Annotated in this window: 55 protein-coding genes (2 of these 55 running past the window's edge); 36 read left to right on the top strand and 19 right to left on the bottom strand. The window is 44.3% G+C overall.

What is annotated here, in order from left to right:
• Both C4S39_RS05550 and C4S39_RS05545 read right to left on the bottom strand, forming a co-directional pair.
• Positions 1–218, bottom strand: partial view of a GGDEF domain-containing protein gene (locus tag C4S39_RS05550; protein WP_103966047.1) — the start only. The gene continues 715 nt to the left of window position 1, outside the view; the window shows 218 of its 933 coding nt (coding positions 1–218); it begins with the start codon at positions 216–218; the stop codon falls past the left edge of the window.
• Between the two features lie 220 nt (positions 219–438).
• Positions 439–855 (bottom strand): RDD family protein, encoded by a 417-nt coding sequence (locus C4S39_RS05545; protein WP_103966046.1) that lies wholly within the window; start codon positions 853–855, stop codon positions 439–441.
• Between the two features lie 312 nt (positions 856–1,167).
• On the opposite strand from C4S39_RS05545, the gene C4S39_RS05540 reads away from it, so the two are divergent.
• The 3 genes from C4S39_RS05540 to C4S39_RS05530 are packed head-to-tail and all read left to right on the top strand — an operon-like array spanning position 1,168 to position 3,065.
• Positions 1,168–1,881 carry an energy transducer TonB gene (locus C4S39_RS05540; protein ID WP_103966045.1) on the top strand — a complete coding sequence of 238 codons (714 nt, stop codon included), beginning with the start codon at positions 1,168–1,170 and terminating at the stop codon, positions 1,879–1,881.
• 3 nt (positions 1,882–1,884) lie between these two features.
• Positions 1,885–2,646, top strand: a complete 762-nt coding sequence (locus C4S39_RS05535; RefSeq protein ID WP_103966044.1) for a MotA/TolQ/ExbB proton channel family protein — start codon at positions 1,885–1,887, stop codon at positions 2,644–2,646.
• Complete coding sequence (locus tag C4S39_RS05530; RefSeq protein ID WP_103966043.1) at positions 2,646–3,065, top strand: ExbD/TolR family protein; 420 nt, start codon at positions 2,646–2,648, stop codon at positions 3,063–3,065. The genes C4S39_RS05535 and C4S39_RS05530 overlap by 1 nt, the downstream gene beginning before the upstream one ends.
• Here C4S39_RS05530 and C4S39_RS05525 read toward each other — a convergent pair.
• A complete protein-coding gene (locus C4S39_RS05525) occupies positions 3,043–4,404 on the bottom strand; it encodes a PAS domain S-box protein (RefSeq protein ID WP_258039300.1) in 1,362 nt (453 codons plus the stop codon). The two genes, C4S39_RS05530 and C4S39_RS05525, sit on opposite strands and share 23 nt — an antisense overlap.
• Before the next feature lie 75 nt (positions 4,405–4,479).
• Complete coding sequence (locus C4S39_RS05520; protein ID WP_103966041.1) at positions 4,480–6,921, bottom strand: EAL domain-containing protein; 2,442 nt, start codon at positions 6,919–6,921, stop codon at positions 4,480–4,482.
• A 489-nt stretch (positions 6,922–7,410) separates the two neighbouring features.
• Here C4S39_RS05520 and C4S39_RS05515 point away from each other — a divergent pair, with 489 nt between their 5' ends.
• Positions 7,411–8,691 carry a DUF2130 domain-containing protein gene (locus C4S39_RS05515; RefSeq protein WP_103966040.1) on the top strand — a complete coding sequence of 427 codons (1,281 nt, stop codon included), beginning with the start codon at positions 7,411–7,413 and terminating at the stop codon, positions 8,689–8,691.
• Positions 8,692–8,883: 192 nt separating this feature from the next.
• Here the strand turns inward: C4S39_RS05515 and C4S39_RS05510 are convergent, their stop codons facing one another.
• The 3 genes from C4S39_RS05510 to flgA all read right to left on the bottom strand — a co-directional run bounded on the left by C4S39_RS05510 (position 8,884) and on the right by flgA (position 10,464).
• Positions 8,884–9,252 (bottom strand): Mth938-like domain-containing protein, encoded by a 369-nt coding sequence (locus C4S39_RS05510; protein WP_103966039.1) that lies wholly within the window; start codon positions 9,250–9,252, stop codon positions 8,884–8,886.
• 95 nt (positions 9,253–9,347) lie between these two features.
• The gene (locus tag C4S39_RS05505) at positions 9,348–9,626 is read right to left on the bottom strand and encodes a phosphopantetheine-binding protein (RefSeq protein WP_103966038.1); all 279 of its coding nucleotides are present in this window, start codon (positions 9,624–9,626) and stop codon (positions 9,348–9,350) included.
• A gap of 115 nt (positions 9,627–9,741) precedes the next feature.
• Complete coding sequence (gene flgA / locus C4S39_RS05500) at positions 9,742–10,464, bottom strand: flagellar basal body P-ring formation chaperone FlgA (RefSeq protein WP_258039299.1); 723 nt, start codon at positions 10,462–10,464, stop codon at positions 9,742–9,744.
• A gap of 225 nt (positions 10,465–10,689) precedes the next feature.
• Between flgA and flgB the strand changes: the two genes are divergently transcribed.
• The 11 genes from flgB to flgL all read left to right on the top strand — a co-directional run bounded on the left by flgB (position 10,690) and on the right by flgL (position 21,202).
• Complete coding sequence (flgB, locus tag C4S39_RS05495; protein ID WP_103966037.1) at positions 10,690–11,100, top strand: flagellar basal body rod protein FlgB; 411 nt, start codon at positions 10,690–10,692, stop codon at positions 11,098–11,100.
• A gap of 3 nt (positions 11,101–11,103) precedes the next feature.
• A complete protein-coding gene (gene flgC / locus C4S39_RS05490; protein WP_096291954.1) occupies positions 11,104–11,508 on the top strand; it encodes a flagellar basal body rod protein FlgC in 405 nt (134 codons plus the stop codon).
• 11 nt (positions 11,509–11,519) lie between these two features.
• Complete coding sequence (locus C4S39_RS05485; RefSeq protein ID WP_103966036.1) at positions 11,520–12,188, top strand: flagellar hook assembly protein FlgD; 669 nt, start codon at positions 11,520–11,522, stop codon at positions 12,186–12,188.
• Positions 12,189–12,201: 13 nt separating this feature from the next.
• A complete protein-coding gene (gene flgE / locus C4S39_RS05480) occupies positions 12,202–13,473 on the top strand; it encodes a flagellar hook protein FlgE (RefSeq protein ID WP_103966035.1) in 1,272 nt (423 codons plus the stop codon).
• Between the two features lie 28 nt (positions 13,474–13,501).
• Positions 13,502–14,245 (top strand): flagellar basal body rod protein FlgF, encoded by a 744-nt coding sequence (locus tag C4S39_RS05475; RefSeq protein WP_103966034.1) that lies wholly within the window; start codon positions 13,502–13,504, stop codon positions 14,243–14,245.
• A 28-nt stretch (positions 14,246–14,273) separates the two neighbouring features.
• Positions 14,274–15,056: a flagellar basal-body rod protein FlgG gene (gene flgG, locus C4S39_RS05470; protein WP_013647644.1), complete on the top strand. Its 783-nt coding sequence runs from the start codon at positions 14,274–14,276 to the stop codon at positions 15,054–15,056.
• 25 nt (positions 15,057–15,081) lie between these two features.
• Complete coding sequence (locus tag C4S39_RS05465; RefSeq protein ID WP_103966033.1) at positions 15,082–15,798, top strand: flagellar basal body L-ring protein FlgH; 717 nt, start codon at positions 15,082–15,084, stop codon at positions 15,796–15,798.
• A 45-nt stretch (positions 15,799–15,843) separates the two neighbouring features.
• Positions 15,844–16,953 (top strand): flagellar basal body P-ring protein FlgI, encoded by a 1,110-nt coding sequence (locus C4S39_RS05460; protein WP_103966032.1) that lies wholly within the window; start codon positions 15,844–15,846, stop codon positions 16,951–16,953.
• 15 nt (positions 16,954–16,968) lie between these two features.
• On the top strand, positions 16,969–17,970 hold the full coding sequence (flgJ, locus tag C4S39_RS05455) for a flagellar assembly peptidoglycan hydrolase FlgJ (RefSeq protein WP_103966031.1): 1,002 nt from the start codon (positions 16,969–16,971) through the stop codon (positions 17,968–17,970).
• 80 nt (positions 17,971–18,050) lie between these two features.
• Positions 18,051–19,967 carry a flagellar hook-associated protein FlgK gene (flgK, locus tag C4S39_RS05450; protein ID WP_103966030.1) on the top strand — a complete coding sequence of 639 codons (1,917 nt, stop codon included), beginning with the start codon at positions 18,051–18,053 and terminating at the stop codon, positions 19,965–19,967.
• 26 nt (positions 19,968–19,993) lie between these two features.
• Complete coding sequence (gene flgL / locus C4S39_RS05445) at positions 19,994–21,202, top strand: flagellar hook-associated protein FlgL (protein WP_103966029.1); 1,209 nt, start codon at positions 19,994–19,996, stop codon at positions 21,200–21,202.
• Between the two features lie 6 nt (positions 21,203–21,208).
• Here flgL and purD read toward each other — a convergent pair whose 3' ends face one another.
• The 5 genes from purD to C4S39_RS05420 all read right to left on the bottom strand — a co-directional run bounded on the left by purD (position 21,209) and on the right by C4S39_RS05420 (position 26,695).
• On the bottom strand, positions 21,209–22,534 hold the full coding sequence (gene purD, locus C4S39_RS05440) for a phosphoribosylamine--glycine ligase (protein ID WP_103966028.1): 1,326 nt from the start codon (positions 22,532–22,534) through the stop codon (positions 21,209–21,211).
• A 14-nt stretch (positions 22,535–22,548) separates the two neighbouring features.
• A complete protein-coding gene (gene purH / locus C4S39_RS05435; RefSeq protein WP_103966027.1) occupies positions 22,549–24,108 on the bottom strand; it encodes a bifunctional phosphoribosylaminoimidazolecarboxamide formyltransferase/IMP cyclohydrolase in 1,560 nt (519 codons plus the stop codon).
• The gene (locus C4S39_RS05430) at positions 24,105–24,347 is read right to left on the bottom strand and encodes a helix-turn-helix domain-containing protein (protein ID WP_103966026.1); all 243 of its coding nucleotides are present in this window, start codon (positions 24,345–24,347) and stop codon (positions 24,105–24,107) included. Before C4S39_RS05430 ends, purH begins: the two co-directional genes overlap by 4 nt.
• 3 nt (positions 24,348–24,350) lie before the next feature.
• Entirely contained in the window at positions 24,351–25,358 is a 1,008-nt protein-coding gene (gene dusB / locus C4S39_RS05425; protein WP_103966025.1) for a tRNA dihydrouridine synthase DusB, read from the bottom strand.
• 164 nt (positions 25,359–25,522) lie between these two features.
• Positions 25,523–26,695 (bottom strand): UbiH/UbiF/VisC/COQ6 family ubiquinone biosynthesis hydroxylase, encoded by a 1,173-nt coding sequence (locus C4S39_RS05420; RefSeq protein WP_103966024.1) that lies wholly within the window; start codon positions 26,693–26,695, stop codon positions 25,523–25,525.
• A 351-nt stretch (positions 26,696–27,046) separates the two neighbouring features.
• Between C4S39_RS05420 and C4S39_RS05415 the strand changes: the two genes are divergently transcribed.
• Together C4S39_RS05415 and C4S39_RS05410 are read left to right on the top strand one after the other, a co-directional pair.
• Positions 27,047–27,796 (top strand): ankyrin repeat domain-containing protein, encoded by a 750-nt coding sequence (locus C4S39_RS05415; protein WP_103966023.1) that lies wholly within the window; start codon positions 27,047–27,049, stop codon positions 27,794–27,796.
• Between the two features lie 83 nt (positions 27,797–27,879).
• Positions 27,880–28,557 carry a tetratricopeptide repeat protein gene (locus C4S39_RS05410; protein ID WP_103966022.1) on the top strand — a complete coding sequence of 226 codons (678 nt, stop codon included), beginning with the start codon at positions 27,880–27,882 and terminating at the stop codon, positions 28,555–28,557.
• An 80-nt stretch (positions 28,558–28,637) separates the two neighbouring features.
• Here the strand turns inward: C4S39_RS05410 and C4S39_RS05405 are convergent, their stop codons facing one another.
• A complete protein-coding gene (locus C4S39_RS05405; protein WP_103966021.1) occupies positions 28,638–29,687 on the bottom strand; it encodes a class I fructose-bisphosphate aldolase in 1,050 nt (349 codons plus the stop codon).
• 799 nt (positions 29,688–30,486) lie between these two features.
• Here C4S39_RS05405 and C4S39_RS05400 point away from each other — a divergent pair.
• The 9 genes from C4S39_RS05400 to yut all read left to right on the top strand — a co-directional run bounded on the left by C4S39_RS05400 (position 30,487) and on the right by yut (position 38,358).
• The gene (locus tag C4S39_RS05400) at positions 30,487–31,791 is read left to right on the top strand and encodes a hypothetical protein (protein WP_103966020.1); all 1,305 of its coding nucleotides are present in this window, start codon (positions 30,487–30,489) and stop codon (positions 31,789–31,791) included.
• A gap of 44 nt (positions 31,792–31,835) precedes the next feature.
• Positions 31,836–32,786, top strand: coding sequence for an urease accessory protein UreD (locus C4S39_RS05395; protein WP_103966019.1), 951 nt, complete (start codon positions 31,836–31,838; stop codon positions 32,784–32,786).
• 89 nt (positions 32,787–32,875) lie between these two features.
• Entirely contained in the window at positions 32,876–33,178 is a 303-nt protein-coding gene (gene ureA, locus C4S39_RS05390; protein WP_013647629.1) for an urease subunit gamma, read from the top strand.
• A gap of 37 nt (positions 33,179–33,215) precedes the next feature.
• Entirely contained in the window at positions 33,216–33,524 is a 309-nt protein-coding gene (locus tag C4S39_RS05385; protein WP_103966061.1) for an urease subunit beta, read from the top strand.
• A 33-nt stretch (positions 33,525–33,557) separates the two neighbouring features.
• Positions 33,558–35,264: an urease subunit alpha gene (gene ureC, locus C4S39_RS05380; RefSeq protein ID WP_103966018.1), complete on the top strand. Its 1,707-nt coding sequence runs from the start codon at positions 33,558–33,560 to the stop codon at positions 35,262–35,264.
• A gap of 127 nt (positions 35,265–35,391) precedes the next feature.
• Entirely contained in the window at positions 35,392–35,919 is a 528-nt protein-coding gene (gene ureE / locus C4S39_RS05375) for an urease accessory protein UreE (protein WP_062559427.1), read from the top strand.
• Positions 35,920–35,931: 12 nt separating this feature from the next.
• Positions 35,932–36,609, top strand: a complete 678-nt coding sequence (locus tag C4S39_RS05370) for an urease accessory protein UreF (protein ID WP_103966017.1) — start codon at positions 35,932–35,934, stop codon at positions 36,607–36,609.
• Positions 36,610–36,626: 17 nt separating this feature from the next.
• Complete coding sequence (gene ureG, locus C4S39_RS05365; RefSeq protein WP_103966016.1) at positions 36,627–37,262, top strand: urease accessory protein UreG; 636 nt, start codon at positions 36,627–36,629, stop codon at positions 37,260–37,262.
• A 112-nt stretch (positions 37,263–37,374) separates the two neighbouring features.
• On the top strand, positions 37,375–38,358 hold the full coding sequence (gene yut, locus C4S39_RS05360) for an urea transporter (RefSeq protein WP_103966015.1): 984 nt from the start codon (positions 37,375–37,377) through the stop codon (positions 38,356–38,358).
• A 75-nt stretch (positions 38,359–38,433) separates the two neighbouring features.
• On the opposite strand, the gene nikR is transcribed toward yut, so the two are convergent.
• Both nikR and C4S39_RS05350 read right to left on the bottom strand, forming a co-directional pair.
• Complete coding sequence (nikR, locus tag C4S39_RS05355; RefSeq protein ID WP_103966014.1) at positions 38,434–38,895, bottom strand: nickel-responsive transcriptional regulator NikR; 462 nt, start codon at positions 38,893–38,895, stop codon at positions 38,434–38,436.
• Positions 38,896–38,996: 101 nt separating this feature from the next.
• Positions 38,997–41,075 (bottom strand): TonB-dependent receptor, encoded by a 2,079-nt coding sequence (locus tag C4S39_RS05350; RefSeq protein WP_103966013.1) that lies wholly within the window; start codon positions 41,073–41,075, stop codon positions 38,997–38,999.
• A 128-nt stretch (positions 41,076–41,203) separates the two neighbouring features.
• On the opposite strand from C4S39_RS05350, the gene C4S39_RS05345 reads away from it, so the two are divergent.
• The 3 genes from C4S39_RS05345 to C4S39_RS05335 are packed head-to-tail and all read left to right on the top strand — an operon-like array spanning position 41,204 to position 43,801.
• The gene (locus tag C4S39_RS05345) at positions 41,204–42,172 is read left to right on the top strand and encodes a metal ABC transporter substrate-binding protein (RefSeq protein ID WP_103966012.1); all 969 of its coding nucleotides are present in this window, start codon (positions 41,204–41,206) and stop codon (positions 42,170–42,172) included.
• Entirely contained in the window at positions 42,150–42,968 is an 819-nt protein-coding gene (locus C4S39_RS05340; RefSeq protein ID WP_103966011.1) for a metal ABC transporter ATP-binding protein, read from the top strand. Before C4S39_RS05345 ends, C4S39_RS05340 begins: the two co-directional genes overlap by 23 nt.
• A complete protein-coding gene (locus C4S39_RS05335; RefSeq protein WP_103966010.1) occupies positions 42,968–43,801 on the top strand; it encodes a metal ABC transporter permease in 834 nt (277 codons plus the stop codon). The genes C4S39_RS05340 and C4S39_RS05335 overlap by 1 nt, the downstream gene beginning before the upstream one ends.
• A 77-nt stretch (positions 43,802–43,878) precedes the next feature.
• On the opposite strand, the gene C4S39_RS05330 is transcribed toward C4S39_RS05335, so the two are convergent.
• Both C4S39_RS05330 and rlmKL read right to left on the bottom strand, forming a co-directional pair.
• Entirely contained in the window at positions 43,879–44,580 is a 702-nt protein-coding gene (locus C4S39_RS05330; protein WP_103966009.1) for an SDR family oxidoreductase, read from the bottom strand.
• A 193-nt stretch (positions 44,581–44,773) separates the two neighbouring features.
• Positions 44,774–46,969: a bifunctional 23S rRNA (guanine(2069)-N(7))-methyltransferase RlmK/23S rRNA (guanine(2445)-N(2))-methyltransferase RlmL gene (gene rlmKL / locus C4S39_RS05325; RefSeq protein ID WP_103966008.1), complete on the bottom strand. Its 2,196-nt coding sequence runs from the start codon at positions 46,967–46,969 to the stop codon at positions 44,774–44,776.
• 283 nt (positions 46,970–47,252) lie between these two features.
• Between rlmKL and C4S39_RS05320 the strand changes: the two genes are divergently transcribed.
• Positions 47,253–47,645, top strand: a complete 393-nt coding sequence (locus tag C4S39_RS05320) for a hypothetical protein (protein ID WP_103966007.1) — start codon at positions 47,253–47,255, stop codon at positions 47,643–47,645.
• A gap of 29 nt (positions 47,646–47,674) precedes the next feature.
• Positions 47,675–48,601 (top strand): alpha/beta fold hydrolase, encoded by a 927-nt coding sequence (locus tag C4S39_RS05315; protein WP_258039298.1) that lies wholly within the window; start codon positions 47,675–47,677, stop codon positions 48,599–48,601.
• Between the two features lie 564 nt (positions 48,602–49,165).
• Here C4S39_RS05315 and C4S39_RS05310 read toward each other — a convergent pair.
• On the bottom strand, positions 49,166–50,041 hold the full coding sequence (locus C4S39_RS05310; RefSeq protein ID WP_103966005.1) for a LysR family transcriptional regulator: 876 nt from the start codon (positions 50,039–50,041) through the stop codon (positions 49,166–49,168).
• Positions 50,042–50,162: 121 nt separating this feature from the next.
• On the opposite strand from C4S39_RS05310, the gene C4S39_RS05305 reads away from it, so the two are divergent.
• From C4S39_RS05305 to C4S39_RS05285, 5 genes are all read left to right on the top strand, one after another.
• Complete coding sequence (locus C4S39_RS05305; RefSeq protein ID WP_103966004.1) at positions 50,163–50,360, top strand: hypothetical protein; 198 nt, start codon at positions 50,163–50,165, stop codon at positions 50,358–50,360.
• Positions 50,361–50,580: 220 nt separating this feature from the next.
• Complete coding sequence (locus C4S39_RS05300) at positions 50,581–51,480, top strand: sulfotransferase domain-containing protein (RefSeq protein ID WP_103966003.1); 900 nt, start codon at positions 50,581–50,583, stop codon at positions 51,478–51,480.
• 453 nt (positions 51,481–51,933) lie between these two features.
• On the top strand, positions 51,934–53,238 hold the full coding sequence (locus tag C4S39_RS05295; protein WP_219817917.1) for a glycerophosphodiester phosphodiesterase family protein: 1,305 nt from the start codon (positions 51,934–51,936) through the stop codon (positions 53,236–53,238).
• Between the two features lie 382 nt (positions 53,239–53,620).
• The gene (locus tag C4S39_RS05290) at positions 53,621–54,490 is read left to right on the top strand and encodes a polysaccharide deacetylase family protein (protein ID WP_103966002.1); all 870 of its coding nucleotides are present in this window, start codon (positions 53,621–53,623) and stop codon (positions 54,488–54,490) included.
• A gap of 12 nt (positions 54,491–54,502) precedes the next feature.
• Positions 54,503–56,176, top strand: coding sequence for a glycosyltransferase family 4 protein (locus C4S39_RS05285; RefSeq protein ID WP_103966001.1), 1,674 nt, complete (start codon positions 54,503–54,505; stop codon positions 56,174–56,176).
• 129 nt (positions 56,177–56,305) lie between these two features.
• On the opposite strand, the gene C4S39_RS05280 is transcribed toward C4S39_RS05285, so the two are convergent.
• A protein-coding gene (locus C4S39_RS05280; RefSeq protein WP_103966000.1) for a beta strand repeat-containing protein crosses the window boundary here: on the bottom strand, positions 56,306–57,671 show its end. Its footprint extends 4,661 nt past the window's final position; 1,366 of the gene's 6,027 nt are visible here — the last part of the coding sequence; the start codon falls outside the window, past its right edge — the gene reads right to left on this strand; its stop codon occupies positions 56,306–56,308.

Raw genomic sequence — 57,671 nt, 5'->3', positions numbered from 1 at the left:
GTGGCAATCAGATAGGTAAATTGGACTCCGCTTACCCATAGACTGGCGAATATTACCAGTGCAAAAGGGACACCCGCCGCAACGCCCAAAGGAAGGCTTAAGTCAATGATAAAAATAGCGATCGTTGCGGCTAAGATAACAACGCAGTTAGCTTGAATGGAGCACTCTTTCAGATAGAGTTTCAAGCCGGTAATTGCTGAGAAAATTTGGCTACGCATTTGTTTAAATGATCGCTAATCTGGAGGTGAAGTAATAATATCAACGAATTACTGAAACCAATCTTTAAATGCTAGTTATTATAGTATAGGGAAAATTATAACAAGGCGATTAGTATACACTTTTTTATGCTGCGTCAAAAAATGTGCATGTAAATTCCTATGAAAAGACCAAGGTAATAGATGGATTATCGTAACAGGGTTAGTAGATTTCAAGCGAACCTTAACTTATCAATAAAATGATCCGGGTCCCTGCGATACGGTCATGGAGAAATTGATGATCGCGATCAAACAATGCCCAGATGATTCCACACCCAAAAAGAAAGATGCCGGTTATTGCAAGCAAGTAACGAATAATGGCTTGTTTTTTTGTTAGGCTACCGCCATTCGCTGTCACGATGCGCATCTTCCAGGTTTGCATGGCTAATGTCTGTCCGCCATGTGTCCAAAACCAGGTGAAGTAATATCCCATAATCAAGAGTAGATAAAATTGAAATAACGGCTGGAAATAAACAGCTTGCGTATCCCTGAAAATAAGATGAAAAATGAATCCCGCAAATAACAAAACGGCTAATAGAAGAAGAAACTCATAAATCAGGCAAATAATGCGACGCCAGAAGCCAGGTGTGGAGTAAGCCATGTTTGAATTAAATTGAATATGATTGCATTATCTGTTAGTTAGCGCGGTGAAAATTTTTCATTAATGATAAAGCCTTCCGTATTGTTTTGACAAATTATCCTGGTATTAAGCTTCAATCTAGCGATTGATAACTATTATCGTTTGCGTTATCATGCAGGACTGTTTGGCTTTGTTTCTGACCAATAGTACTCAGGGCGCGGAAACAGATCGTTGATGTAATGGTTGTATGCGGATTTGTCGAGTCAGTGCACTTGGTTGTGGTATTTTCGAGTCAATAATGAGTAAGAATTTTTCTGGATTTGTTATTCTGTAATGCAATCATTATCTTGGAAAAATAGTGAATATTCTGAGCGGCAACAACGCCTTATTTCATTGCCAGGATTGTTGTTTGTACTGGTTGTGCACGCTGCCTTATTTTATTTTTTATGGAATCAGCGCTTAATTCCAACTCCTGATCAGGCGGTTACTTTATTTGCTGAGCTAATTGCCCCGTCAATACCACGAGCCGCTCCTGAAGCACTGCCGGAGCCTGTGCCGGTAAAACTTCAGCCAGCCAAAAAACCTGTTGTCAAACCCAAACAAGAACGCCTCGTAGCGAAAGCTCCCGTGATTCCCAAGCAGGAGTATATCGAATCTGCTCCGGAGCCGGCGCCTGTAACAGCGCCGGCTCCGGAGCAGATGGAAAAATCCGGATCCTTGCCGGATTCCGCGCCAGCACAAATGCCAACCGGGCCCGTGACGTTGACTTCGGAATTATCCGTTTCTTGTCCAAAATTATCTCCACCAACGTATCCCGCCATCTCGCGACGCATGGGTGAGGAAGGTAAATTGGTGTTGCGTGTAGAGCTGGATGAAAGCGGGCGTATTGATGAGGCAAAAATTCTTAATAGCAGTGGTTATGAGCGTCTTGATACTGCAGCATTGACTGCGGTAAAAAACTGGCACTGTAATCCGTCGTTGCGTAATGGCCAGCCGGTTAGGGCGGTAGCCTTACAGCCTTTTAATTTTGTACTGCAAGGAAATTAATTCATGGAACAAGGACTTGGCTTTTCCCATTTTCTCAATCAGATTGATGGGGTGGGCATCGGCGTGTTGGTATTACTGTTGTCACTATCAATTGCGAGCTGGTATTTAATTATTACAAAAAGTATTGCAAATCTAATTGCTAAACGTCGTGTCGAGGCTTTTTTAAAGCATTTCTGGAGCTATGATTCACTCCAAACAGCTCAGATCGAATTAAAAAATGCCGTGCCGGATAATGCATTTTCAGAGCTTGCTAAAATGAGCATTGATACGATGAGCGACTCCAAAATACGCAGCATGCAAAAATCTCTAACTGCGGAGGGGACAAGTGAGTTTCTGACACGTACTTTACGCAATGGTATCGATCAGGAAGCTACTCGCATTGAGAATGGTCTGACGTTAATCGCCACAGCAGGTTCGGCAGCACCTTATATTGGTTTGTTTGGAACGGTATGGGGCATTTATCATGCGTTGATACAGATTGGACTTTCGGGGCAGGGCACTTTAGACAAGGTTGCCGGTCCTGTTGGTGAGGCATTGATCATGACAGCACTGGGACTGGCGGTAGCCATTCCGGCGGTACTGGCCTACAACGCTTTTGTACGCCGTAACCGTATCTGGCTTGCGCGCCTGGAAGCTTTTGCTCATGATCTGTTCATATTGATAACGGCTGGAGATAACGCTGATGTACCCATTTCTTCTCCCCCGCAATCGCGGCATGAAATAGGTGCGAATTCGATTGATGTTGTTATGGAAAGGGGGCAATAATGGCGTTTGGAAGTATACAGGATAGCAGTCGCCAGGCTCCTATGTCAGAAATTAATGTAGTTCCGCTGGTGGACGTGATGCTGGTTTTGTTGATTATTTTTATTATTACAGCGCCACTTCTGACGCATTCAGTCAAAATTGATCTGCCAAAAGCGGAGAATGCTCCCAATATTACACAAACCGAACATATTGAATTGGCTATACGTGCAGATGGTAGTCTATTTTGGAACGGAGAACCTGAGTCGTTAGAGCAATTAGCGCCGCGTTTTACTGCAGAAATAACCCAGGAACCTAAAACCGAGCTGCATCTTCGCGCAGACAAATTGGCGCATTATGAACATGTTGCACGGGTAATGAGTATCGCAGCCAAAGCGGGCATGACAAGAATCGGTTTTATTACAGATCCTTCGGAAAAATAAGCGTAAAACTTGTTGGATTTCTGCGGTGAATGGTTAACTCTGCGCTAATCTGTTCGCTGAGCAATTGAACGAGTTGTAGGCCCAGTGTAGGCGTATCTTCAATATCTAAATCCTCTGCTATGCCAATTCCATTATCACTAATGCGCATCAGTAACTTGCTTGAGCTATGATGCTTTAGACTAATCCGGATCGTTCCTGAACAATTCCCTGGAAAAGCATACTTTATTGCATTTGTGCATAATTCGTTTAGCAGCAGACCCAAGGGTATACTGACATTAATAGGAATAAGAATTTCATCAGTATCAATCTTAGTTTTTATTCTTGAAGTTTCCGGGGCATAGGAGACTAAAAGATTGTTCACTAATGAGTGGATAAATGCGGAAAAATCAACTTGGGAGAAATCTTGCGATTGATACAGGATTTGATGAATGAGAGCCATTGATTTAACTCTATTTTGACTTTCTGTTAAGACTTTGATTGCGGCAGTATCATCATGTAAGGTTTCAGATTGCATACCTAGGAGACTGTCGATAATTTGCAGGTTGTTTTTAACTCTGTGATGGATCTCCGATAATAATAAATCTTTTTCTTTCAGAGCAGCTATAAGCTGTTCTTCCTGTTGTTTGCGCGCGGTGATATCGATAACGGAAGCCAGAACTATAATTTCTTCCGTTGTTTGGATTGGATTTAAGCCAACTTCAACCGGAAATTCTTTGCCGTTCTTGTGTACACCATGGAGGTCCCGTCCATGCCCCATGGCGCGTTTGCTGGGGTTTTTTAGAAAATTCTTTCTTAATTCCGGATGGTGCGAACGGTGTGATGCAGGTATGAGCATTTCTATCGACTGTCCTATCATGTCCTGACGCAGATAACCGAACAATTCCTCAGTCGTGGAGTTGACCAACAGAATTTTTCCATTTTGATCGGTCATCACCATACCATTTGGCGCTGCTTCCACAGCCAGATTAATCATTTTCTCAGCCTGCCTGCGCTCACTTATGTCAGTGATAACAGCCAGTACAAATATACCGTCACGCATGGTTTCAACTGGATTAAGGCCAACTTCGACTGGAAATTCTTTTCCGTTTTTGTGCAAACCATAGAGGTCCCTGCCATGACCCATCGGACGAGACCTTGATTCCTTGACATAAGTGAGTCGGAGCTCTGGGTGGTGTGGACGAAATCGCCCTGGTAGCAGCATTTCAATTGACTGTCCGATAAGTTCTTGCCGAGAATAACCGAAAAGTTTCTCTGAAGCTGAGTTTACCAAGACTATTTTACCTTCACTATTGACCATCACCATCCCATTAGGGGAAGCTTCCACAGCAAGATACACCATTTCCTCGGGATTGCTGAAATATCTAAATCGGTTGGATGGCATATCTGGATTTTGTGATGATGAATAAAAAAACAGTCAGGATTTTAAACTTGCCAATTGATCGGAGAAGTTACGTATTAAATCAGGTATTTGTTTAGGAGGAACCGGTTTGCTGAACCAGTAACCTTGTAATTCATTGCAACCATGGCTGAGCAAAAAAGTAATCTGATCATATGTTTCGATGCCTTCAGCGGTTACTTGCAAATTAAGCTTCTGAGCTAATGCCAGAACGGCTGTTGCAATGGCGCAATCATTCTTGTCCAGCGGGATTCCTTTAACAAAGCTTTGGTCGATTTTTAAGCGATGTATCGGGAGGTTTTTTAACGAACTCAGGCAAGAATAACCTGTGCCAAAATCATCAATGGAGATGAGTATTCCTAATTTTCTTAATTGTTCCAGGCAGGAGATATAAATTAATTCATTTTGCAGGCAGGATTCTGTGATTTCCAGTTCGAGAGAATGCGCTGGGAGAGAGTACTGATGTAATAATTCTGCGATAAATTTTTGCAGATTATTATCCGCGAGCTGACGTATTGAAACATTCACTGACATGCGTAAATTATCCAAACCATCAGTTCGCCATTGATGCAGTTGCCTGCATGCTTCCTTCAAGACCCAATTACCGATATCAATAATTAATCGGCTGGTTTCAGCAACGGGAATAATTTCTGCGGGGAGTAGCAGTCCTTTCTTGGGATGCTTCCAACGGATCAGGGCTTCCATTCCGATTATTTCTTTATTTGCCAGAGAGAACTGTGGCTGAAAATGAAGTAAAAATTCATTATTGGTCAGAGCATGATGTAATTCCCTCTCCCGCGTCAGGTGATGAGCGGCTCTTTGTGTTAGGCCGGGATGGTAGAAGGCGTAATTGTTACGTCCGTTGTTTTTAGCTTCGTACATTGCTGTATCCGCCATCTGCACTAAATGATCCGGATTTTCGGAGTGATTGGGATACACGCTGATACCGATACTGCATGACGGGATTATTTCCATATTACTGAGAACGACAGGCTTCGAAATGCAATCCAATATTTTCTCGGCAATTCTAATCAGGGAATCATAAGATTCAACGTTACCCGTAACAGCAATATACTCATCACCGCTCAATCTCCCTAATGTGTCGCTTTGGCGTAATACCGATAATATTCTTTGCGAAATGAGACATAGCATTGAATCGCCATGTTTATGCCCCAAAGTATCATTAATTCGTTTAAAGTTATCCAGATCAATAAATAATATGCCTAGCAATGATGAATCTCGTGCCGCTTTTGCTATGGCCTGATTAAGACGATCCATGATCAAAATACGATTAGGTAAATTGGTAAGGCTATCGTAATACGCAAAATGCGTTAACTGCTCCTGTGTTTCGCGGATCTTTGTGATATCCGATATCATCACTACGAACCGCTTTTCCATAACCGCCTCGACCGGAATGAGTCCGATCGTAAGCCAGATGTACATTATTTCTTTATTTCTTTTAAATGCTTTGATTTCACCGCGCCAGCAGCTATGCGTCTCAACGCTATGCCACAAATCCTTATAGGTATTTTCATCCAGCGATCGATGGGTAAGAAAAGGCAATTCTTTATTTTTGAGGTTACGTTCTTGATATTTGGTCATGGAATAAAAGGCATTATTGGCGCAATCAACCAGCTTATCCTTATTAAGGATGATAATACCTTCGGTGGAACATTCAAAAACCGTGGCTGCCTGAGCCAGGCGGTCTTTTGCAAGTCGATTCTCGGTAGTTTCCTGCAAGATTCCAACAACTTGATATTGGGCAGAATCGCCATTCTCAAATGATTTACCGTACAGCTTGTACCAGTAAATTTCCCCTGCGCCAGAGGTGACACGGAATTCTATTTCAGCTGCGGAACCTTTTTTAATGCAGAGTGTATCAATGAGATCACAAATTTCTGCTTTATCGTTATCGTCGATCGTGAGAAAAAAACTTTCCCAGTCGGCTATGGTTTCAAGATCGCCGCTCGGGTTTTTTCCCATGAATATCTTATGTGAAGCTTTTTCCACTTCCCAGGTTCCCATACGTGCTGCTTCTAGCGCAAGGCGCAAGTGCTGCTCGCTCTTTTTTAACAGAATATCGCTTTCGTAGCGCTCTACACTGACTTGAATGATGATATTTAATTCTCTGTCGGAAAATGGTTTTAGCAGATATCCATAGGGCTTGGTTGCTTTTGCGCGGGTTACGGTTTGCGCTTCGGAATAGGCTGTGAGATAGATTATTGGAATGCTATGAGTTTTTTGCAATATGCCAGCTAACTCAATTCCATCCATACTTCCTTGAATATGGATATCCATCAAAACAATATTGGGCAGATCCTGATTTATCAGAATTAACGCTTTTTGACCGTTGGCAGCCATCCCTGTGACTTGATAGCCTAATTTGATCAGACGTCTTTTTAAATCAAGAGCCACTATTTTTTCATCTTCGATAATCAGTATCTTGATAAATTCACTCATAGTTGCGAACCGTTTGTAAAGATTGATCGAACTTGAGTCTATTCAATATTGCTTAAGAAAAGGCTCAAGAAGTGGCCTCGCTTGATTGAACGGACCTTTTTATGCATCAGGGTGGAAATCTTGCGGTTATGTTTATGCTGTTTTTATTGTGGACGATTTATCGAAGTAGAACGCATTTAGCGCTTTGCCGTCAAGTGCTGTGTGTGTTCATTTGGGTTGCAGAATATGAAATATTTCTCCACGCCTTGTTTCTTGCATCGCTCACGCATTCGTAAATCTGTTATCGTTGCTTTCTGGCGAGCTGCACGATGGTGCTGATCCGGATTCTTTTATTTAATTTAATCATTCAAGCAACTTAACCGGCTAATGCAGCTTGTTTCGGCTTGATTTTATAAAGCTGCACACTTCAGATTTGAGTTCACCTCGGAATCAAGGAACTAATCACGTGCAGCGAATAATATCATTGCTCTTAACTGGAGAAACAGCGTTATGACAGAACCAACGATTACCTGCTCGAACTGCAAAACAGAAATCAAGCTCACTGAATCATTGGCAGCTCCGCTGATCGAATCAACGCGCAGACAATTTGAGCAGCGGTTGGCACAAAAAGACAGCGAGATTATCCAGCGTGAGCAAGCGATACGTGATAAGGAAAAGCAACTGAGCGAAGACAAGCGCAAGCTGGAAGAGCAGATAGCCAGCCAAGTGGCGGAGCAGTTGAAAGCAGAGCGCGTGCGTGTGATTGCAGAAGAGTCCCGCAAAGCTAAATTGGCCAATGCCGCTGAACTGGAAAGCAAGGCGCGTGAATTGGTCGAATTACAAGAAATACTGAAAGTCCGTGAAGAGAAGCTCGCGCAAGCGCAACTAGCGCAAGCTGAATTGATCAAGAAACAGCGAGAACTCGATGATGCCAGGCGCGAATTGGAGCTCACCGTTGCCAAGCGGGTGCAGAATGGATTGATCGAAGTCCGTGCACTCGCCAAAAAAGAAGCCGAAGAAGAACAAAAATTCAAGGTAATGGAAAAGGAACAAACCATTGCCGCGATGCAAAAGCAGATTGAAGACCTTAAGCGTAGGGCGGAGCAGGGATCGCAACAGCTGCAAGGGGAAGTGCAGGAACTCGAGCTGGAAAACCTATTGCGCTTAAAATTCCCTTATGACGCGATTGATCCGGTTCCCAAGGGTGAATATGGCGGGGATGTGTTGCATCGTGTTGTTGGCACAGGCGGTCAACCGTGTGGCGTCATTTTGTGGGAATTCAAACGTACCAAGAATTGGAGCGATGCCTGGCTGGTAAAACTGCGTGATGATCAGCGTACCGCGAAGGCGGAAATCGCCATTATCGTGAGCCATAGCCTGCCAAAGGGCGTTGAAACGTTTGAATTGATTGAAGGCGTTTGGGTTATTCACCCGCGCGCTACATTGCCGGTAGCGATGATTCTGCGTCAATCCCTGTTGGAAGTTGCATTAGCGCGCCAATCATCCGAAGGCCAGCAAACCAAAACCGAAATGGTCTACCAATACCTCACCGGCCCGCGCTTCCGTCAGCGTGTGGAAGCAATTGTCGAAGCGTTTTCGACTATGCAACAAGATCTCGAAAAGGAACGGAAGGCGATTATGAAACAATGGGCTAAACGCGAAGAGCAGATTGAGCGCGTGATGACGGCGACAGTGGGCATGTACGGGGATTTGCAAGGGATAGCAGGCAGGTCATTGCAAGAAATTGAGGGACTGGAGCTAACTGCGCTTGAAGTTAAAGACGCTGATTGACGAGATCAAATATACGGTGATGGGTCGCTGTCAAGAACGGGGCTCGCAGAGTTAAGCTTCCAATGGATCTTCTTAGAATGTGCATGCTGAGCTGACTGCCATGCGGAGGAAATACTTATCGCGCTCCGGTGGGTTATTCAAGCTTATTCGCTGCGATAAAGCGGAACAATATTCTGTTCCATTACTGCAGTTTTATATCAATAGAGCTGCTGCGACGTGCCGTCCTTCTTCAACTAAAATATTATAGGTTCGGCAGCAAGCTTTTGTATCCATAATCTCAATTCCAATACCCATTTTAGCCATTTGACTCAGCAATGAATAATGCGGAAATTGATGCGATATACCTGTGCCTAGAATAACTATTTCTGGTGTATGAGGTAACAAATTCTCAAAATGCTGAATTTCTAGTTCAGCAATTGAAATAACCGGCCAGCTTTCAATCAGCTGACTCGGTAATACAATCAAACTTTTTTCATATCGTATTTTATTGACTTCCACATATTCGTCACCGTATCCAGTGAAAATATACTGATGAGAGAAATGAGCGGGGTGTAATTTCAATGCTATGCTCCATAATGATTTTGATCGTATCAAAGCGATTATGCATGAATTAAATCAGAATACAATCAGTATCGTGCGGGTATTTGAGGACAGATTCAGGCTAATTGCCTGTTCTTTTCAGCTAACTTTATTTCTACAAAGTTAACCAATGAACTGAGCTTTTCAAAAGTTTTGGCACTAACTTCGTCATCCTTTATTGAGATAGAAAATTTTTGCTCTAAAGCCAAGATGATTGTAACAACTGCAACTGAATCAAGTTCAGGAATATTGCCGAGTAATATTACATCCGATTCCATTGCATCAAGTCGTTTGCCTAATCCCAGGGTATCAGTCAGAATTTTTTTGATTTCAAGCGTATGGTTTATATTTATCACAGTAAAAAATTATTTGTTATTCGTTTTGTCATGCAATTAATGATTATAAATCATTTGTACGGTGATAATTTTTAGTACTTGGCGATCGCCCGGGAATTATTCTGCTGGTTATAAATTATGGTCTTATTTCAACAATAGAATTGGGGCGGGCCAATCCACTGATGATTCGCCCTGATTTATTGCGGACTTGAATGATCTGCCCATCAGCTGCATCAGCTAACGCTTGTCCTTCTGATTGAATATTAAATCCGCGGCCTTGGGCGACTAAATTGACGGTTTGTCCCCGCAAGATTACATAAGGGGCCCGTAGCATTTGCGGACGTAATGGTTGACCGGCGGGCAAATGGGTTGCGGCAACTTTACCCACTATTAGCGAAGCATCGGTGAGTATGCCCTCGGGTAATTGTGTCAGATTGATATTCTGAGGCGCAATATCCTCATTGGTAATTATTTGTCCGCTAGCGATAGGCCGTGCGGTATGCAACACATTCGCCATCACGTTTATCTCTGCCTGCACGTAGATGGTCCAGGTTGCAAGTCCGCTATTACAACGGACACCGATAGAAGTTTTTCCCCATAAACGGTTTCCTACTGGAATAAAGGGATCTAACTGCGGACATTCTGGTAACGCCAGATGTTTGTCAATTTGACCTATATTTACAGTTACTTGACCTGGAATTCTAGCTGTGTTGCTGTAGACAAAATTCTCAATTGCATTATTTATCAGAGATATTTCTTGTCTGGGGGGGGTAGTTTTGTGCCGGGATGCAAGTGCAGGAGTAAAAGACGCAAGCGACAGAACGAGTGGGCAAAGAATTAATATTGAGTAACGCATCATAATTTTTTATTTTCTGGAGCATTCATTTTTTGCCGATTCCGGTAATTATTGCCGCTGTCTCCGTATATTAAGCAATTGCAACTGGATTCATGCTCAAAGATAACGTCTATTTCTTGCCTTTATTGTTGCTTCGCCTATCAATCCGAACATTTACTATAGTTGGCATGCTAAATGCTAAATGCTAAGTAATGAATAGAGAATTATTTGATTAAGGCAATATAGAAGATGATTAATAAACTCGATAAAGAATTAAATTATCACCATACCGCTTTAAGCTTACGGGTCGCGAGGCAAGAATTGCTTTCAAGCAATGTGGCGAATGCCGATACTCCTAATTTTAAGGCGAAAGATATTGATTTTGCCAGTATGCTTCATGAAAAGCTTTCTTCTACCCCAAGCCTGAAAAAAGTAAGCCTTAATACGACATCGTTAATGCATATTAATTCAACTGTGCCTGGATTATTCGGAGATGGCATTTTATATCGTGTTCCCTTACAACCTAGTGCGGATGGAAATACGGTTGATATGGATATGGAACGTACCCGGTTTGCTGATAATGCAATCAAGTACGATGCGAGCATTACTTTCTTAAGTAATGAGCTTAAAAATATATCATTAGCGTTGCAGGAGAGATAAAAAATGTCATTGTTTAATGTGTTTGGTATAGCAAGCTCGGCCATGTCTGCGCAGTCGCAGCGTCTGAATGTGGTGGCAAGCAATCTTTCTAACGCGGATAGTGTGACCAGCTCGACTGGAGAGCCTTATCGTGGGCGTCAAGTGGTTTTCAGCACATTGCGTGCGGATGCTAATGGCGCAGCGGGTGTTAAGGTTGCGGGTGTTATCCATGATCCATCGCCGATGCGGCAAGTATTCGAACCCAATCATCCATTTGCTAATACAAGCGGTTATGTGACGATGCCGAATGTCAATGTCGTTGATGAAATGGTCAATATGATGTCGGCTTCACGTTCGTATCAGAATAGCGTCGATATGATGAACACTACTAAATCATTGTTACAGAAAACCCTGACCCTAGGTCAATAAAGGAGCGTTCCATGACTTCAGTTCAATCAGCCGATTTGCAATCAATTTCAACGGGAGCCACAGCAGGCATCACCACTAAAAAAGAAGCCGAAAACCCTCAAGATCGTTTTTTGAAGCTTCTGGTTACCCAAATGAAGAATCAAGATCCACTAAAACCGCTAGATAATGCGGAAGTGACCAGTCAGTTGGCGCAAATCAGCACGGTAACAGGTATCGATAAATTAAATTCGACACTGCAGCAGCTGGTTTCCAGCGCTGATGATGGCCGATCGATCGAAGCATTGGAAATGATTGGACATAGCGCTTATGTTCCCGGTAATTCAATACCTTTTGAAGGAGAAGGCGCCATAGCCGGAATTGAATTAGCTCAACAGGTTGATCACGCGACTGTAACGATACTCGATAGCTCGGGCATTGCAATTCGTAAAATGGAGCTTGGTGTGCAACCGTCAGGTGTCAGTACTATTGCGTGGGATGGCGTGACAGATAGTGGCGCAAAAGCAGCCGCTGGTAATTATACCTTTGAGGTTACTGCAAAACAGGGTGATAAGGATGTAAAAGTCAATACGCTTTCATTTGGCACGGTAAATAGCGTTTCCCATGGCGAGCTGGGAACGCTTCTGGATATGGGTAATGTGTTGGGATTAGTCAGTTTATCTGACGTTAAACAGGTATTTTGATTAGGAGAGCAAGATGGGTTTTCAACAAGGTTTAAGTGGTTTAAGTGCGGCATCGACAAATCTGGATGTCGTGGGTAATAACATTGCCAATGTAAATACAGTGGGGTACAAACAAGCTCAAGCCCAATTTACCGATATATTTGCAAACTCATTGGATGGCGCTGGTTCTTCGCGCACACAAGTGGGCATCGGAGCAAGAGTAGCTACTGTTGCGCAGTTATTTAACCAGGGAGATATTGCATCAACCAATAATCCTTTGGATATCGCGATCAATGGCCAAGGCTTTTTTCGTATGAGCGATAACGGGGTGATTAGCTATAGTCGTAATGGTCAATTCCGTCTTGACGGAAATGGATTCCTGACCGATGCCAGCGGGTTAAATCTAACCGGATATGCGCCCGATGCGAATGGAAACATAAACACTGGTCAAGCGACCAATCTAAAATTAAGTACAACTGATATTCCTCCCAAAGTTACATCGACTTTCAGTCTGGGCTTTAATTTGCCTTCAAATGCTACCGCACCTACAGTTACCACTTTTGATGCGAATAATACTCAGAGCTTTAATGAAAAAAGATCCGGAGTATTTTTCGATAGCTTAGGAAATGATCATGCATTTACTTATTATTTTCAGAAATCGGGCGCATTAGCCAATACATGGGATATGTATGCGAGTGTCGATGGTGCAGTTGATCCGGCAGGTGTTCCTATTGGCGTTACGCTGAATGGTGCCGCTTCAGTGACATTAACGTTTGATGATAATGGAATTCTGACCGCACCAACTGCACCTTTTAACGTGTCGGTTGATTTGGCAACCATCAATCCGACACTGGGAGCGGGCTCTCCTTTGATTTTTGCTTTGGATCTGACCACGGCGACACAATTTGGATCCAATTTTGGCGTTAATTTAGCACAGAGTGATGGATATGCATCGGGCCGGCTGGCCGGTTTTACAACAGCTGCTGATGGTGTGATTCAAGGAAATTACAGTAATGGGCAAAATAAAACATTGGGACAGGTTGTCTTGGCCAGTTTTGTTAATCCGCAAGGTCTAAATCCTATTGGCGAGGGTCGTTGGATAGAAACCCCCAGTTCAGGCCAACCATTGGTTGGGCAGCCTAACTCGGGAACGTTAGGAGCGCTCCAGGCTTCTGCTGTTGAATCCGCCAATGTGGATCTAACTTCTGAATTGGTAAAAATGATTACCGCTCAGCGTATGTATCAAGCGAATGCCAAAACAATTGAAACTCAGGATGCTATTTTGCAAACGTTGGTTAATCTTTAGTTTTTTCATTACAGTTGAGTAAGAATTCATGGATCGACTTATTTATACATCAATGACCGGTGCAAACCATACGCTTAATCAACAAGCAACGGTTGCACACAACCTCGCAAATGCTTCAACAACGGGCTATCGGTCTGAAACCAATGCATTCCGTGCTATCCCATTGTTTGGCGATGGATTGCCGACACGCGCTTTTGTGGTGGATTCAACGACAGGTTCCGATTTCACTACAGGCCCCCTGGAGACGACCGGACGCGATCTTGATGTCGCTATTCGTGGTCCCGGCTGGATTTCCGTGCAACTTGATAATGGTGAAGAGGCTTATACCCGTAATGGCAGTTTGCAAGTCGGTCCAAATGGTTTGCTGTTAACGCAGAATGGATTAAAAGTTAAAAGTGACACGGGGGTTATTTCTGTTCCGCCCGAAACGCGCATTACGATCGGTGTGGATGGAACTGTATCGACAGTTCCGCTTAATGCGCTTCCGAATACCGTGGCTATAGTTGGGCGGATTAAGCTGGTCAATCCTCCGGAGGGGAATCTTGTAAAAGGTGCTGATGGTTTGTTTCGTCAGAAAGATGGTAAGGAAGCGCTCGTTGATGCCAGAGTTCGACTGATTGATGGAACGCTGGAAGGCAGTAATGTGAATGTCGTGCATGAGATGGTCAGTATGATCGCTTTGGCCCGTCAGTTCGATATGCAAATGAAAATGCTGGAGAATGCAGAGCGCAATGCACAGCAGGCAAGTCAAATTATGCTTGTAAGAGCCTAGAAACAATAGATTAAAGGGATTAAATCAAATGATACGTTCATTATGGATTTCCAAAACGGGTTTAGAAGCGCAGCAAACCAAATTGGATGTAATTGCTAATAATTTGGCGAATGTCAATACCAATGGTTTTAAGCGATCTCGTGCAGTGTTTGAAGATTTAATGTATCAAACCTTGCGACAACCTGGTGCTCAATCCTCGCAACAAACTCAATTACCTTCTGGCCTGCAGCTTGGCACGGGTGTTAAACCAGTGGCAACTGAAAGTATATTTACCCAGGGAATAATACAACCGACTGATAATCCACGCGATGTTGCAATCCGGGGGCTGGGTTTTTTTCAGGTACTAATGCCTGATGGTACAACCGCCTATACTCGTGATGGGGCATTTCAACTGGACCTTAATGGTCAACTTGTAACCTCCAGCGGATATATGGTGCAGCCGGCAATCGTTGTTCCACCCAATACCCAGACTGTTACTGTAGGACGAGATGGTACGGTATCTGCAACGGTGCCCGGCTCTAATGTACCCATACAGCTTGGCAATATCCAGTTGGCAAGCTTCATTAATCCATCCGGATTGCAGAAAATGGGTGAGAACTTGTATATGGAAACCGCATCCAGCGGGACGCCTAATCAGAATGCGCCTGGGACAAATGGATTGGGGATTCTGGATCAAGGTTTCGTTGAAACTTCAAATGTAAGTGTAGTGGAGGAATTGGTTAATATGATTCAAACGCAGCGCGCTTATGAAATGAATTCCAAGTCTATTGAGACATCCGATCAAATGCTGCAAAAACTGGCGCAATTATAATTGATCAATTGCTTGGAGAAATCGAATGATTAACTGCCAACTGTGGATTGACAATCAATGCCGGTATCTATATGCATTCATGCTTTTTATGTTTGTATCAGGGTGTACGGCCATTCCACCGACAGTTACCCATCAACCTAATTCCTTGCGTCCATTTCATCATAGTCTGGCAGTCATTCAACCCAATGGCGCTATTTTGCAGGGCTTAAATAGTACGACGAATGGTGTCCGCTATACCCCCTTATTTGAAGATCGGCGCGCACGAAGTGTTGGCGATACGATCATTGTTACTTTGAATGAACGGACAAATGCAAGCAAGAGCTCAGGAAGTAATGTAGATCGTTCAGGAAGTATTGATTTCTCGGTTCCCAGCCTTCTGGGAATACCTTTGGGTTTATTAAAAAAACATGCCACTGTTGAAGCTAAATCCAATAATAGTTTTGATGGCGGTGGTGAAAGTTCCAGCAAAAATGATTTTAAAGGAACGATTACGGTAACAGTGATCGAAGCATTGCCAAATGGAAATCTGGTGGTTAGTGGTGAAAAACAGATTGGGATAAACCAAGGGCAAGAATTCATCAGGCTTTCTGGGGTGGTCAACCCAATCCATGTTATGGGAAACACCATATCATCGACGCAAATAGCTGATGCGCGCATTGAATATCGCGCTAGTGGCTATATTGATGAAGCTCAGACGATGGGGTGGTTATCGCGCTTTTTTCTGAATGCGACGCCTTTTTGATTATTTCGATACGTATATATGATTTTCTGAAAAGCACATAACATTATGAAAATTTTGTACATGATTATTCAAAGTTTGCTGATGATATGCTTATTTCTGCCGGGCATAAGTTTGGCGGATCGAATAAAGGACTTGGCATCGATTCAGGGGGTGCGCAGCAATCAATTGATAGGCTATGGATTAGTAGTCGGCTTGGATGGAAGTGGCGATATGACTACTCAGACGCCATTTACGGTACAAAGCATTATCAGTATGTTGGGTCAGTTAGGGGTTAATTTGCCGCCCGGAACCAATTTACAGCTACGAAATGTTGCCGCTGTAATGGTGACAGCAACACTGCCTGCATTCACCAAACCCGGACAGCACATCGATGTTACGGTATCGTCCATGGGAAATGCAAAAAGCTTGCGTGGCGGAACGTTACTAATGACTCCACTAAAAGGAGCTGATAATCAAGTTTATGCAATGGCGCAAGGAAGTGTTTTGGTAGGTGGTATCGGAGCCGCTGCCGGAGGAAGTAGTGTGCAGGTTAATCATCTCAGCGCGGGAAGAATCTCTGGGGGAGGCATAGTAGAGCGTGAGATTCCAACGGTCGTAGGGCAGGGAGAGTATATTAATCTTGAATTGAATTCAACCGACTTTACAACGGTGAATCGAATCGTGGATGCCATCAATTCATTTTACCCGTCTTCTGCGGTTGCGGTTGATGGACGTGTCGTGCAAGTGAAAGCGCCTGCAGATACTAGTCAGAGAATCATGTTTATTTCCCAGATTGAGAGCATGGATGTTGTTCCCGCTAAAGCAACAGCAAAAGTTATTGTTAATTCCCGCACCGGATCTATTGTAATGAATCAATCGGTGACGCTCGAAACAAGCGCAATTGCACATGGCAATTTATCAATCATTATCAATACAGAGCCTGTCATTAGCCAGCCAGGTCCATTCGCACAACGGGGGGAAACTGTTGTTACGCAGCGGTCTCAAGTTGAGATACGTACTGACGAAGGAAATTTAATGCTGTTGCCAAAAGGAGCTGATCTTGGCGAAGTTGTTAAAGCGCTAACAGCGATTGGTGCAACAACACAAGATTTATTGTCCATTTTGCAAGCACTGAAAGCTGCAGGTTCGTTACGTGCAGATTTGGAAATTATTTAACCAAGAAGAATATATATGATGATATCACCGGATATTTCAAGCAAGCTTGCGGTGGATGCCAAAAGCATTGATGATTTGCATCTGATGGCGAAGAGAAATCCACAGCAGGCTTTACATAAGGCGGCACAGCAATTTGAAGCACTGTTCATGAACATGTTACTTAAAAGCATGCGGGAAGCGACTCCTAAAGATGGAATATTTGATAGCCAGCAAACGCAGTTTTTTACGCAAATGTACGATCAACAGCTTGCCCAGCATCTGTCAACCAAAGGGATTGGTATCGCTAATATACTGGTAAAACAATTAGGTAGGGCCGATGGTTCAATTGAACCACAGACTTCGATAAGCCAGGCCGACGCTATTTTGTCGTCTATCAATGCTATCAATCAACCATCAACTATAAAAAATGGACACCCCAATGATATATCCGATCAATTGTGGCCTGGCATGCATAATTATAATTCGAAGAAAACAGAAAAAATGACTTCATCGAATGAAGTTTTTATAACACCCATTCAAGTCGAATCACAGCTGACAAAATCGTTTAATCGCTCAACGGATTTTATCAATATGCTTCTACCACACGCAAAGACCGCTTCTCAATCAACGGGTATTCCTTCTCATTTTATGCTGGCTCAAGCAGCTCTTGAAAGTGGTTGGGGCAGGCATGAGATTCGTCGTGATGACAATAGCCCGAGTTACAATCTGTTCGGTATTAAAGCCGGCTCAAGCTGGAAAGGCGACACTGTAGAGAAATTAACTACTGAGTATGTTAATGGTACACCGCAAAAAGTCGTGGAGAAATTTCGTGCTTATAGCTCCTATGCGGAAGGATTTAACGATTATGCCAGGTTATTGTTGGATAATCCGCGCTATGCAAAAGTGCTGGAATCATCGGATTTTACGACGTTTGCAACGGGCCTGCAACGAGCCGGTTATGCTACTGATCCAAAATATGCCGAGAAGCTGATTCGAATAATTAACAGTGAAGCAATGCAGAATCGTAAATTCATTTGAAGAAAATTCTTTAATTATTTTACTAACTTACCGATGTAACCATTAGAAATTTCAGAAAATTAAAGGTCAGCATATAAGCTATGGGAAATGGTATTCTTGACATTGGGATTTCTGGTTTACTAACTGCGCAGAATCAGTTACTGACAACCAGTCATAATATCAGTAACGTGGCTACTCCCGGATATAATCGCCAGCAGGTCATACTGAGCACCAATACGCCACAATCGTCGGGAGCAGGATTTGTTGGGCGCGGCGTTCACTCAACGACAGTTCAACGCATATACAACCAATTTCTTGTTAACCAATCCTTACAGATTCAAACACAAAGCCAATCGCTCGATAGTCATTTCGCACAAATTAAGCAATTAGACGATATGCTGGGAGATACTGCTTCCGGACTCTCTCCAGCACTCCAAAATTTCTTTAGCGCACTGCAAGATGTGGCCTCAAACCCATCTGTGACTCCATCGCGCCAAGCCATGATAAGTAATGGTGAAGCACTTGCAGCGCGATTTCAAAGTATGGATCAGCGCATGTCACAAATGAGAGAAGGTATTAATACTCAAGTTACCAGTATTGTCGTTGAGATAAATTCTCTTGCAGATCAGCTGGGCGAGATAAATCAAAAGATTATACTGGCAGAAGGCGCATCTGGCGGACAACCCGCGAATGATATGCTTGATCAACGCGATGAACTTATCAGTCGATTAAGTAAATTAATCAATACGGATACCATCCGGGAGAGTAATGGAAGTGTAAGCGTTTTTGTCGGTAACGGACAGGCATTGGTTGTTGGAAACCAGGTACTGTCGCTAAAAGCGATCCAATCACCTGATAATCCGGGCGATTTAACCTTAGGTCTCATCTCCCGGAATAATACTATTCAAATTCACGAGAATCAGATTACCGGTGGGGTTTTAGGGGGGCTTTTGTCCTTTCGAAGCGAAACGCTTGATAGTGCGCAAAATGCGCTAGGGAGAATTGCCATTTCGTTAGCCCATAGTTTCAATGAACAGCATCAGTCAGGTGTGGATCTTAATGGTGATATGGGGGTAAGTTTCTTTACTGTGCCATCGCCCAAGGTAATTTCAGCATTAACCAATAATCCGGCTTCTAATATCACTGCAAGCATAAGCGATTACGATGCTTTAACTACGAGTGACTATCAGTTCTCATACGATGGCACTAACTATACATTAACGAGATTGTCGGATAATACTTCGGTAAGTACCTTAGTTGCTCCATCGGGGGGCGCGCCATTAGTACTTGATGGTATTTCTGTTACCGGAGCGACTATTCTTACTAATGAGAGATTCCGTATACTGCCTACCGTAAATGGCGCAAAAGATATCGCGGTAAATATCACTGATACAACTAAAATTGCTGCAGCAGCACCTAATCGTACCAATGCAGCAGTAACGAATGCCGGTACCGGGAAGATCAGTGCCGGAACTGTAAATCCACCGCCTCTGGATCCCGATCTTCAGCAGCCTCTAACGATAACATTTCATGCACCATACGATGGTCAATATGATGTGACGGGTACCGGTGCCGGGTTACCAGTCACCAATCAAGCATATACTGAAGGGGCGGATATCAGTTTCAATGGTTATACTTTTCAAATTAGTGGCAGCCCTGCCGCGGGAGATATCTTTACAATTGCACCTAACCTTAATGGCTCTGCCGATAATCGGAATGCATTGTTGCTGGGCGCCTTACAAACCAAAAATATCATGGAGAATGGCACAGCATCTTACCAGTCCGCTTATGGACAGCTTGTGAGTCAAGTTGGTAATAAAACGCGGGAATTGGAAGTGACCAGTAAGTCACAAGCTAATTTTCTTGCGCAAATTGAAAATACTATACAGTCTACATCAGGTGTTAATCTGGATGAAGAAGCTGCCAATTTAATGCGCTTCCAGCAAGCTTACCAAGCTGCGAGCAAGATCATTGAAATTAGCAATACACTGTTTGATTCAATTCTTCGTATCCGTTGATGTATTTCTAAACTGAGGGTCATACCATGCGCGTCAGTACACAAACCATTCATGAAACCGGGACTAATTTGATGCTTCAGAACCACGGTAACTTAGTTAAGACTCAACAGCAGCTCTCTACCGGCAAGCGAATCCTAACACCTTCAGATGATCCAATTGCTGCGGCACAGGCATTAAATGTTACACAAGCAGCATCGCTGAATAAACAATTTTCTGTTAATCGTGCCAGTGCAAGTTCCTCATTGGGATTGGAAGAAAATGTACTCAAGCAAGTAACTTCGATTCTTCAGAGCGTGCATAGCTCAGCGGTTTACGCGGGAAATTCGACACTAAACGATGCGGATAAGAAGATTCTTGCTACTGAATTGCGTGGTAAGTTTGATTCATTAGTGGGTTTGGCCAATGCCACGGATGAGAATGGACAATTCTTGTTTTCGGGATACCAGGCTAATACAAAACCTTTTGTGCAAACAGGCCTTAATGTTCAGTATGCAGGAGATCAAGGACAGAGAATGAATCAAGTTGGATCGGCGCGTCAACTCGCTGTCAGCGATTCCGGTACCGATGTCTTTGAACGTATAAGGAATGGAAACGGCGTTTTCTCAACCACAGCCGATTCACTAAACAATGGGACCGGTATCATCGACAAGGGATCAGTGACTGTACCAGCCAATCTAACTGGCGCTGACTATGAGATTAATTTTACAGTTGCGGCCGGTGTGACAACCTATGACATTGTAAACGTAACCACAGGGGCGGCGGTTTCGTCAGGCAATCCTTACACCAGTGACAGTGCGATCAGTTTTGACGGAATGCAATTGAGTATTACTGGAGATCCGGCGAATGGAGATAAATTTACGGTTTCTCCAAGCAGCAATCAAAGTATTTTTGAAACCGTGAGCGACTTGATTACGGCGCTCGAAACACCATCCAGCAGTCAGCCTGGAAGCACGCGATTGTCAAATAGCTTGAATACAGCGCTCCAGAATATTAACAATAGCTTGGAGCATGTGCTTACAAAACAGTCCGCCATAGGGGCTCGAATAAATGAAATAGACAGCTTGGAAAGCGTCGGCGATGATCAGAATATTCAATTTGAAAAACTGCTTTCTGATTTGCAAGACGCCGACTTGTCGAAGGTGATTTCAGATTTTCAAAGGCAGCAGCTATATCTTCAAGCTGCGCAACAATCCTATATTAAAATTTCCGGGTTGTCCTTGTTTAATTATATTTGAGAGTGCTTACTCAATTGCTTCTTGCTTAATTTTTTCCTGATAATTTATGCCTTGATAGCCGATATCATGACGAACTTGATAACCCTCGAAGTAAATTTTTTCGATGAGCTTATAAGCATTCTGCTGAGCGGTTTTAACATTTTCTCCTAGTGCTGTTGCACATAAAACCCGTCCTCCTGCAGTCATAATCTCTTTTTTATCTTTTCCTTCCACGATCGTTGCAGCATGAAAAATATGAAAATTACCATTGTTTTTCTGTTCATCGATAAGATCATGCAGGCCATGAATGACATCATTTTTTCTCGGATTTTCCGGATAACCATGCGCCGCCATTACAACGCCAAGTGCTGCACGTTTGTCCCACTCGATATCAGCATTGTCTAGTGTCTCATTTGTAGCGTGTTCAATGAGTGTCAAGAGATCACTTTTTAAACGAAGTATGATAGGTTGCGTTTCCGGATCTCCCAGACGGCAGTTAAATTCCAGTACGTTTGCAACGCCATCAGCCGTAATCATTAAGCCGGCATAAAGAAAGCCGGTATAGCGGATGCCCTCTTGCCTTAATCCGCTAATGACAGGATCAATGATATTACGCATGATTTGTGCATGCAGATCGGGTGAAATAAAAGGGGCGGGTGAGTATGCGCCCATTCCACCAGTATTAGGTCCCAACTCTTCATCATAAAGACGTTTATGATCTTGACTGGTTGCTATCGGGAGGATATGAAGGCTATCAGTCATGACGATAAAGCTGACTTCTATGCCTTGGAGAAATTCTTCAATAATGATTTCACATCCTGCAGCGCCAAGATTTTTCTTGACCAGTATGGTATCAACAGCTGAATGCGCTTCTTCATGGGTTTGCGCAACAATGACACCTTTTCCTGCCGCGAGGCCATCCGCTTTAACTACTAAAGGGGTAGGCTGCTGATCAATATATTGATGTGCTGATTCAGCATCAGTGAAGCTCATGTAGGATGCAGTAGGGATCTGGTGCCGCTGCATGAATTCCTTGGCAAAAATCTTTGAGGTTTCAAGCTGAGCCGCTTGCTGGGTTGGTCCAAAGATTTTTAAGCCGCTGGCTCGGAATGCATCGACAATACCTGCGGCAAGCGGTACCTCTGGTCCGACAACGGTGATTGCAATATGCTCTTTCCGTGCAAATTCGATTAACTCAGGGATTGAAGTAATGGGAACATTCTCTAACCCAGGCTCAAGTGCGGTACCCGCATTTCCAGGCGCCACAAATACCTTGCGCACGCGTGATGAGAGGCTTAATTTCCATGCCAGCGCGTGTTCTCTGCCTCCCCCACCAATAACTAATAGCTTCATGATATAGGGATTTTCTAATGTCTAAAATGACGGATGCCGGTGAATATCATGGAGATGCCTTGTTCATCCGCGGCAGCAATAACTTCGTCGTCACGAATACTGCCGCCAGGTTGAATGATCGCTGTTGCTCCTGCTTGTACAACAACGTCTAAACCATCGCGGAAAGGGAAAAATGCATCCGACGCGACAACAGAATCTGTAAGTGTATAACCCGATTGTTGGGCTTTTATGGATGCAATCCGCGCACTGTCAATCCGGCTCATTTGACCTGCGCCAATGCCGATTGTCTGGCCGTTGCGACAAAATACAATTGCATTGGACTTAACAAACTTCGCTGCCCGCCATGCGAACAATAAATCATCCAATTGTTGCGAAGTAGGCTTTACTTTAGTGACTATCGTCAGATCGGCTGCGGTAATATTGGAAATGTCCGGTGTTTGAACAAGAAGTCCGCCATTGATTCTTTTTAAATCATAGTCAGAATTTTCCGTTTGTAACGGTACCATCAATACTCGAATATTATTTTTTTGTAACAGCAATTGTTGTGCTTCGGGTGAAATTTCCGGTGCAATAATCACTTCCACAAATTGTTTAAGAATTGCCTCTGCAGTATCTTTATCGATGATTCGATTGAAAGCGATGATGCCGCCAAAAGCAGAAACCGGATCGGTTGCGAATGCCAGTTGATAGGCATTCAATACTGATTCAGAAATGGCTATTCCGCAAGGATTAGCATGCTTCACGATGACACAGGCTGGCTGGTCAAATGTTTTAACACACTCCCAAGCTGCATCGGTATCTGCAATGTTATTGTAGGATAATTCTTTACCTTGCAGTTGTTGATAATTCCCCAAACCACCAGCAGTTATAACCGAATCCCGATAGAATGCCGATTTTTGATGAGGATTTTCTCCATAGCGTAAATTCTGTGCGATATTGAAATTCAGATGCAGTGATTCTGGGAAATCCTTGTGGAGAAAATTTTCATCCAATGCAGTCAAATAATTACTGATGGCACCGTCATACGAAGCTGTATGCGCAAAAGCTTTTTGGGCCAACTTAAAACGAGTGGCCGCATTGATCGATTTATTATTAACTTCCAGTTCGCCGCAGAGTGAAGAATAATCCAGAGGGTCGGTTATTACGGTGACCTTGTGATAATTTTTGGCAGCTGCCCGGATCATTGTGGGGCCTCCAATATCAATATTCTCAATCGCGTCACTGAGCGTGGAGTTTTTGTTTGCGATTGTCTGCCTGAATGGATATAAATTGACTACTACCAGTTCGATATTCAATATCGATGCCTGATCAAGCGCCTGTTGATGATCAGGCAAATCATCGCGTGCGAGAATACCTGCATGAATTTTAGGATGGAGTGTTTTAATCCGGCCATCCAGCATTTCCGGAAAGCCAGTATAATTACTGACTTCAATAACGGATATTCCAGCTTCATTTAATAATTTAGCAGTACCGCCTGTAGATATGATTTTGATGCCGTAATGGGTGAGTTTCTGAGCCAGGTCGATGATTCCGGTTTTATCAGAAACGCTGATGAGTGCCTGTTTAATAGTCATTTAATCTGATATTGTTTCATTTTTTGACGTAATGTGTTGCGGTTTATTCCAAGTAATTCAGCCGCTTGTGTTTGATTGCCCTGGGTATGCTGAATAGCAATTTCTATTAAAGGTTTTTCAACACTTTGAATGACCATGCTATAAATATTCCCCGGTTTTTCTCCATCCAGATCATTGAGATACCCGCCTATGGCATTACGTATGCATGATGCAATTTCATTCTCCTTTACTGCGCTCATAAACTAATTACTCCCCTCTTTGATGTAACTCAATCTTTGGCCTTGCTTAGCTAATTGGGTAAAAAATTTATTGGTTTCAGAAAGTTGCTGATCACTGGTCGGTAACTGGTTCATCGCCTGACGAAAGCCGGCGGATCCTACGAGTCCTTTGGTATACCAGGATATATGTTTGCGCGCGATGCGAACACCCGAGTATTCACCATAGAAATGATATAAATCATGCAGATGATCAATTAAGACTCGATGTATATCAGATACTTCAGGTGACTGGAGATGTTGGCCTGTTGTCAGAAAATGATCTATTTCCCGGAAAATCCAGGGTCTTCCTTGCGCAGCGCGGCCGATCATAATCGCATCTGCTTTAGTATAAGCTAGGATTTGTTTTGCTTTTTCCGGGGTAGTGATATCGCCATTTGCAATGACAGGAATTCTAACTGCCGCCTTTACCGCGGCTATGGTATCGTATTCCGCGATACCGGTATATGCGCATGCCCGTGTCCGGCCATGAATCGCAAGCGCCTGAATACCCGAATTTTCTGCGATATGTGCGATGGATAATGCATTCTTATGTTGTTTATCCCATCCGGTGCGGATTTTAAGTGTTACCGGAATATCAACAGCTTTAACTACTGCAACTAGGATTTTTTCTACTAATTCTTCATCTTGTAATAGCGCTGAACCAGCCATGACATTGCATATTTTTTTTGCCGGACATCCCATATTGATATCGATAATCTGGGCGCCATTTTCTGCATTGTACTGCGCCGCTGCCGCAAGCATCTGCGGGTCAGCGCCAGCAATTTGAACAGATACCGGAGAAACTTCTCCTTCATGATTCGCCCGGCGCTGTGTTTTTTTAGAGCCCCAGAGCAGAGAGTTGCTTGACACCATTTCGGATACGGCCATGCCGGCACCCATTGATTTGCACAGCTGCCTAAACGGCCGATCGGTAACACCGGCCATTGGAGCAACAATCAATCTATTCTTTAGAATGTGAGGGCCAATTTGCATGGATTATAAATAGTAGGTTAAATCTGATGCTGAGTATTGTTGTTATTTGAAAGTTTGTAGAAAAGCAGCTTAAAGCCCAGTCAGGAAAACGGAATTATATATTCATGTCCCTTATGGGCTTTATTATAACCTTTGTCAAATTGACCGTGGAACAAAGATCAAAATTATCCTTTTGCGCCAAATATCATGCGGCGAGCAATAAAGCGTTTAAGCGGCGGTACGCAGTCTAAAGTACTTAAGCCGAATCCACAGGCCTGGCTTAGTATTTTACTATCATTAGAAAATAGCTTGACCAAAGTATCGGTAAAGATTCTAACAGCGTTACTGTCTTTTTGTCTTCTCTGGTGGTATCTGGATAGCATGGCGGGTGCGCCGAGTTCTTGCGATACATTTTTCGTGTATATGATTTCCTGCGCCAATTCATAGGCATCTCTCAAACCCAGGTTAAACCCCTGTCCTGCAACCGGATGTAAAGTTTGCGCTGCATTGCCGATGAGTGCAATTCTTTGCGATACGGAGGATGCGGCATATTTAAGTGATAACGGAAATGCCGATCTTTTCCCCGCACCAATGAACTTTCCGAGTCTATCGCCAAAATGTTGGTGTAGCTGAAATAAAAAAGATTTGTCATTCAATTCGGTGATTTTTTTTACAATTTCTGGAGCTACAGTCCATACCAAAGAAAAGTCCGGATCATTGGGAAGCAACGCAACAGGTCCATCCGGTGTAAAGCGTTCATAAGCGATACCCCTTTGCTTATTCTCAGCTTTGATATTTGCCACCACAGCCCATTGCTGATAGTCATGGGATTGATAATTGATGTCGGGTATTTGCTTGGTAAGTTGGCCGCCATCAGCCAGAACAAGCAGCTTAGCGGTTACTTGCTTTGATTGTCCGTAATGGTCAAAAAATACATTGCCTGAGCTTTCAGTAGTATCGATTCGGGTAACTAAAGCACCAGTAATATATTTGGATTGTGCGATAGTTAACTGCGCATGCATGGCACTAAAAAGATCGTGATAATTCACTACATAACCCAACGCAGGAACACCGGCATCCTGAGATTCCAAAATAGTACGCCCGAAACTGCCGCGATTGGAAATATGAATTGTCCGGATCGGGGTATTTCGTATTAACTTATCCCACACTTTCAGGCGCTGCAATATCAGATAACTGCCATGCGATAATGCCAATGGACGTGGATCTTCGTCTTTCTCCGGTAACCCGCGAGCTTCAAGAAGCAAGCTTGATATTCCACTATCATGAAGGCCAAGCGCTAATGCCATGCCTACCGGGCCACCACCAACAATAACGATGTCATAATGATCAATGATCATAAGATTGATTTTTTGAATTATTTCTGGAGTAAGAACTTTAGCTTATTAACTATAATCACATAACCAGCCAAGGTGTCACGTTGAAAACGTTCCGATTGATATCTATAAAATTAGCAGTTTGAATCAGATTTTTTGTATCGGGCGGTAGATGGATACAGTCTGCACAACGATAGCATACAGTACATGATATTGAAATGTAATAGATAAGAGAATTCTGAGTTACATGGCGGTAATAAAATTATTTAAATTGTATAATTCTTCCATTCGATTAATAAATACAAAACCGCTAAGCTGATTAGAATTCTGGAATTCTCCGCATAAATATAATTGAATGATCATAGGAAATTTTGCATGATAAGATTTTTTAAAAAAGAATTTATAACAGGAATTATGTTTTTACTGACTTCTCTGGCTTTTAATGTATGGGCAGAGAATGTTGATGATGGATTGATTACTGCCGCAGATAAGGGAAATTTTTCTTTGGTGAATAATATTCTTGAGAATCAGAAAATAGGCCCGGAAGAATTGAATGCGGCTTTTCTGGTAGCGGTAAATAAAGGAAATTCCGCTATTGTAGAGCGATTCCTGCAAGCCGGCGTGGATGTGAATCTAAGAGCAGATGACGGTCTCTCGCCTTTGATGCGAGCTTCCCGGGATGGTCGCGACCAGGTTGTTGAGATTTTATTGAGAGCCGGCGCTGATGTAAATGCCGTTTCTGAAGAAGATGGCACAGCGTTGATGCTGGCTGCTGAGAAAGATAGAAGGAAAGTAATTACTTTGTTGTTGGATGCCCAGGCTGATGTAAATGCTAAACGGGAAGATGGTATAACAGCTCTCATGCTGGCTGCGCAAGAAGGGCATCAGCAGACCATTCAAATTCTGATTGATGCAAAAGCCGAAGTGGATTATCAATTGGAAAATGGAGCTACTGCATTAATGCTTGCGGTTCAACATGGTAATTTGAGAGCAGTCTATTCGCTGATCGCAGCAAATGCCAATCTTAATCTTAAAGCTGGCAATGGAATGACTGCATTGATGCTTGCCAGCCGCTATCAACATCGGGAAATTACAGAATTGTTAAAAAAGGCTGGTGCCCGTTAGTAACTACCAATACGCAACTTCTCATCAAGTTGCTATAGTACATTTTTTATATTATTTAACTTGAGAAATAAAGGAAATTATAAATGAAAGTTTTTGCTGTTTTATTACTTGCGGCAGCGGTTTTACTGCTTCATGGTTGCGGTGAAGAAACAAAAAGTGATAAATCAGAAGATAGCGCAATACCAAATCCCATGGGTGAAATCACCAAAATGGGCGAGATTCCGTCATTTATGAGTGAGGGTTTGACGGAAGAAGAAAAGGCTGCGCTGAAAGAACAAATTATGCCATCAGATATAGGTGATGAAAATATCGCTGCGGAAAAATTTAAGGCGCTCATGGAAGACGCAAGAGCTGGAGATCCGGTTGCCCAGAATGGTCTAGGGGTAATGTATTATACGGGCGATGCCGTTTCCAAGACAGTTTCCGGTCAAGTGTTAAACACCGATCCGGAACTTGCGGCCGGGTGGTTTTACCGCGCAGCGGAGCAGGGTTATGCCGATGCACAATTCAATTTAGGTCTTATGTATGCCAATGGTGAAGGTGTGCCTCAAGACATGGAACAAGCCGTCGAGTTATTTAAAAAAGCTGCAGAACAAGGGCATGTCGATGCACAAAATAATTTAGGTGCCATGTACTTTACCGGAGAAGGCGTAGCAAGGGATGAGAAGAAAGCTATCGAATGGTTTGAGAAAGCAGCTGCACAAGGGAATGAAGAAGCGCGAAGCAATCTGGATGCTATACAACAATCACATTCCAAGTGATTGTATTATTGATATGACAGTCCCGATTTGATCGGATGACTGTCATATCAGATTGACCGGTTACATTCTAACTATATCCCTCAAGCTACAGTTACCTCATGCGACAAATACACGTCTTGAATTGAGTGGAGTAGCCTGACACCTTCAGCGAAAGGTTTCTGGAAGGCTTTGCGCCCGGAAATGAGCCCCATCCCTCCGGCACGTTTGTTAATGACGGCCGTTCTGACGGCCTGGTGCAAATCATCACTGCCCGATTCACCGCCCGAATTGATCATGCCGATCCGTCCCATGTAGCAGTTTGCGACTTGATAGCGCACGAGATCAATCGGATGATCCGTTGTGAGTTCGCTATATACTTTAGGGTGGGTTTTGCCGAATTTTATTGCGTTGTAGCCGCCATTATTGGTAGCCATTTTTTGTTTAACGATGTCTGCACCGATGGTGACTGCCAGGTGATTAGCCTGTCCCGTCAGATCGGCGCTGACATGATAGTCGTTGTCTGCAGTTTTAAATGCACTATTTCGGGTATATGCCCATAATATGGTGACCATGCCCAGATCGTGCGCGTGTTCAAATGCTGCAGAAACTTCTTGAATTTGACGGCGCGATTCATCCGAACCAAAAAATACAGTTGCGCCCACGGCACAAGCTCCCATGTCGAAGGCCTGATCGACACTCGCAAATATCGTTTGATCGAATTTATTAGGGTAAGTCAGCAATTCATTATGGTTGATTTTAAGAATCATAGGGATTTTATGCGCATACTGACGTGACACGATCGCCAATACCCCCAAAGTGGAGGCAACGCCATTGCAGCCGCCTTCAATAGCAAGCTCAATGATACATTTCGGATCAAAAAATATTGGATTAGGTGCAAACGATGCGCCTGCCGAGTGTTCCACCCCTTGATCTACAGGCAACAAGGATAAATAACCTGTACCGGATAATCGCCCTTGATGATAAAGTGCCTGCAAATTGCGCAAAACACTTGGTTTGCGATTGCTCAATGCCATCACACGATCGACAAAATCGGTACCTGGTAATTGCAAACCATGTTTAGGTATCGTATTGCAGACATGATTAAGAAGTAGTTCGCTTTCGTTTCCCAGAATCGCAGTAATATCAGTCATTTTAATTTATAGAGATGCCTCCCGATCTGACAAGAGATAGTGTGCTTTAGCAATGCAGGAATCGATTGCGGTTTTGAATCCGGCCTTATTGCAGATTGGATTCTATCTGCAGATCCTGCGGGAATTTGCCAATAAGGTTTTCTATTTCCGCATGGTGCTAAAAGCGGTATTGGTAAAAATCTAAGTTCACGTTCTTGCGGCTTGACCTGTTTTGCTATCACATGGTTTATCTGCTTGGATAATCTATCAGCATTCCACTCCTTTTCGATGATTGTTCTTTGTTATTTGAGCATTTGACTCACATAACCCCTTTGGTACTCGCCACCATGTATCCAAATCGCCCGCACCATTCGTGCCATCTTGCTGCCCATAACGACAACAGCTATGTAGATTATAGATTGTATTCGCCAGGTTAGAGTCTTGTATTTTGTATTTGTAACTTTCGCATTGATCCCAAAATTCCTGGCTATATTGAGTATACAGTTATTCCATTTTATGAAACTTCGGACTTTACGAAAATCAGCATACCTCGGTTAAAAAGAAAGCGTTGAACTGAGAGCCACCGAATTATTAGAGATTTGTTAATAATTAATCATACTAAGCATATAAAAAGTATTACCAAATGTAATTAATAGAAATTCTGCGATAGAATCTTTTTGCTTATTTTTGCAATAATAATCATCGACCGTTTAATCATTCAATTGGATTAGTCTATATTAGGGAACGAGCAACCTCATGCATAAAGACAATAGCAACTTTCAAATGAAAATTGAGAATACAAAATTTGGAGTCATTTATCATGTTCGACCGGCATAGTTTCCATATAGGTAATAAAAAATTGATAACACAGGTATGGACATGGTTTTTCCTTGCGGTTCTACTGATGAGTGTTTTTCTTTTATCTGCACCGAAAGCCTATTCGATGGCCGGAGCAACTGCGCCGATTAAAAAAATGCTCAAGGTGGAAACGAATGAAAACAGATGGATTAGTTTAGGCGCAGGGTATCGCGGTACAGGGTTATGGACGGAAAATCCAAATTCTGGAAATCTGAATGATGGCGCTTACAGTAATGACAATGCGCGTCTCTATCTCAATGGGCAGTTTAATCAACACTTCAAATTCGAAGTGAATACCGAGTGCTTCTTTTGTAACAATACCGCCTCTGGTGATAATCCAAAGATGTCCTACAACATTCTGGATGCGATCGTTAAATTTGAGTACAACCGCTACTTTAATGTATGGGGGGGGCGTATGTTGGCACCCACGGAACGGGGGGAACTAAGCGGTCCTTTTTTTCAGGCTACTCATGATGCATTCAAAACTCCTTTCTTTTCTCAAGATTTCAGCACTAAGTTTGGCGATGGTGGTGCAGGTCGTTACGGCCGTGACGACGGTGTAACTTTCTGGGGCAATGCAGAGCCTGGTATTATTCCAGGTACACTGGGTTATGCAGTGGGAGTTTTTCGTGGCTTGGAATCCTCGAAAATTGCAGGCCCCAATCCGGGCGGCACTATACTGACAGCTGCGCGTGTTACCTATAATTTTCTGAATCCGGAAAAAAACCCCGGTTATTACACTTCCAGCACGTATTATGGCAAAGCTGGAGACATTTTAGCGCTCGCATTTGGTATGTCTTATCAAAAGAATGGTGCCGGTTCGTTTACAAATCGTAGTGATTTCCTTGGTTTTACAGGTGATTTGCTATTTGAAAAAATATTGCCCAGGAACATGGGAGTTACTACTCTAAACGCCGAATATAAACAATTTTATGCTAACTATTCGACCGCAGCATTTTCTGATCGTGATTGCTTCTGCATGTTTGATGGTAAGTCGTGGACAGTAACCGGTCTTTATATGTTTCCAACTAAAATTGGCATAGGGTATTTTCAGCCTTATGGCAGATTTACCAGTATCCAACCCAACTCTAGCAGTAATCGAGAAGAAATTGAAACGGGTCTAAACTATATTATCGATGGATTTAATGCACGTATTTCAGCTTACTATCAGCACGGAGATCTGCTGATGAAGGGATTAAATTATGCACCCGGAGTCTCAGGTCCAACGCTTGATGTTTTTAAAATCTCTTTCCAGTTACAAATTTAGGGTTTTCTGTAATTTTTTCTCCATTAATAAACACTGGAAAAACCATGTTGTTATCCACTTACTCCGAAGAAGAATCAGGAATCAAGCAGCGGAATTTTACTCTTCCGAGTGATTTAACGCAGCCAACTGATGTCGTTATACCCACTTCAAACGTAGCTTCAGAGCATAAACCCCTCCAAGCAAGATTATCACTCAAATTCGCCGAAATGGATGGAGTAACGCGCCTCGTGGAACGAGAACACTTCGGTCCTTTACTGGTACAGAAACCTTTTTACCCTGAAGGACGAAAGATTTGTCATGTGGTGATTATTCATCCGCCAGGTGGGGTTGTGGGCGGTGATCAGCTAGAAATTTCAGCTCAAGTTGATGCATTTGCCAATGCACAGATAACTACACCCGGTGCTGCCAAATGGTACAAAGCCAACGGCCATACTTCACACCAGAAAATTAGGGTTAATGTAAGAAAAGGCGGCTCTCTTGAATGGGTGCCGCAGGAAACCATTTTTTACAACAATGCAAACGTAGAAATTGATCATCAGGTAATCCTGGAAGATGATGCAGTTTATGTGAGTTGTGAAATCTTGTGTTTTGGAAGGACCGCCTACGGCGAAACGTTCAGTAACGGTCAAATCAAGCAACGTACCAGCATCAAGAGAAATAACAAATTGGTCTGGCTGGAGCAAATACACCTTCTTGGCGAGAGCTCTGCGATGAGTGGCGCTTTGACACTGTCTGGAAAAACAGTCTGCGCAACACTGATTCTGACTGGAAAAACAATACCACAACCGATGATTGATCTGGCTCGAGAAGAAACAAATAGAATCACAAAGCGAGCTGGTCAGGTTGGCATGTCGCAACTTAAATCAGCTGTGGTGGTGCGTTATTTGGGTGATTCAAGCGAAGTGGCAAAGCAGGTGATGTTGTGTGTCTGGGGTTTGCTGCGACCAGAATTAATCGGATGTGCTGCTATTGTGCCGCGGATGTGGAATACGTGATTCCTTAATAATTAATTGTAGTGTTTTTACATTGACGATGCTGCAGCAGTTTTAAAATTGTAAGCGTTATTTTACCCAGGAGAAGAACTATGGACTTAACACCGAGAGAGAAGGACAAGCTAATGATATTTACTGCCGGATTACTTGCAGAAAGACGTAAAGCGCGTGGTTTACGTCTGAATTATCCTGAAGCGGTTGCTCTGATCACCTGTGCTGTACTGGAAGGAGCCAGAGATGGTCGAACGGTGGCCGAACTTATGGCTGCCGGGCAGAGAATATTAACTCGCTCTGATGTCATGGAAGGCGTTCCTGAAATGATTCCAGATATTCAGGTTGAAGCAACGTTCCCAGATGGTACCAAACTGGTGACCGTCCATAATCCGATTGTTTAGCTAATTAAAAGTATAGGAGATCGCCATGAGAGTGCCAATGATCCCAGGTGAAGTATTTACTGAGGCGGGTGAAATAGAATTAAACGTGGGCAGAAATACTAAAACTCTAACCGTTTCAAATGGAGGGGATCGCCCAATACAGATAGGCTCCCATTTTCATTTTTATGAAGTTAATTCTGCAATGAAATTTGATAGAGAAGCTGCCTATGGTATGCGCCTGAATATTATGGCCGGGACAGCTATCCGCTTTGAACCCGGACAAGAAAGAACGGTTGAGCTTGTTGAACTTGCGGGAGATCGGATCGTTTATGGATTTAACCAAAAAGTGATGGGCAAACTTAAATAGTTTGTATCGCAATAATTTTACAGGAGTAAGAAAATGAGCGTAAAAATTTCCCGTCGAAACTATGCTGAGATGATGGGTCCAACGATCGGGGATCGTGTTCGTCTGGCCGATACAGAGCTTTTTATAGAAATTGAAAAAGATTTCACTACGTACGGAGAAGAGGTGAAATTCGGTGGTGGCAAAGTGATTCGGGATGGCATGGGACAATCACAGCGAAATCACGCGGATGTTATGGATACCGTCATTACCAATGCAATCATTATCGATCACTGGGGGATTGTAAAAGCGGATATAGGGATCAAGAATGGCAAAGTAGCTAATATCGGAAAAGCCGGTAACCCGGATATTCAGCCGAATGTTACGATGGCAATTGGTTCAGCGACTGAGATTATTGCGGGTGAAAATTCGATTGTTACCGCGGGCGGTGTTGATACCCATATTCATTTCATTTCTCCGCAACAAGCCGAAGACGCCATGATGAACGGCATCACTACCATGCTGGGCGGCGGTACCGGACCTGCAGTTGGAACAGCCGCAACTACCTGTACGCCCGGTCCCTGGCATATTCATTCGATGCTAAGAGCATCGGATGGGCTAGTAATGAATACAGGCTTTTTCGGTAAAGGTAATACCAGCCTGCCTACACCGCTCGAAGAGCAAGTACTTGCCGGAGCTTGTGGCCTGAAGCTCCATGAGGATTGGGGTACCACATATGCCGCGATTGATAATTGCCTGGATGTGGCGGATAAATATGATGTACAGGTCGCTATCCATACTGACACTATTAATGAAGGCGGATATTTGGAGAATACCATTGCTGCCATGAAAGATCGGACTATTCATACTTTTCACACCGAAGGTGCAGGTGGAGGTCATGCTCCGGATATTATCGCAGTCGTTGGCCAGGAGAATGTTTTACCTTCGTCTACGAATCCGACTCGTCCTTATACGGTCAACACTCTTGATGAGCATTTGGATATGTTGATGGTGTGCCATCATTTACATGCCAATATTCCGGAGGATGTTGCCTTTGCAGAGTCACGTATCCGGAAAGAAACGATTGCCGCTGAGGATATTTTGCATGACATGGGAGCAATTTCTATGATGTCCTCGGATTCGCAAGCAATGGGACGTATTGGTGAAGTCGTGTTGCGTACATGGCAAACCGCGCATAAGATGAAGATACAGCGCGGTACATTGCAAGAAGATAACTCAAGGAATGACAATTTTCGTGTAAAACGTTATGTTGCCAAGTACACAATTAATCCGGCCATCACACATGGCATTGCACATGCAATCGGCTCAATAGAAGTCGGTAAATATGCGGATCTTGTATTATGGAGACCTGCCTTTTTCGGTGTAAAACCATCCATGATATTGAAAGGGGGAATGATTGCAGCATCGCTGATGGGTGATCCTAATGCATCGATTCCAACACCTCAGCCGGTACATTATCGCTACATGTTTGGAGGATATGGAGGCGGGATCAAAACATCGTGTTTTACATTTGCTTCGCAAGCTGCACTTAATGCTAATTTAATTGATCAACTGAAGCTGGATAAAGATATTATTGCGGTTAAGAATACCCGAAACTTGCGCAAGAAAGACATGATTCATAATAGCGCAACTCCTAAAATGGAAGTTGATCCGGAAACCTATGAAGTCCGTGCGGATGGGCAATTGCTGACATGCGGTGCTGAAGATGTATTACCAATGGCACAACGTTACTTTCTGTTTTAGGTGTAATTCTTACTTTACTTCTTTAACGAGTAAACAGGTACAAAGGGGTTTTCATTCCAATGAGCAGCTATCACGGTGTTTGTTTCTCTGATAGCTGCAGGATAATTAATGACTTACGGTAACATAAATGCTTACGCTGAATAAGAAAATAGATCATGCAGACTCAGTATATGCGCAACTCGTTTTGCCTTATGAAATGCGCGAAAACAGTCGGCTAAGAGCGACACTTGCATCAGGCGAGGAAGTGGCGATTTTTACTGGGCGAGGCACAATATTACGTAATAATGACCTTCTTAGAAGCGATGACGGGCGAGTGGTGCAGATTATTGCCGCTAAAGAACCCACTTATCGGGTGACTTGCCAGACGCCACATGATTTATTACGGTGTGCCTTTCATTTGGGTAATCGGCATACGCAAACCCAAGTTGGAGAAGCTTTTCTGCGCATTCATCAAGATGCTGTCTTGAAACAAATGCTGGAGGGGTTGGGTGCTTCTGTCATAGAAGAGGATGAGCAATTTGAACCGGAATCAGGCGCTTATGGTGGAGGAGGGCATCATCACCATGGCGATGATGGACATTATCATGCGCATGGTCCGCTGGCACCAATACCAGCACGCCAAAAGATTCACAGACCTTCCGACTCGCAATCTTAGGAGTCATTCACTGTGCAATCCACTTTATTGCTGCGCTTACTGCAACTCGCAAGTCCATCGCTGCCAATTGGTGCCTATACGTATTCGCAAGGCCTGGAATCCGCCATTGAGAAGGGTGATGTGCATGATGAGAGTTCTGCGCGTGTGTGGATTTCGGAGGCTTTGAATATCATCGCGGATTTCGAAGCACCTATCCTATGGCGCTTACTTAAAGCATTTGCCGAGCGTGATTTGGCGACTATTAATTACTGGACTGAATGTTTTGTTGCAGCACGAGATACCGTGGAGTTTCGCGCGGAAACTATACAGATGGGGTATTCCCTGGGAAAATTGGTCACGGATCTGAAAATTGCGGACGATTCTTTGAATGCAATTTTAGCCAATCAATCCGAAATGCCTTTACCTACCGCATTTGCATGTGCTGCAGAAGCACTTGGAGTGCCCCGTGAAGCGGCACTGCTTGGAATGCTGTTTTCTTTGGTCGAAAACCAAGTGTTAGTTTGTGTTAAATCAGTGCCGCTTGGGCAGGTTTCCGGGCAGAGTCTTTTATTATCATTACATGCAGTAATTGAAGAAGTATCGGTACGTGCGCAGCAACTCAACGATGACGAACTGTCGAACTGGGCGCCGGGATTGTCATTGTTGTCGATGCAACACGAAACACAATATAGTAGGGTTTATCGGTCATAATTTTTGAGGTATTACACGTGAATAAACAATCAAATCCTCTTCGAGTGGGTATCGGGGGTCCGGTAGGGTCAGGAAAAACGGCTTTATGTGAGGCCTTAAGCAAGAAAATGCGTGATCGTTATGAAATGGCTGTCATTACGAACGATATCTATACCAAGGAAGATATGGAGATTTTATTACGCGCCAATGCTCTGCCTCCGGAGCGTTTGATGGGTGTGGAAACAGGGGGATGTCCACATACCGCCATTCGAGAAGATGCATCCATCAATCTTGAGGCCATTGCGCGCATGACGGCCGATTTTCCCAATCTCGATCTTATCCTGGTTGAATCCGGCGGCGATAATCTAGCTTCCACCTTCAGTCCGGAACTTTCCGATCTAACCATTTATGTGATTGATGTTGCAGCTGGCGAGAAAATACCGCGTAAAGGTGGCCCTGGCATCACACGTTCAGCGTTGCTGGTCATTAATAAAATTGATCTGGCGCCTTATGTCGGAGCAAATTTGGATGTGATGGCGCGAGATGCAAAAAAAATGCGAGGCGATCGGCCATTTGTGTTTACTAACCTGCAAACTGGCGAAGGTGTTGATCAAATAATTGATTTTATTATTAAGCAAGGATTGCTGGAAGAAGTGAAACAGCGAGCAGGTTGATAAATGTCCTTCACAAGCTTACTGTTAATCCTGGCCTGAATGATTCAGTAAATTATTGTTTTATTTAGTTACCGTAGTTTCTTTTTTATATAAACTTTAGGAGCTAATCATCATGGAATGGTCTTTATCAATTGACAGGACAATACCCAAGCCTTTGCGTGTTATCTTCAGAGGCGTAGGGCAAGTGTTTTTCTGTTGCAATGCGGTTACCGGTCTTATTTTTCTAATTGCCTTATATGTTGGCGGGATCACTGCTGGACTTGCCGCGACTGTGGGCGTCATCAGCAGTACGGTTGCTGCATATTTATTAGGCTTCTCTGATGATGATATTGATGCAGGGTTATACGGTTTTAATGGAACTCTGGTAGGTCCTTGTCTATTTTTGTTCCTGGAAAATACGCCACAACTCTGGGTGCTTGTTGTGCTTGCATCGATTTTATCGACCATTGTGCTCGCTGCTTTGATGCGGATCTTGCAGCCTTATAACATTCCCGCATCGACATCCCCCTTTGTTCTAACATGCTGGATGTTTATGGTGGCCGTCTATTCTTTTGACGGATTTGCGCGTGGCCCTGTATTGCCGGAACCAGGCATTCCCGCTGACATTGCGGCGGCCTCAGTGGTTGCAGCGGAGTTTGCGACTCTTACGCAAGATGCGGCCGAGGCCTGGTATACAGCCGTAACCAAAGGCGTCGCCGAAGTGATGTTTGCCGATAGCGTTATTGTAGGTATCCTGTTTCTTATCGGTATTGCAATTACGTCATTGCGCGGTGCATCCATGGCGCTGGCTGGTGCAATTGTTGGCGTCGCCTTACCGATTTGCCTGGGTGCGGATAAGACGCTGATTGAAATGGGGCTTTATGCATTCAATCCGGTGCTGGCAATGATGGCGGTTGGCTGGGTTTTCCTCAAGCCTACTACAGGCACTGCGATTCTGGCGCTACTGGCGGGAGTTCTAACTGTTATTTGCCAGGCCGGTTTGGCTAATTTCCTTGCGCCGATTGGTCTGCCGACACTGACATTTCCTTTTGTTCTGGTCATGTGGATGTTTCTATTTGCTGCCGGAAAATCCAAATATTGGGGAAATTCACACTGAATATGACAAAATTCTGAAGCTAAACCTCGTTACTAAAACTGGATTCTTTATTTTCAGAAGGTTATTGTTAGAAAGTTAAGTCAATGGGCTGCTATGCGTATGCGCAGCAGTCGAATGGGAGTGATGTTCCTGGGCAAATTCAATCGGTACGATGTGCAATTTGCCATGCCGCACACCGTTGGTAGCAATTATTTGATTGGCAAAAGCCCGGACATCCTGAATCGTACCGCGAAGGATAACAACTTCGAGGCAGTTATCGTGATCCATATGGACATGCATACTCGATAAGGTCAAATCGTGGTGGCTGTGATGTGCCGAAGTTACTTGGCTGGCCAGATCCCTTTCGTGATGATTGTAGATATAACTCAGCGTGGCAATACAATAACCCTGGTTGCTTTTTTGCAGGCGCGCGGTTTCCAGATATTCTCTGATAAGATCACGAATCGCTTCTGAACGATTGTCATAACCACGTGCCTGAGCAAGTTTATCGAATTGTTTAAAAAGCTGATCATCCATTGAAATAGTAAAGCGCTCCATAAAACACTCCTCAGGAATTATGACTAGAATTCGGTTATCTGAAAAAACGCAAAATCGTACATCAACAAACAATTTAAGTGATTTTTAATTTATTTTGTCAATTAAAAGTTGGCTACCAGATTAACCCGCAGTGAACGGCTCTCAATCGGGTGAAAATGCACGTCATTGACGCCAGCTGCAGGTTCTCCTGGAAGCCTGGAAGCATAGTAGTAATCAATCGCATGAGCATGCGTGTTAAGTAAATTGAATCCTTGCAGAATCACGCGCACATTGCTGCCGATTTTATACCCGATTTGACCATTCAGCGTTACGGTATGATTGGATTGTACGCTGTTATCTTCGATCAATGAGCGCTTGCCAAAATAGCGCATCTGCATGCTACCAAAAAACTGACCAATGTTGTCGACGGAAACCGCCATCTTGCCTACTCCTCTAATTGCGCCAGGTATGTAATTGCCGCTGGGATCGTTATCATTAAAACGCGCGCGTGCCAAGGCATAATCAATATCGACCGTCAACCAATCCTTGGGCATATAAAACAGTGAAACCTCAAACCCTTCCCGCTTACTTGGACGGCTGGCCTCAGTTGTTCCGGCATCGCCCACAAATAACAATTCTGAGTCAAGATCCAGTCGGAATGCGGCAAAGGAAGCCTGTAGCCCTGGAATTATGGCGGTACGGACCCCGACTTCATAGCCGGTCGAGCGGACCAGGGGATTGACTCTGTTAATCGGATCCCCTGATTTTGGATCAACGATAGAAGTTGTCCCGCGCGCATCATTGCTATGAAATCCACTGCCATAATTAAAATACAATTCCGTTTTTACCCAAGGGCCAAAAATCAGACCCAATTTGGGATTTGTCATACTATCGTAGCGGTTACCCGAGTTTACATTGAGATTGCTGTTGACATCAAACCAATAATAATCTGAACGGACACCAGCCACGCTACGAAATTTTTCCAGCCACTGAATGCTATTCTGATAAAAAATACCTACGCTGTTTTGATTGATATGGTCCTTGCGGGTAGTCGACAAAGTTTGGCGCTCTTTTGTGCTCAACAGTCCATTATCGATTACGTCGTTTTGAAACTGGACACCTACCGTATTTTCGATCTCGATCCCTTTAATCCTGCTAACCCAAAGATGATCTACATTCATTGCCGACTGAAAACGTTTATCAATCTGAGAAAATTGATCTCCGTTCACGGGATCATCAAGAAAATAGGTGAAATTTGAAAATAATGCCAAGTTACTGTGAAGCGTATACAAGTTGAATTGGGTGATGCCATAGCGGCTTGAATGTTGCAATGCAGTCGAGAGACTAAATCGATGCGATTCCCCGCCACTACTGGGATCTATGGCACCCAATCGTGGAACGAAGCCACTGGCTACCCCTCTTGCCGGAATCTGATCGGTAGAATTCCAGTTTCCGCCATAGCCCATCGCGGTAACATTGAATTTGGTTGATCCGGTATCTTGGCTATAACGCAATACCGCATTAAATTTCTTGAAATCTTCATGCTTAACCCATGGGCCGTCTTTAGTGAGCAGTTCGACCGCATACAAAACATTACCACGTCCGACTTCATGCGATTTAGTTACCAGCCCCCGCATAAATCCTTGCTGTCCTAAACCATAGCTAGCGATACCCTTGGGTAGCTTGTCGACGTAGCCCATACTGACAGCCCCGGCAGAGGAGAAATCTCCCTGATGAGCGTAATACGGTCCTTTCATGTATTGCAAGTTGCCTATCAATTCCGGAATGATGAAGTTGGTGTCTGCCCAACCTTGGCCGTGACCATGTGAACGCTGATTGACTAACATGCCATCGACGGTAATTCGTAAGTCTGTGCCGTGATCGAGATTAAAGCCGCGCAAAAAATATTGATTGGCCTTCCCCTCACCACTATGTTGCGTAACAATTAAACCCGGTACTGTTTCGAGTAATTCTCCCGGACGATAAACCGTGCGCAGATCAAGCTGATGTTTAAGGACAGTGCCTTCATTGGCGGAATTGGCCGATCCGATCAATTCCCGCGCGTTGGCACGAACGAGCATTTCGTTAAGGGTTGGAATGCCTGCGGCGTCGACCCATAAGGATACCCAACTCAATGATAGAATACTGCTCCCTTGGATAAACCGCCGTAATGCGGACGACAGAGCAGTTATTTTTTGCATGTTTTTTCCCGTAAAATTACATGTTTTATTATTTGAATTCCTTATGGCGACTCATAATAATTCAAAATGTATGATAAATTGTTTTTTTTTCATACAACAGAAGAATATTATTTAAGGGAAGCTTGGTTATGAAATTTATAACGTATAGAATTACAGGGATTTTTTTATGTTTGCTACTACTTTGCTTGCAAAGTTTGGTATTCGCAGCCAAGACTCATGAAATACCGGAAATTGTTACCACCGTCTCACCGATCACGAACATCGTGCAAAATATTGGTGGAAAACACATCAAAGTAACCGGAATCGTTCCTGATGGTACCGATTCCCATACGTTTGAGCCTATTCCTTCGGACATAAAAATATTACGGGCAGCCGACATGATTATCGTGAATGGCCTTGATCTGGAATTGCCCACATTAAAATTGGCGAGAAAGGTAAAAAGGTCTGAAACTTCGATTCTGCAATTGGGAAACCTTACGCTAAAAGAAGCGGACTGGCAGTATGATTTTAGTTTTCCCCGCGAACATGGACACCCTAATCCCCATTTATGGTTAAATATTGAATTGGTAATGCGTTATGCAGAAATAATAAAAGACAGCCTGATAATGCTCGATCCTGCCAATAAAGCGAGTTATCAGGAAAATACTGCAACTTATTTGACCAAACTAAAGAAGCTGGATCAGGCAATTTTCAATTGTATTGAGACGATTCCTCAAAATAACCGTAAGCTGGTAACCTATCATGACTCTTTTGCTTATTTTGCGCCACGTTATGGCATGACAGTAATCGCAGCAATTCAACCCTCCGATTTCTCCGAGCCCGGCCCTCAAGAAGTTATCAGCATTATTAAACAAATTAGAGAAACTGGTGTGCCAGCCATATTTGGTTCGGAAGTTTTTCCCAGTAAAGTGATGAAACAAATTGCCTGGGAAGCAAAAGCCAAATTTATCGATCAACTCTCGGATGATAAGTTCCCGGCGGCGCCTAATAACTCTTTCATCGGTATGATGGCCGGTAACATGATTACCATGACCGAAGCCTTAGGCGGTAATTCAACCTGTATGGCCAACATTGATGCCAGCAACATTGCATTCTGATTCCCCCTTGGTTCCTGCAATAAAATTGACCGGCGTTTCTGCTCGTTATGAACAAAATGTAGTATTCGACGATCTTTGTCTGGAAATTGCCGCAGGTCAATTTGCCGGAATTGTCGGTCCCACGGCTTGTGGGAAGTCGACGTTGCTGAAAATTATTTTGGGGATTCATGCTGTGAGTGCAGGACAGGTGGAGCTCTATAGCTATCCCGTGAATAAAGTGAGGCCAGGTACGATAGGTTATGTGCCGCAACTTGGCAGTGTTGACTGGAATTTTCCGGTAACGGTTGAAGAAGTCATTTCCATGGGGCTTTATACCAATGGGCGTATTTGGCCTTGGCTCAGCAAGCAGGAACGGGCTTGCATTCGGGACCTTGCGCATCGATTAGGTGTTGATGATTGCCTGAAAAACCATATCAGCGATATATCAGGGGGTCAGCGACAGCGCACGTTTCTGGCGCGCGCGTTGATCAACAATCCCAAGCTTCTGATCCTGGATGAGCCGACTTCCGGAGTTGATATCAAGACTCAGCACGAGGTGTTGCATTTATTGGGGGATATCAATAGTGGGGGTATTACCATATTATTAACCACGCATGATTTAAATGCGGTGGCATCTCACTTGCCGTGGGTTATTTGTTTCAATCGGGGGATAGTTGCCCAAGGTCGGCCGAATACGATATTTACCAACGAAATCCTGACTAAAACATATGGTGGTGATATTGTCATTGTAAAATCCGAAGGACATCTCCTGATCGCTAATAGCACGCCGCTCAATTTTATTGATGAGCATTCCTGATGGAATTTCTGCTGGAACCGATCGAGTATGAATTTTTCCGTCATGCCTTGCTTGCAGCGTTGATGGTAGGTGCGTCCGGTGGCCTGATCGGAGTTTACGTCGTGCTACGCGGCATGAGTTATGTCGGTCACGGATTATCTCATGCGGCAATTGGTGGCGCAGTAATCGGTATCACCCTGAATCTGAATTTTTATGCGGGCGCGTGCGCGATGGGATTACTCGCCGCATTCATCATCAACAAAATTACTAAAAACAATAAAATCAAACTGGATGCTGCGATTGGAATAGTAACCACAGCGATGTTCGCCCTGGGTGTGGCGATTGTCAGCAAGATGCGGAATTTTAAACAAAACTTCGAAGCAGCTTTATTTGGCAATATTCTTGGAATTACAGAACAGGATTTGATGATCATCGGGCTGGTTGCTTTCTTCACGCTGATTACCATGTTCATCACGTATCGCGCATTACTGTTTTCCACTTTCGATAATGAAGCGGCGCGTGTATTTGGTATCAAAACCGATTCCGTGCAATGGCTATTTTCATTGTTGCTTACATTCTCGGTCATCGCGTCGCTGAATGTCATTGGCGTCACCATGGTCGCCGCCACGCTCATTGCCCCGGCCATGACTGCGAGAATGCTGACGGATCGTTTTAGCAGCATGATTATTTCTTCGACCATCATCGGCGCGGTGACCGGCGTAATGGGTATGTATTTGAGTTATATTTTCAACGTCGCTTCCGGTACAACCATTGTGCTGTTCAGCGTGTCGGTGTTTGGCTTATCGATGCTGGTGAAACCTTTGCGTAACGCCTATCGGTCAAGGCAATATTGAATGGCGCGGATAGCTGGTTTTAGTTGTTGGCTGCAAAATTGGGAGTAGTTCAGACCGTTATCTGTTTGGATCTGTATTCACCAAGGCACAATCTGCCCGTCAAAAGCATAAAACTTTCCGGAATCTTCGAATTTTAGGTTATCGATAACGCGGCGCATGCCGGTGACGCTTTGTTCGGTTGAGATTAATCCGTTCGGGCCACCCATGTCGGTTCTTACCCAACCGGGATGCAACAGGACAACTGTGATCTGTTTGGGATTCAAATCTATCGACAAGCTTTTCATCACGATATTGACACCCGCTTTGCTGGAACGGTAGATGTAACTGCCGCCGCCCCGATTGTCTGCAATACTGCCCATTTTGCTGGTAATGGTGACGATGGTTTTCAGGTTGCTGCCGACAATCGGCTGCAGAAATGCTTCGGCCATTTTTAGCGGCGCCATGGTGTTCACCGCAAAGGTATGCGCCCATGCCTGATAGTCCGTCATTCCGAAAGCATCCCCTGATTCCGGAGGGTAAACGCCGGCATTATTGATCAATAAATCGATGGCATCACCGGATAGCGTCTGTGCCAGCTGTTCAATGTGCGAATGATTAGCGACGTCCAGCCGATAAATACTGATTTGATTCGGATGCTGCGCGGCTAAACGGCTCAATGCATCCGCTGACGCCGGATTGCGGCAGCAAGCAATGACACGCCAATCGCTCAAAGCGTATTGACGGACAAATTCCAGTCCAATGCCACGATTGGAGCCTGTAATGAGAACTGTTTTCTTCATGGTTTTTTCACCTGAGCAGGGAGCCTTATCATTTAATGATACCGCTATTCGATTTTTTTGACAGCATGTCTGAATATTTTCCGTCAATCCGCTTATAAGATCATAGGATATAAAGCTATCGGATTACTCGAATTAATTGCTAATGCCGGTTTTCTGCTCAATAACTCCTGGCGCTATCGCCGATGAAATTTGATCAGCGGGATATTCTCCAGCAATAATGTATCCTGGCGTTGCGCGCAAAATCCTCGGGGATCATTCTGGTACTGATATCTTCAATGATCAGATCGCTTAATGCTTCCTTGTCCAATTTGAAACGGCGGAAGTTGGTCGAGAAATACAAGATTCCTTTAGGTGCCAATAAGGCCGTGGTATTACGGATCAGTGGTATATGATCTTTCTGGATATCGAAAATCTCATCCATTTTTTTGGAATTGGAAAAAGTGGGGGGGTCGAGAAAAATCAAGTCAAATTGTTGTTTATGTTTTGCTTGCGCTTGTTGCGCCAGCCACTCCGAGCAATTAGCCCGTATCAGCTGGTGCCTGTCGCTGATGCCATTGAGATGAAAATTGCGCTTGGCCCAGTCCAGATAAGTATTGGACATATCCACCGTGACGCTCGATTCTGCGCCGCCGATTGCCGCATGTACTGTAGCACTGCCGGTGTAAGCGAATAAATTCAAGAAACGCTTACCTTTTGCTTGTTGTTGAATCAGTAAGCGCATTGGGCGATGATCAAGAAACAGGCCGATGTCCAGATAGTCCTCAAAATTCACCCAAAACTTGCAACCACTTTCTTCAACCACATGAAAGCGGCGGGAATCCCCTTGTTTTTCATATTGATCGGTGTTTTTCTGTTTGCGGCGAATTTTCAAGAATACTTGTTCGGCGGGAATTTCCAGCACTTTGGGTATTTCCGCCATTACTCCGGCCAGCCGTTGATTGGCTTTGGCAGGGTCGACAGATCGGGGAGATTCATATTCTTGAACATTGACCCAGGTTTTCTCGCCTTGATAAATATCCACAGCCACCGCATATTCCGGGAGATCGGCATCGTACAGCCGATAACAATGCACTTGATTTTGTTTGGCCCATTTGGCCAGTTTTTTCAGGTTCTTATGTAATCGGTTGGCGAACATTTCCGCCTGACTGTCGGGTTGCCCGGCCTGGGCGCGGCGATGGATGAATTCGATGCGTTCCTGCTGGGATTTGGCTTTCGGTTCAAAAAAAGCTTTTTCCTCGATGGTCAAGCGCAACAGCTTGCATTCCAGTGCGCCGTTAAAAAGCGTGATCGGTTTATGCGAACGTATGCCCAATCGGAAGCCCAATTCCGGATTGCCGATAATGATTGCCGCTTGCCAGCCGGTAAAACGCTGTTTCAATACCGCGCCAAATTCACGGTATAACATCCCGGCTTGTTCTTCATCGCCAAGACGTTCGCCATACGGCGGGTTGCAAACAATCAATCCAGGAGGCCAGCTTGCCGCGACAGATGCATCGGCGATATTGCGCTTCTCGATGTGGATCTTGTCGGATAATCCTACGTTTTCAATATGCTGCAATGCGGCATTGACGCTCTCGCGATCCTGGTCAAAGCCAACGATCACCGGCAATCTGGCTAAACCCATCTCACGGCGCTGCCGGGCATCTTCGAGAATATTTTGCCACAGCGCAGCATCGTGCTGTTTCCAACTTAGAAAGCCGTAATAATCCCGCTGCAAGCCCGGTGCGATGTCACCCGCGATCAACGCGCCTTCCACCAGAAGCGTGCCCGAACCGCACATCGGATCGAGCAGTGAGCCACCTTGCCGGGCGATTTCCGGCCAATCTGCGCGCAACAGAATGGCCGCTGCAAGATTCTCCTTGATGGGTGCCGCAATATTGATGTCGCGATAACCACGCTTATGCGAGCTTTCGCCAGATAAATCCAGGCTCAACTGTGCGGTTTCGTTATGCAGGTAGACATTGACGCGAATACTGGGATATGCGGTATCGACATTAGGCCGGTTGCCAGATTTGGTACGCATTTGATCGACGATGGCATCTTTGACTCTCAGTGCGCCAAAGTGCGTGTTATCGATTGCCGGATTATTTTTGCTGCTGAACGATACCGCTAAACTGTCGTCAGGACCTAAATGCTCGAACCAGTCGATGCGCTGAACGCCATCGTAAAGATCCTGCTGAGATTTAACCTCGAAACTGTTGAGCAATAACAACACGCGGTTGGCAGTACGCAGCCATAAACAAGCTCGATACGCCATCGCCAGATCGCCCTGAAAAGCTACGCCAGCCAGTTTTTGGTGTATCTCCTGTCCACCCAGAGCGCTGATTTCATTAGCGAGAATGCCTTCCATCGCTTTGGGCGTGGTGGCGAAGAGTTGATACTGCATCATAATTGGTGACTCGTTACGGAATAACCGCGTAGGATACTCGAATGTGCAGCTGCCGCGCAGTTTTTTATTTAACCTCGGTTCGAGTTGTTCAACACGGACTGGATTCCCGCTGTTTGGCGGGTCATTCAATAATAAGATGGTTTGGCATTTATGGTTGCCCGCTTCTAAAGCAAGCGAATTTCTTTTTAAACATCACCGTGATAATCTCCAGTATGCCATGTACGTGCAGTTGTGCGTGGATTCGCTTAAACTTCCTGACTCTCTGGGTTGAAAAGGAGCAAAAATGGATAGATTGGGACTTCCCATTGTCTTGCTGGCCGCCTTATGGGGGGCAGTGAACACGACACTGAGCTTTTTTCAAACCATCAATGCACGCCGCGATTTGATATTTGAACTGATCGATGAGTGTGGATACTGTGCCGGGAAAACCCTCGGCCCGATAGAAATCTATTTCACCAATCTTTTGCCACTTACTATTGGGAATATCATTTTTCTTAGTTTGATTAGCTATGTGATTCTCTCAATCCCGCGTCACATGAAGATTGAAAATAAGGAGGAAGCTGAGCATTTAAGAATAGCTTGCCGGATTATTGCGATACTGCCTATTTTCGGAGCGATTTCCTTTGCTGCCGGCGGCCTGTTTGATATGGTTATGTTAGCCCGGTCTCTTAATTGATGAAAAATTCTCGCATAAGCGTTCTGCTTTTGGCCTCTCTGTCCGTGATTCTCGGTCTTGGCGGCTGCGCGGTTATGGATAAGGATATTCCGGGTTGGTCGCAATACCGCAATCCGGAACAGGCCGGTGAATTGCGATTGGCATCGGAGAGTTTCGGTGCAGGGGATCCGGTGCTTCTGATTCACGGTTTCGGTGCCAGCAGTTATAGCTGGCGTCATATTATTGAACCCTTGGCGCAGAAATACCGGGTAATCACGATCGATCTGAAAGGTTTTGGCGAATCGCCCAAACCGCGCGATAACGCTTATTCCGTTTATGAACAGGCGAGGCTGGTAAGAAATTTTATCATCGAGAATAACCTGAAGAATCTGCACATTATCGGGCATTCGTATGGTGGCGGGGTAGCCTTGGCTGCATCGATATATTTATCCTCTTCGCATCCGAATCTGCAACGCAGCCTGGTGTTGATAGACAGTATTGCGTATCCACAAGAACTGCCCAGCTTCGTGAGCATGCTGGCTACTCCGGTACTGGGGCCGCTGATGATCTACGCTATCCCAAATTCCATCCAGGTGAAAAGCTTGCTGAAGAAAGTGTATTTTAATGATGCCACTATTCCGCAAGGCGCCATTGATCACTACGCAGGCAATCTCGCCAAACCCAATGCAAAGTACGCAACGTTCACTACCGCACGGCAGATGTTGCCGGTAGATTTGCAGCAATTTTCAGAAAACTATTCGAGTTTGTCGCTTCCTGTCCTAATCGTATGGAGCAGGGATGACGAAATTGTGCCGCTGGCCATTGGTGAGCGTCTGCACGAGAATTTACCCAATTCGAAGCTGATTATCTTTAGCGGTGTTGGTCATGCGGTGCAGGAAGAAGATCCATCAAGGCTATTGCCTCATCTGCAGCAATTTCTGGATGCACAAGCGCATCATGTTCCATCCGGATTGTAGGAGTACCCTCGGGGAAACGGATTCATATTATTGTTCATCATTCAGTAAAAACTACCGGTTTCATCGGATGGTTGTCTAGCTGGCTTTTACTGGGGTGTGTGTTTTTCCGCGCGCTGAAATTTTTCTTGACATTCTGAGTCATCCACAATTTCAGTAAGATACAATTGCTATGACAAATAACTTCATGTCAATCTGAGAAATATATCCTAACCATATGATAAGTGTACCATAATTAAAGTGTTAACTTATTAATCAATTCAAGAAAAACCCTTAGAAATATTTAAGTTAGCCAACCAAACCAAGAGTTATTCACAAAGTTATCCACAGAAATTGTGGGTAATAGATGAAACTCTATGACAAATAAGGTAATAATTTGAGAAAAAGAGAGATATCAGTCCGGAGGGCAATGCATCTGATTTGCACGGTGGCGAAGAAAGATGACGTGTTTTTATTGGTAACTGGGAAAATGGACATGCAGAGCCAAAGTTTTACCGAACACCAATTTTGATCAAATTTCTTGGGCTGGCAGTTGAGCGCGGCATATGAATAAATTTATGCATCCCGCTAAACCTTGCTCAGATGCTCCTGTAAGAACTTAATGAAGTGCTGTGTTTTTGCGGGCAGTAACCGGGTTTCCGTAACGGCGTAGACGGGCACCGGAGTTCCATGCCATTGGGGCAGTACGCGACGCAATCGCCCACTGGCAAGATCATCGGCAACAATTTTCTCCAACATCATGATGATGCCCATATCGAGCGCTGCCAAGCGGCAAATCATCCTGACACTGTTGAGCGTGAACCGGCTACCAATAGAAACTTTGGTGGTGTGCACCCCATCGTGCAGTGTCCACTCACTAGTCTTCATGAGGCCTAGACACTCATGGTGCGCCAGATCGGCAGGCTCCGCAGGCTCTCCCGAGCGCTCAAGATAACGGGACGAAGCGTAAAGGTACACAGGGAGAACAGCCAATGGACGCGCGATCAATTGCGAATTCTCCAGTTCTCCAATGCGGATTGCTACATCGAATGGCTCACTCATCAGATCGATCCGCCGTGACGTAAGATCGAAATCGAAGACGATGCTCGGATAGAGTCTTGCAAATTCGGCGATCAAGGGTGTCATGTAGGTCACGGCAAAATCTACAGGCAGCGAAGCGCGGAGTATCCCACTGGGCTGTGCGAGCATTTCGCCGAGTTGTTCGTGCGCGAGCTTGGCTTCATCGACAATACGCTTACAGCGTTCGTAATAAATCTGACCAGCCTCGGTTAACCTGATCTTGCGCGTTGTGCGATGCAAAAGACGCAACCCAATCATCTTTTCCAGCGCGCTGATCCGTCGCGATAGAGTTGAGTTCGGCATTCCGATAATATCGGCAGCACCGCGAAAGCTTTTGGCCTTGACAACTTCCACGAACAGGGCCATGTCATTCAAAAATTCCATATTCATTGCTCCATTAATGGAGCAATCATATCCAAAAATCAGTCTTTATTCTATATAAGAAGCAGTGGACAATTCTACATTGAAAAATAAGGTTATTATAAAGTTTATAGGGAGTTATTTTATGAAGCGTATTATCAATGCAGTTACTATTGCTCTGTTAGTTATGCTGATAGCCGGGTGTGGTCGTCCTACGGTGATAATTAATGAAAGAGAAAGGGAAAATTATGAAAAAAAACTTGCTGGTGAACAAGTAGTGTGTCCATACGGACTGGATGCTAATGGATCATGCTTGAAAGAAGGTGATGATGGCATCTGGTAATTATGGTTGTTACCCTTTCTGTAACAAAAAACCAGGATCTATTTTTTAAGCTATATTTGAGCGCAAATCCTTTAATAATGTGGGAATAGGTTTTTTTATAACTCGGTCTAAGAGTCACAATTATTTGATCTTTTGTGCTTATTTTCCTTAACCACCTGGTGAACCGCAGATAAATAAATGTTTAGATTTATACTCTTTATTGAAAAGGATATGAGCACGAATGTCTACCTTAATTGAATGGCCGGTAAAATCCAGGGAACTGCAAAGTAATCATTTTGACTCGACAATCTGGAATGATTTTCAGTTCAGATCCGATGATATCGTCATTGCAACATATGCTAAATCAGGCACAACTTGGACCCAACAAATTGTAGGGCAGTTATTATTTAGTGGCGATCCAGATCTGACAATAGCGGAAATGTCGCCGTGGCTTGATCTACGCGTACCCCCCAAAGCAATAAAATTACCTCAGGTAGAAGCGCAAAAGCATCGCAGGTTTTTAAAAACGCACCTGCCTGTTGATGCGCTGGTATATTCGCCTAAAGCAAAGTATATCTATATTGGCCGTGATGGCCGGGATGTTCTGTGGAGCCTGTATAACCATTACTCCAACGGAAATCAAGCTATGTATGCGGCATTAAATGATACTCCAGGGCTAGTAGGTTCCCCTTTTACGCCGTTGCCGGCAGATATTCGCAAATGTTGGCATGACTGGATGGACAAGGACGGTTACCCTTTTTGGTCATTCTGGGAAAATATTCGCTCCTGGTGGACGATTAGAGAATTACCCAATCTCTTGCTCCTTCATTTCAACGATCTCAAACGCGATATGCCGGGAGAAATGCGTCGAATTGCACGCTTTCTCGATATTCCCATTAATGAAGACAGATGGCCTTTTATAATGGAATATTGCTCATTCGATTGGATGAAAAATAATGCCACGAGAAGCGTGCCGCTAGGTGGTGCATTCTGGGATGAAGGCGCAAAAGTATTCATTAATAAAGGTGTGAATGGCCGTTGGATGGATACCCTGACTGCGAGCGACTCAGCCCAGTATGAAGCGCGCGCAGTCAAAGAATTGGGACTTGAATGCGCACACTGGCTCGCAGGAAAATCTTGAAATATTCTCATATACGCATCGCTTTTGTCCGGTGATTCCTGCGCGCCAGGCAAATTGGGTTCGAATAATGTCCGTGCTTTATCTGAAATATCCTGTCTACGATGGGAATCGTATCCTATGAGATCCTTTTTGTTTTCGGCAGAATCTCATATTTCCTATCTCATGATATTTTTGATCGATCACATGAATTTTTGTGTGCAATTTATGGATGTGTACGATGACGGGAGATTCACTGAGGCTTGATCTGACTGACACGCCCCAACCTTGCGCGTTATGCCTTGTTTTACCCGCATCATTCCCGCAGTTGTATGAATCATAAAGTCATTAAAGTTTCATGCAACAGCCATCAAGCAGAAACATTCACTCGATAATATTTCGGTTCATTGTACGGATTGCCATGATGAGATGTGCCCGTGCAATGACATCGAAATATCATTATCAGAGGAGATCAGCATGAAGCACATGATACTGACGGGCATTACCGTATTTGCTCTGGCGTTGCCGGTGGCGGGCTGGAGCGGGAAAGGCGGCGAATCCGCGCATAATGGCAACAAAGACCGCGGACATAGCATTCAATTAGGTCCACGGCCATTTTTTCTGGTTCAGGATATGGATCAGAGTGCATTAAAAAACAAACTGGAAAGCTGTGAAAAAGGTCCGTTCAAACGCACCGGCTTCTCCATAGGCCATCGCGGTGCGCCATTGCAGTTTCCCGAACATACGCTGGAGTCATACGAAGCTGCTGCCAGAATGGGCGCCGGGATTGTTGAATGCGATGTGACATTCACCCAGGATAAGGAACTGGTGTGCCGTCATTCGCAGTGCGATCTGCATACCACGACCAATATTCTGGAAACGCCGCTGGCGGAAAAATGTTCAGTGCCGTTCCAGCCCGCGGTTCTTGATGCTGACGGCAACCTGATTGCGCCCGCCGTGGCGCAATGCTGCACCAGCGACATTACGCTGGCCGAATTCAAATCGCTGCAGGGAAAGATGGATGCAGCTAATACGCGCGCTACCAGCGTTACCGGATACCTGAAAGGGACGGCTGACTGGAGGACCGATCTTTATGCGACACGCGGCACGTTGCTGACGCACAAGGAAAGTATCGCACTGTTTCAGAAGCTGGGCGTCAAAATGACCCCGGAACTGAAGTCCCCAAGCGTACCAATGCCTTTCGACGGTTTTTCGCAGGCCGATTATGCGCAGAAACTGATTGATGAGTACAAGGAAGCCGGTGTGCGTTCATCCAAAGTCTGGGCGCAGTCATTCAACCTCGCTGATGTACTGTACTGGATTCAACATGAACCGGACTTCGGCAGGCAGACGGTTTATCTCGATGGCCGTTATGACGACCCGGCGTTTGACCATCGCAACCCGGCTACCTGGTCACCGGCAATGACTCAGCTGGTCGCTGATGGCGTAAAAATCATTGCGCCACCGATGTGGATGCTGCTGGAAATTGAAAACGGCGGGATTGTACCTTCCCGTTACGCAAAAGCAGCGAAAGACGCGGGACTGGATATTATTACCTGGACATTCGAGCGCGACGGCCCGTTGACTAACGGCGGCGACTGGTACTTCCAAACGCTGAACGGTCAGAATCCCAATCCAGTTTCTCCCGATGCGGTAATCAACAATGATGGCGACATGTATCAGGCTTTGGATGTTCTCGCGCAGGATGTCGGCATTCTCGGCATTTTTTCCGATTGGCCGGCAACGGTGACGTACTATGCCAATTGCATGAATCTGAAATAAGGAGCGTCATGACAGAGCAGGGCAGGTTTTTCCTGTCCTGCTCTCTATAAATCCCGCTTCCGGCTCCTTGAAAATCGGCATGCCTTACTTCTAAGAATCCATATAAAACCGGTCAGATCATGTGCTACAAACCCGGAGCAGTTTATTTGTGCGCTACAATTATTTCACTAAAGTTGATCGTCGGAGGGCTGGGTAATACTATTCCAGAAGTTGTCGTAGTGTTCTTAAGAACATCATCTCACTCACTTACTGTTAATTATTTGACGTATATATTATTTTAATAAAATGAGATATGCTGCTTGCGTATGATTTTCCTCAACAAAACACGGACAACATTTTATACTGAGCTGACTTTATAAGATATTGCGTGTATTTCGTTAAGATGAATATTCTGACTTACGATATAGAAGATTGGTTTCATATGCTGGATATTGAGTGTACTGCAACTGAAGCTCACTGGCGCAATTTTAAGCCACGCATCCATGCCAATGTCGATCGTTTACTGGAGCTAACCTTGCTGCATGGGCATAAAGCAACTTTCTTTTGCCTGGGTTGGGTAGCTAAGCATTATCCGGAAATTATTCGCCGGATTGATGAGCTTGGTTTTGAAGTTGCTTCCCATTCATACATGCACCAATTAGTCTATCAGCAAACCCGGTGTCAATTCCGAGAAGATTTAAGGCGTTCAATTTGCACTCTGGAAAATATTACCGGAAAAAAAGTTAAAACCTATCGAGCACCCGGTTTCTCATTTGTTAGAGGAAATACCTGGATAGTCGAAACTTTGCTTGAAAATGGAATCGAAAGAGATAGTTCTATTTTCCCTATTGAACGGGGGCATGGCGGCTATAAAAACTTTGGACGAGCACGGCCTTCCCTATTAGGTTGTGCAAGCGGGCAAATTAAAGAATTCCCAATCAGTCTTGGGAAGATTTTAGGTAAAAATTTAGTATTTTCCGGAGGAGGATATTTCAGATTGATGCCGTTCTGGGCGATTCAGAAATTGACCAATCAGGCTGACTATATGATGACATATTTTCATCCGCGAGATTTTGATGTTGATCAGCCAGTTTTAAATATTCCGCTCCATCGAAGATTTAAATCCTATGTAGGCTTGAAAGGCGCCCATAAGAAACTGGATCGATGGTTGGCCCGGAACAAATTTATTGACATCGAAGCAGCCGATAAGCTGGTGAATTGGACAAAAGCCCCGGTAGTTAAAATGCAATCCTGTAGTGGGTATTTCGAATAATCAGTGCTGTCTATGGCTGAAATGTCAGTTGAATTTATTGGATTAATATTATCTCTGGCAATTTTCTTGTCACTGTTGCTTGTGCCAATTACTTCCAGTGTGGCTCAGAAGGTTGGAGCGATAGATATTCCAAAGCTGCGGAGTGTTCATACAACGCCAAAGCCGCGAATGGGTGGCCTGGCAATTTCAATTAGTTTTGTAATAATTTGTTTGATTTTTTTTCCGCTGAATATTTTCTTTATTGCCTTTCTGACAGGATTGATCGCAATTGTCATAACCGGCGCTGTTGATGACATCATGGAAATTTCACCAAGCTGGAAATTCCTGGGTCAATTTATATCCGCAACATTGTTTGTTTATCTGAGCGACATGCAAATTGAGCATATTGGGAATATTCTGAGTATTGGTGACATACAATTAGGTAAGGCATCAATGTTTTTCACGATATTTCTCTTGGTGGGGATCATCAATGCCCTGAACTTTGCAGATGGCTTGGATAGTCTGGCGGGTGGAATCTCAGTAATTGCACTGGCATTCTTGGGTTATTTTGCCTGGAGTGTCAATCACGATGGGTTAATGATAATTGCCATATCTCTAATTGGTGCGATTATTGGTTTCTTACGTCACAACAGTTATCCCACCAGAGTTTTTATGGGGGATAGCGGAAGTATGATGTTGGGTTATGTGTTAGGGGTGATGTTTGTCAGTTTGAATCATACCGCTCCGCAACTGCCGCTATCCGCGCTTGCTATGATAATAGCGCTGCCGCTGTTTGATACATTGTCAGTAATGGCAGGGCGTATTTTTTCCAAGAACAATCCATTTCTTTCTGATCGGAGGCATTTGCATCATCGTTTGATCGATATCGGGTTGTCTCAACCGGCAGTAGTATCGGTGATCTATCTTGCGATGTTTGCCTTCGGTTTATTAGCAATCATGCTGCAATCCAAACCGGATTGGGTGATCTTTCTGAGTCTGGTCAGCGCAGGATTGTTGATGTTTTCATGGTTCCTGTTCGTACGAAAAACCGGTATTTGCAGCAAAAAATGGACGATTCCTTATTTTGATAAACTCAGGCAATCTGATGTTTACAAACTGATGGCTCATTGGCTTGAAAGATGGCATTCAATCGGTATCACAATACTTGTGGCATTGCTGCTTCCTGTACTGCTTGCACCACTGTTTGGTTTAAGCGGTAGTAAGGTTTTGATGTTATATGGTCTGGCAGGATTGTTGGTATTTTTTTCCTTTCGCACGCGACGTGCGGCAGACTTAAGTATTCTGCATGGCACTTTATATTTAAATATTTTTGCGTTGATACTGGTTTACAATCTCTCAGCGCTGGCTCAGTTTTCCTGGCTCCATGAATATATAAACGGACTGTCGGTGATAGCATGTTTATGGGTGATGTTGAAGTTGGTGTTCACCGAATGTAAAGAGATTATCTTTTTATCAGACTTTGAGCTGTTGGTTCTTCTCATTATCGGGTTTGTGGTTTTTATAGTTATGGGGGATTTGCAAGTTTCTCCTATGGTTTTGCAAGCTGTGCAAAACACCTTTTTGATATCTATTCCATTCATGATGGTTATGAAAATCAATATTCGTACTCATGGACAGGATCGTTTATATATTTTCTTGCCCATTGTTGCGCTTGTCATCATGGCGACCAGAGTCTCATTGGCATAGTGCAACTGATTTATTAATATGCTCTCAATTGCAAAGGCATAAATTAAGGCGTATTTATTGAATTGCGCTGTGTCGATTTTTCACTATTACTTATTACTGAACGTAACATTTATGCAGGTGTATAAAACTTCATATCCATCCCTCCTGCAGCATCACGCTGCCGATTAAATGGGTTGCAGCCTCGCTGCCCTGTGTAATTTCGACTGCCAGCCATTTTCGCTCAACCTGGCTGTCAGCCAACCGCGACGTTTGCAGGCTAAGCTCATCGTCTGTGGCGGAGCGATCCAGTGTCCGGGAATAGATTGTTTGCACATACGCTGCGTCGGTTAACGCATCCAGATCGGCGCGCTGCTGGAACCAGTCCAGAATGGTGTCAGGACTGATCTGAGCTTGCAGCGCTTCCCGTCCCAATTGCCATTCAGCAATAGTGGCATCCCGATCGAAGAAGCTATGAAATAGGCGGCCTAAAATCCCTTCGGCTGTATTGTGTGCAATGACAACTGATTCTCCATTGTCGAAAGCAATCATTTCAGCATTTTTGAGATTCAACATGGCGCCATCGCTGAGTTGCGTCAATTCCAGCCGATCATCGGAAAATTCCAGATGCACATTTTCACGTGCGCCCGGCAACTGCAAAACGTCATGGCCGGCCCCACCATTGGCATTGATGGATAATCCCAGCGGCAAATAACCCTGATCGTTTTCATCGCCCCCCGTAAAGTCCCGGGTTGCGTCCAGACGGATAATCGCTGGATTGGTTTCAAGACCATCGAGCAGTTCACTACTGGTTTTGTCCTGAAATTCAAGGGCTTCAGGGAGGCTGTAAAAAGCCGTCAGGATATCATCAGGGGTCGCGTTCTCCCAGTTCTGTACCGCGTTGCCTTCAACAGCCGTTAAATCACGCCCCAGCCATGTTTTTGCCAGATGATGCGCAATCGCTTCATTTTCGGAGTAAGCTATGGCCACGGTATCGCCTGGAACAAATTGCAGCAATTCGATATCCGTCAATGTATCCATTTCTCCATTACTGCGCTGTGTCAGCGTGACGTTGTCATTGCTTATTTCAATCCGGTAATCTGATAATTCCCCTTCCAGTACCGCAGTATCGAAACCCAATCCGCCGTTGAGCCGGTCATTACCGCTGCCACCGCTTAACCGATCATTGCCGGCGCCACCGAAAACGATATCATTGCCGGCATCACCCGAAGTCTGATCGTCGCCGCCAAGGCTGCCGATCGTATCATCGCCGCCGCCGCCAAACAAAATATCATTACCGGCACCCAACACGATGTATTGATTGTGATCGTCACCCACGACATAATTTTCACCGGCGCCTCCTGTTATGTTGACTGCTCCGGTGATAAATGCAAATGCGACATCCATTAATTGCAGAATGCTGCCGGGTGGCAGATTACTGGCATCGATTATCAGTGCCTGCCGGGGATCGCCGGTATTTTCCGTACCGGTAATGATAATGGGTAGCTCGGGGGCCTGA

The organism is Nitrosomonas ureae, assembly GCF_900108305.1.
Lineage (GTDB): Bacteria > Pseudomonadota > Gammaproteobacteria > Burkholderiales > Nitrosomonadaceae > Nitrosomonas > Nitrosomonas ureae_B.
The sequence above is the reverse complement of the archived record's forward strand: the minus strand, read 5'-3'. Positions and strand labels throughout refer to the sequence as shown.

Coding starts and splice junctions, on each gene's coding strand:
- C4S39_RS05545 (WP_103966046.1), bottom strand. CDS start 855: ATGGCTTACTCCACACCTGGCTTCTGGCGTCGCATTATTTGCCTGATT.
- C4S39_RS05540 (WP_103966045.1), top strand. CDS start 1,168: ATGCAATCATTATCTTGGAAAAATAGTGAATATTCTGAGCGGCAACAA.
- C4S39_RS05535 (WP_103966044.1), top strand. CDS start 1,885: ATGGAACAAGGACTTGGCTTTTCCCATTTTCTCAATCAGATTGATGGG.
- C4S39_RS05530 (WP_103966043.1), top strand. CDS start 2,646: ATGGCGTTTGGAAGTATACAGGATAGCAGTCGCCAGGCTCCTATGTCA.
- C4S39_RS05525 (WP_258039300.1), bottom strand. CDS start 4,404: ATGGTGTATCTTGCTGTGGAAGCTTCCCCTAATGGGATGGTGATGGTC.
- C4S39_RS05520 (WP_103966041.1), bottom strand. CDS start 6,921: ATGAGTGAATTTATCAAGATACTGATTATCGAAGATGAAAAAATAGTG.
- C4S39_RS05515 (WP_103966040.1), top strand. CDS start 7,411: ATGACAGAACCAACGATTACCTGCTCGAACTGCAAAACAGAAATCAAG.
- flgA (WP_258039299.1), bottom strand. CDS start 10,464: ATGATGCGTTACTCAATATTAATTCTTTGCCCACTCGTTCTGTCGCTT.
- flgB (WP_103966037.1), top strand. CDS start 10,690: ATGATTAATAAACTCGATAAAGAATTAAATTATCACCATACCGCTTTA.
- flgC (WP_096291954.1), top strand. CDS start 11,104: ATGTCATTGTTTAATGTGTTTGGTATAGCAAGCTCGGCCATGTCTGCG.
- C4S39_RS05485 (WP_103966036.1), top strand. CDS start 11,520: ATGACTTCAGTTCAATCAGCCGATTTGCAATCAATTTCAACGGGAGCC.
- flgE (WP_103966035.1), top strand. CDS start 12,202: ATGGGTTTTCAACAAGGTTTAAGTGGTTTAAGTGCGGCATCGACAAAT.
- C4S39_RS05475 (WP_103966034.1), top strand. CDS start 13,502: ATGGATCGACTTATTTATACATCAATGACCGGTGCAAACCATACGCTT.
- flgG (WP_013647644.1), top strand. CDS start 14,274: ATGATACGTTCATTATGGATTTCCAAAACGGGTTTAGAAGCGCAGCAA.
- C4S39_RS05465 (WP_103966033.1), top strand. CDS start 15,082: ATGATTAACTGCCAACTGTGGATTGACAATCAATGCCGGTATCTATAT.
- C4S39_RS05460 (WP_103966032.1), top strand. CDS start 15,844: ATGAAAATTTTGTACATGATTATTCAAAGTTTGCTGATGATATGCTTA.
- flgJ (WP_103966031.1), top strand. CDS start 16,969: ATGATGATATCACCGGATATTTCAAGCAAGCTTGCGGTGGATGCCAAA.
- flgK (WP_103966030.1), top strand. CDS start 18,051: ATGGGAAATGGTATTCTTGACATTGGGATTTCTGGTTTACTAACTGCG.
- flgL (WP_103966029.1), top strand. CDS start 19,994: ATGCGCGTCAGTACACAAACCATTCATGAAACCGGGACTAATTTGATG.
- purD (WP_103966028.1), bottom strand. CDS start 22,534: ATGAAGCTATTAGTTATTGGTGGGGGAGGCAGAGAACACGCGCTGGCA.
- purH (WP_103966027.1), bottom strand. CDS start 24,108: ATGACTATTAAACAGGCACTCATCAGCGTTTCTGATAAAACCGGAATC.
- C4S39_RS05430 (WP_103966026.1), bottom strand. CDS start 24,347: ATGAGCGCAGTAAAGGAGAATGAAATTGCATCATGCATACGTAATGCC.
- dusB (WP_103966025.1), bottom strand. CDS start 25,358: ATGCAAATTGGCCCTCACATTCTAAAGAATAGATTGATTGTTGCTCCA.
- C4S39_RS05420 (WP_103966024.1), bottom strand. CDS start 26,695: ATGATCATTGATCATTATGACATCGTTATTGTTGGTGGTGGCCCGGTA.
- C4S39_RS05415 (WP_103966023.1), top strand. CDS start 27,047: ATGATAAGATTTTTTAAAAAAGAATTTATAACAGGAATTATGTTTTTA.
- C4S39_RS05410 (WP_103966022.1), top strand. CDS start 27,880: ATGAAAGTTTTTGCTGTTTTATTACTTGCGGCAGCGGTTTTACTGCTT.
- C4S39_RS05405 (WP_103966021.1), bottom strand. CDS start 29,687: ATGACTGATATTACTGCGATTCTGGGAAACGAAAGCGAACTACTTCTT.
- C4S39_RS05400 (WP_103966020.1), top strand. CDS start 30,487: ATGTTCGACCGGCATAGTTTCCATATAGGTAATAAAAAATTGATAACA.
- C4S39_RS05395 (WP_103966019.1), top strand. CDS start 31,836: ATGTTGTTATCCACTTACTCCGAAGAAGAATCAGGAATCAAGCAGCGG.
- ureA (WP_013647629.1), top strand. CDS start 32,876: ATGGACTTAACACCGAGAGAGAAGGACAAGCTAATGATATTTACTGCC.
- C4S39_RS05385 (WP_103966061.1), top strand. CDS start 33,216: ATGATCCCAGGTGAAGTATTTACTGAGGCGGGTGAAATAGAATTAAAC.
- ureC (WP_103966018.1), top strand. CDS start 33,558: ATGAGCGTAAAAATTTCCCGTCGAAACTATGCTGAGATGATGGGTCCA.
- ureE (WP_062559427.1), top strand. CDS start 35,392: ATGCTTACGCTGAATAAGAAAATAGATCATGCAGACTCAGTATATGCG.
- yut (WP_103966015.1), top strand. CDS start 37,375: ATGGAATGGTCTTTATCAATTGACAGGACAATACCCAAGCCTTTGCGT.
- nikR (WP_103966014.1), bottom strand. CDS start 38,895: ATGGAGCGCTTTACTATTTCAATGGATGATCAGCTTTTTAAACAATTC.
- C4S39_RS05350 (WP_103966013.1), bottom strand. CDS start 41,075: ATGCAAAAAATAACTGCTCTGTCGTCCGCATTACGGCGGTTTATCCAA.
- C4S39_RS05345 (WP_103966012.1), top strand. CDS start 41,204: ATGAAATTTATAACGTATAGAATTACAGGGATTTTTTTATGTTTGCTA.
- C4S39_RS05340 (WP_103966011.1), top strand. CDS start 42,150: ATGCCAGCAACATTGCATTCTGATTCCCCCTTGGTTCCTGCAATAAAA.
- C4S39_RS05335 (WP_103966010.1), top strand. CDS start 42,968: ATGGAATTTCTGCTGGAACCGATCGAGTATGAATTTTTCCGTCATGCC.
- C4S39_RS05330 (WP_103966009.1), bottom strand. CDS start 44,580: ATGAAGAAAACAGTTCTCATTACAGGCTCCAATCGTGGCATTGGACTG.
- rlmKL (WP_103966008.1), bottom strand. CDS start 46,969: ATGATGCAGTATCAACTCTTCGCCACCACGCCCAAAGCGATGGAAGGC.
- C4S39_RS05320 (WP_103966007.1), top strand. CDS start 47,253: ATGGATAGATTGGGACTTCCCATTGTCTTGCTGGCCGCCTTATGGGGG.
- C4S39_RS05310 (WP_103966005.1), bottom strand. CDS start 50,041: ATGGAATTTTTGAATGACATGGCCCTGTTCGTGGAAGTTGTCAAGGCC.
- C4S39_RS05305 (WP_103966004.1), top strand. CDS start 50,163: ATGAAGCGTATTATCAATGCAGTTACTATTGCTCTGTTAGTTATGCTG.
- C4S39_RS05300 (WP_103966003.1), top strand. CDS start 50,581: ATGTCTACCTTAATTGAATGGCCGGTAAAATCCAGGGAACTGCAAAGT.
- C4S39_RS05295 (WP_219817917.1), top strand. CDS start 51,934: ATGAAGCACATGATACTGACGGGCATTACCGTATTTGCTCTGGCGTTG.
- C4S39_RS05290 (WP_103966002.1), top strand. CDS start 53,621: ATGAATATTCTGACTTACGATATAGAAGATTGGTTTCATATGCTGGAT.
- C4S39_RS05285 (WP_103966001.1), top strand. CDS start 54,503: ATGGCTGAAATGTCAGTTGAATTTATTGGATTAATATTATCTCTGGCA.